Genomic DNA, 57,671 nt, shown 5'->3' with positions numbered 1-57,671 from the left:
GAGTCTATCAAGGACATGCAACGCAACTGGATTGGGAAATCAACTGGTGCTAATGTAACTTTTAAAGTTAAGGGAACAGATAAGGAATTCACAGTCTTTACAACTCGTCCTGATACTCTTTTCGGTGCAACTTTCACCGTTTTGGCTCCTGAGCATGACTTGGTTGACGCCATCACAAGTCCAGAGCAAGCAGAGGCAGTAGCTGACTATAAACACCAAGCTAGCCTCAAGTCTGACTTGGCTCGTACAGATCTTGCCAAGGAAAAAACTGGTGTTTGGACTGGTGCTTATGCTATCAACCCTGTCAATGGCAAGGAAATTCCAATCTGGATTGCAGACTATGTTCTTGCTAGTTATGGAACAGGTGCCGTTATGGCTGTACCTGCCCATGACCAACGTGACTGGGAATTTGCCAAACAATTTGACCTTCCAATCGTCGAAGTACTTGAAGGTGGAAAGGTTGAAGAAGCTGCCTACACAGAAGATGGTCTTCATGTCAATTCAGACTTCCTAGATGGACTCAACAAAGAAGACGCTATTGCCAAGATTGTGTCTTGGTTGGAAGAGAAAGGTTGTGGACAAGAGAAGGTTACCTACCGTCTCCGCGACTGGCTCTTTAGCCGTCAACGTTACTGGGGTGAGCCAATTCCTATCATTCATTGGGAAGATGGAACTTCAACAGCTGTTCCTGAAAGTGAATTGCCACTTGTCTTGCCTGTAACCAAGGACATCCGCCCTTCAGGTACAGGGGAAAGTCCACTAGCTAACTTGACAGATTGGCTTGAAGTGACTCGTGAAGATGGTGTCAAAGGTCGTCGTGAAACCAATACCATGCCACAATGGGCTGGTTCAAGCTGGTATTACCTCCGCTATATTGATCCACACAATACTGAGAAATTGGCTGATGAGGACCTTCTCAAACAATGGTTGCCAGTAGATATCTACGTTGGTGGTGCAGAGCATGCCGTTCTTCACTTGCTTTACGCTCGTTTCTGGCATAAATTCCTCTATGACCTCGGTGTTGTTCCAACTAAGGAACCATTCCAAAAACTCTTTAACCAAGGAATGATTTTGGGAACAAGCTACCGTGACCACCGTGGGGCTCTTGTGGCGACTGACAAGGTTGAAAAACGTGCCGGTTCTTTCTTCCATGTGGAAACAGGGGAAGAGTTGGAGCAAGCGCCAGCCAAGATGTCTAAATCCCTCAAGAACGTTGTTAACCCAGATGATGTTGTGGAACAATACGGTGCTGATACCCTTCGTGTCTATGAAATGTTCATGGGACCACTTGATGCTTCGATTGCTTGGTCAGAAGAAGGTCTGGAAGGAAGCCGTAAGTTCCTTGACCGTGTTTACCGTTTGATTACAAGCAAAGAAATCCTTGCGGAAAACAATGGTGCTCTCGACAAGGTCTACAACGAAACGGTTAAAGCTGTTACTGAGCAAATTGAGTCCCTCAAATTCAACACAGCCATTGCCCAACTTATGGTCTTTGTCAACGCGGCTAACAAGGAAGAAAAACTTTATGTAGACTACGCCAAAGGCTTTATCCAATTGATTGCACCGTTTGCTCCTCACTTGGCAGAAGAACTCTGGCAAACTGTTGCAGCAACAGGTGAGTCAATCTCTTACGTGGCTTGGCCAACATGGGACGAAAGCAAATTGGTTGAAGACGAAATCGAAATCGTCGTCCAAATCAAAGGAAAAGTCCGTGCCAAACTCATGGTCGCTAAAGACCTATCACGCGAAGAATTGCAAGAAATTGCTTTAGCTGATGAAAAGGTTAAAGCAGAAATTGACGGTAAGGAAATCGTGAAAGTAATTGCGGTACCGAATAAACTCGTTAATATTGTTGTGAAATAAGAAATGAATCCTTCAGAGTAGAATCTGGGGGATTTTTTGAATCTTCTTATGAAAGTATGATATACTATGGGCAACTATAAAGTTTGAAAAGTGAAACAAGGAGAAAGTTATGCCAGTAAACGAATATGGTCAGATGATTGGTGACTCAATGGAAGGTTATACATCCGGTGCACTGCCTTCTATTGATTTCTTAGAAGGGCGTTATGCTCGAATAGAGGCTCTCTCGGTAGAAAAGCACGCGGAGGATTTATTAGCTGTTTATGGTCCGGATACGCCTCGGGAGATGTGGACCTACCTCTTTCAGGAACCAGTGGCAGACAGAGAGGAACTGGTTACTCTTTTAAATCAGATGTTGGCTCGTAAGGACCGTTTTTACTATGCAATCATAGACAAGGCAACTGGTAAGGCTTTGGGAACTTTTTCTCTCATGCGCATTGACCAGAATAACCGAGTAATAGAAGTGGGGGCGGTCACTTTTTCTCCAGAGCTCAGGGGGACACGAATAGGAACAGAAGCCCAGTATCTCTTGGCTTGCTATGTCTTTGAGGAGCTTAACTATCGTCGCTATGAATGGAAATGCGATGTCTTAAATCTGCCATCCAGACGAGCAGCGGAACGTTTGGGCTTTATTTATGAAGGAACCTTCCGTCAGGCAGTGGTTTATAAGGGACGGACGAGGGATACGGATTGGTTGTCTATGATTGATAAGGACTGGCCTCAAGTCAAAGCTCGTTTGGAAACATGGTTGCGTCCTGAAAATTTTGATAAAAATGGACAGCAGTACAAGAGCTTGAGAGAGCTTTAAGAGGTGTTGAGATGATTACTATTAAAAAGCAAGAAATTGTCAAGCTAGAGGATGTTTTGCATCTTTATCAGGCTGTCGGTTGGACAAATTATACCCATCAACCAGAGATGCTGGAGCAGGCCTTATCTCATTCATTAGTGATTTATCTGGCGCTTGATGGCGATGCTGTGGTGGGCTTGATTCGTTTGGTTGGAGATGGATTCTCATCAGTATTGATTCAGGATTTAATCGTTTTACCAATCTATCAGCGTCAAGGGATTGGTAGTGCCCTAATGAAAGAGGCTTTAGAGTATTACAAAGATGCCTATCAAGTCCAGCTGGTGACAGAAGAGACAGAAAAAAACGTGGGATTTTACCGTTCTATAGGCTTTGAAATCTTATCCACCTATAATTGTATAGGAATGACTTGGGCGAATCGAGAAAAATAACAAAACTTGTTTTTTCTTAAGCAAAGTTTAAGGATGCTCTAGTATCATATAGTCATTAAATAAAGACCTCCTAACTTTATTTAATGAAATCCTAAAACTTTTTTCATCATAATCTCCTAATGAAGTCACCTAATCAGGTGACTTTTTGTGGGGTGAGGTGATGCTGATAGAAATTTTTAAAAAATGCTAGAATTTGAGAAAAGTTAAGCTAGTTTTAAGCTTTGTCTTGTATCATATAGTTATTAAATAAAGACCTCCTAACTTTATTTAATAAAATCCTAAACTTTTCTTTTTCATAATAATCTCCCTTAACTCCACCTAATCAGGTGGAGTTTTTTGGCTCTATTTCAGGCTTTTTGGGACTATTCTAAAAATAATTTTTCGATATTTTTCGGTATTTTTCTGATTTTGGTCGGGGAATTGGCGGGGACTTTTTGAGATTTTGGCGGGGATTTTTTTAGCGAATATGACTAAGAAATAGGTCTGTTGTCGCTTCAGCCACTTCAAACTCAATTTGATTGTAAGTGACTGTTAATTGAAGGACTAGAACTACTGTAATAATGATTTTGCTTGTCCAGTAGTGGCGTATTAAATGAGGAGTGACATATAAGATTGTCTCTTCGTTTACTAAATCAAAATTTCTATGAAATTGATAGAATCCCTAATTTTCTCTTAAACTTGAAAGTCTTGTTGTAAAGTGGTTAAAGCTTGAGAAGCTGAGGATGTAAAGTTTTGACAAATTTTGTGAACTATGGGATAATGGAGAGGAATTAAGGATTAGTTCTATATCATGGACTAGAAAAGACCCCAAGCTAACTTCCACATTAAGCTTGGGGTCTTTTTTGACAATATCTATCTTTGTTTAGCCATTTATCGACTAAGCGAAGGATGACACCGACCACAATCGGTCCGATGATAGTTTTAAGTATTGTATCCATCATGGGCTATCTCACCTCCTTTCGCAGGCGGTGTAGCAGTGCCGTAGAATATTATACCACATAAGTGTTAAACTAGGGAGGCACCAATCCAGTGGCTTTTCCAGTGGCTTTTTTGTTTGTGGCTTGGTTTTTTGATATAATAGAGCCATGAGTAGAATTTTAGATAATGAGATAATGGGGGACGAGGAGTTAGTAGAACGCACGCTCCGTCCTCAGTATTTACGTGAATATATTGGGCAGGACAAGGTCAAGGATCAGCTCCAAATCTTTATTGAAGCTGCCAAAATGCGGGATGAAGCGCTGGATCATGTCCTCTTATTTGGACCTCCAGGCTTGGGGAAGACGACCATGGCCTTTGTTATTGCTAACGAACTGGGTGTCAATCTCAAGCAGACGTCTGGGCCTGTCATTGAAAAGGCTGGTGATCTAGTAGCGATTTTGAATGACTTGGAGCCTGGGGATGTCCTCTTTATTGACGAGATTCATCGCTTGCCTATGTCGGTGGAAGAGGTGCTTTATAGTGCCATGGAGGACTTCTACATTGATATCATGATTGGTGCTGGTGAAGGCAGTCGCAGTGTTCATTTGGAGTTGCCACCTTTTACCTTGATTGGTGCGACGACTCGGGCTGGTATGCTCTCAAATCCACTACGGGCACGTTTTGGGATTACAGGTCACATGGAGTATTATGCCCATGCTGACTTGACGGAAATTGTTGAGCGGACGGCAGATATTTTTGAGATGGAAATCACTCATGAGGCAGCATCTGAGTTGGCCCTACGTAGTCGTGGGACCCCTCGTATTGCCAATCGTCTCCTCAAGCGCGTGCGCGATTTTGCCCAGATAATGGGAAATGGGGTTATCGATGATCTTATTACCGATAAGGCTTTGACCATGCTGGATGTTGACCATGAAGGTTTGGACTATGTGGACCAAAAAATCCTTCGGACCATGATTGAGATGTACGGTGGTGGTCCGGTTGGTCTAGGAACTCTTTCTGTGAATATCGCCGAAGAGCGTGAGACAGTTGAAGACATGTATGAGCCTTACTTGATTCAAAAAGGCTTTATCATGCGAACACGGTCTGGACGAGTGGCAACAGCCAAGGCATATGAGCACTTAGGTTATGAATACAGTGAAAAATAAGCAAGAAATATTAAACGCTTTTAGAGAAAATTCGGATATGATGACCATTTTGACTATCATCCGAGACCTCGGTTTAAAAGACTCCTGGTTGGCAGCAGGTTCTGTCAGAAATTTTATCTGGAATCTCTTGTCAGACAAATCCCCTTTTGACTGTGAAACAGATGTAGATGTAATTTTCTTTGATCCAGATATTTCTTATGAGGAAACCTTGTCCCTAGAGAAAAAGCTGAGAGAGGACTTTCCTCAGTACCAGTGGGAATTGAAAAATCAAGTCTATATGCACCAGCACAGCCCTCATACTGCTCCCTATACCAGTTCCCGTGATGCCATGAGTAAGTATCCAGAACAGTGTACGGCTGTTGGACTACGCTTGAATGAAGAATCCGCTTTGGAACTCTTTACTCCTTACGGACTCGAGGATATTTTGAATTTTCAAGTTCGTCCAACTCCTTATTTCTTAGAAAATGAAGACCGAATGGAACTCTATCAAACACGTTTATCCAAGAAAAATTGGCAGGAGAAATGGAAAAATTTGATTTTTAAAAATACTTAAGGAAACTTTAAGCTAGGAAGTGTATACTAAGTCCATAAGTTAAGAAGACCTTAACTTAAACTCCTAAAACTTTTTCATAATAATCTCCCTATAAAAAATAAAGTCGCCAAATCAGGCGGCTTATTTTTTTGGAAATGGGCTTTGTGCCTGAGAATAATACTCAATGAAAATCAAAGACCAAACTAGGAAGCTAGCCGCAGGTTGCTCAAAACACTGTTTTGAGGTTGCAGATAGAGCTGACGTGGTTTGAAGAGATTTTCGAAGAGTATAAATAGCTTAGTGATAGAAGAAAATAGGGAAATATGGTATAATGAAACGATAGATTTTTGAATAGGAATAAGATCATGTTTGGATTTTTTAAGAAAGATAAGGCTGTGGAAGTAGAGATTCCGACACAGGTTCCTGCTCATATAGGCATCATCATGGATGGGAATGGTCGTTGGGCTAAGAAACGTATGCAACCGCGAGTTTTTGGACACAAGGCGGGCATGGAAGCATTGCAAACTGTGACCAAGGCAGCCAACAAACTAGGCGTTAAGGTTATTACGGTCTATGCTTTTTCTACAGAAAACTGGACCCGCCCCGATCAGGAAGTCAAGTTTATCATGAACTTGCCAGTAGAGTTTTATGATAATTATGTCCCGGAACTGCATGCGAATAATGTTAAGATTCAAATGATTGGGGAAACGGACCGCCTGCCTAAGCAAACTTTTGAAGCTTTAACCAAGGCTGAGGAATTGACTAAGAACAACACCGGTTTGATTCTTAATTTTGCCCTCAACTATGGTGGACGTGCTGAGATTACACAGGCTCTTAAGTTGATTTCTCAGGATGTGTTAGATGCCAAAATCAACCCAGGTGACATCACAGAGGAATTGATTGGCAACTATCTCTTCACCCAGCATTTGCCTAAGGAGTTACGAGACCCAGACTTGATTATCCGTACTAGTGGAGAATTGCGTTTGAGCAATTTCCTTCCATGGCAGGGAGCCTACAGTGAGCTCTATTTTACGGATACCTTGTGGCCTGATTTTGACGAGATAGCCTTGCAGGAAGCCATTCTTGCCTACAATCGTCGTCATCGCCGATTTGGAGGAGTTTAGGAGGAAATATGACACAGGATTTACAGAAAAGAACCTTGTTTGCAGGGATTGCCCTGGCTATTTTCCTACCAATTTTAATGATTGGGGGACTCTTGCTTCAGATAGCAATTGGAATCATAGCCATGCTAGCCATGCATGAACTTTTGAAGATGAGAGGTCTAGAGACCATGACTATGGAGGGCCTCTTGACCCTCTTTGCAACCTTTGCCTTGACCATTCCCTTGGAGAATTATCTGACTTTTTTGCCAGTTGATGGGAATGTGGTTGCCTATAGTGTTTTGATTTCAATCATGTTAGGAACGACCGTTTTTAGCAAGTCGTATACGATTGAGGATGCTGTTTTCCCCCTTGCTATGAGTTTCTACGTGGGCTTTGGATTTAATGCTTTACTAGATGCTCGCGTTGCAGGTTTAGATAAGGCTCTATTGGCCTTGTGTATTGTTTGGGCAACAGACAGTGGTGCCTATCTTGTTGGGATGAACTATGGTAAACGAAAATTAGCTCCGACAGTTTCTCCAAATAAAACCTTTGAGGGGGCCTTGGGTGGTATTTTAGGCGCTATTTTAGTAACCATCATCTTTATGATAGTTGACAGTACAGTTGCTCTTCCATATGGAATTTACAAGATGTCGGTCTTTGCTATTTTCTTTAGTGTGGCTGGACAATTTGGTGATTTACTAGAAAGTTCGATCAAGCGTCATTTTGGTGTTAAGGATTCTGGGAAATTTATCCCTGGGCATGGTGGTGTTTTGGATCGTTTCGATAGTATGTTGCTTGTATTTCCAATCATGCACTTATTTGGACTCTTTTAATCAAAAGACGGAGGAAACACTATGCTCGGAATTTTAACCTTTATTCTGGTTTTTGGGATTATTGTAGTAGTGCACGAGTTCGGACACTTCTACTTTGCCAAGAAATCAGGAATTCTAGTGCGTGAATTTGCCATTGGAATGGGACCTAAGATCTTTGCTCACATTGGCAAGGATGGAACGGCCTATACCATCCGAATTTTGCCTCTGGGTGGCTACGTTCGTATGGCCGGTTGGGGTGATGATACAACTGAAATCAAGACAGGAACTCCTGTCAGTTTGACTCTTGCTGATGATGGTAAGGTTAAACGCATCAATCTCTCTGGTAAAAAATTAGATCAAACAGCTCTTCCTATGCAGGTGACCCAGTTTGACTTTGAAGACAAGCTCTTTATCAAGGGTTTGGTTCTGGAAGAAGAAAAAATATTTGCAGTGGATCACGATGCAACGGTTGTGGAAGCAGATGGTACTGAGGTTCGGATTGCACCTTTAGATGTTCAATATCAAAATGCGACTATCTGGGGGAAACTGATTACCAACTTTGCAGGTCCTATGAATAACTTTATCTTAGGTGTCGTTGTTTTCTGGATTTTAATCTTCATGCAGGGTGGTGTTAGAGATGTTGATACCAATCAGTTTCATGTCATGCCTCAGGGTGCTTTGGCCAAGGTAGGAGTGCCAGAAACAGCCCAGATTACCAAGATTGGCTCACATGAGATTAGCAACTGGGAAAGTTTGATCCAGGCTGTGGAATCAGAAACCAAAGATAAGACGACCCCGACCTTGGATGTGACTATTTTTGAAAATGGTAGTGACAAACAAGTCACTGTTACTCCGGAAGAAAGTCAAGGCCGTTACCTTCTAGGTGTTCAACCGGGGATTAAGTCAGATTTTGTATCTATGTTTGTAGGTGGTTTTACAACTGCTGCTGACTCGGCCCTACGAATTCTATCAGCTCTGAAAAATCTGATTTTCCAACCGGATTTGAACAAGCTGGGTGGACCTGTTGCTATCTTTAAGGCAAGTAGTGATGCCGCTAAAAATGGAATTGAGAATGTCTTGTACTTCTTGGCAATGATTTCCATCAATATTGGGATTTTTAATCTTATTCCGATTCCAGCCTTAGATGGTGGTAAGATTGTGCTCAATATACTAGAAGCCATCCGCCGCAAACCATTGAAACAAGAAATTGAAACCTATGTCACCTTGGCCGGAGTGGTCATCATGGTTGTCTTGATGATTGCTGTGACTTGGAATGACATTATGCGACTCTTTTTTAGATAATCGAGGAATATTATGAAACAAAGTAAAATGCCTATCCCAACGCTTCGCGAAATGCCAAGCGATGCTCAAGTTATCAGCCATGCTCTTATGTTGCGTGCTGGTTATGTTCGCCAAGTTTCAGCAGGTGTTTATTCTTATCTACCACTTGCTAATCGTGTGATTGAAAAAGCTAAAAATATCATGCGCCAAGAATTTGATAAGATTGGTGCAGTTGAGATGTTGGCTCCTGCCCTTCTTAGTGCAGAATTGTGGCGCGAATCAGGTCGTTATGAAACTTACGGTGAAGACCTTTACAAACTAAAAAACCGTGAAAAATCAGACTTTATCCTAGGTCCAACTCACGAAGAAACCTTTACAGCTATTGTCCGTGATTCTGTTAAGTCTTACAAGCAATTGCCACTTAACCTTTATCAAATCCAGCCTAAGTATCGTGATGAAAAACGCCCGCGTAATGGACTTCTTCGTACACGTGAGTTTATCATGAAGGATGCTTACAGTTTCCACGCTAACTATGATAGCTTGGACAGTGTTTACGATGAGTACAAGGCTGCTTATGAGCGTATTTTCACTCGTAGTGGTTTAGACTTCAAGGCTATCATTGGTGACGGTGGAGCCATGGGTGGTAAGGACAGCCAAGAATTTATGGCCATTACACCTGCTCGTACAGACCTTGACCGCTGGGTTGTCTTGGATAAGTCAGTTGCTTCATTTGACGAAATTCCTGATCAAGTGCAAGAAGAAATCAAGGCAGAATTGCTTAAATGGATGGTTTCTGGTGAAGATACGATTGCCTACTCAAGTGAGTCTAGTTATGCGGCTAACTTGGAAATGGCAACAAATGAGTACAAACCAAGCAACCGTGTTGTCGCTGAAGAAGAAGTGACTCGTGTTGCAACACCAGATGTTAAATCAATCGATGAAGTTGCAGCCTTCCTAAACGTCCCAGAAGAACAAACAATTAAAACTCTCTTCTACATGGCAGATGGTGAGCTTGTTGCAGCCCTTCTAGTTGGAAATGACCAGCTTAACGAAGTTAAGTTGAAAAACCACTTGGGAGCAGATTTCTTTGACGTTGCTAGCGAAGAAGAAGTGGCGAATCTTGTTCAAGCAGGTTTTGGTTCACTTGGCCCAGTTGGTTTGCCAGAGAATATCAAAATCATTGCAGACCGTAAGGTGCAAGATGTTCGCAATGCAGTTGTCGGTGCTAACGAAGATGGCTACCACTTGACTGGTGTGAACCCAGGCCGTGATTTTACTGCAGAATATGTGGATATCCGTGAAGTTCGTGAGGGTGAAATTTCACCAGACGGAAAAGGTGTTCTTAACTTTGCGCGTGGTATCGAAATTGGTCACATCTTTAAACTCGGCACTCGCTATTCAGCAAGCATGGGAGCAGACGTTTTGGATGAAAATGGTCGCGCTGTGCCAATCATCATGGGATGTTACGGTATCGGTGTCAGCCGTCTCCTTTCAGCAGTGATGGAGCAACACGCTCGCCTCTTTGTTAACAAAACACCAAAAGGTGAATATCGTTACGCTTGGGGAATCAATTTCCCTAAAGAATTGGCACCATTTGATGTGCACTTGATCACTGTCAATGTCAAGGACGAAGAAGCGCAAGCCTTGACAGAAAAACTTGAAGCAAGCTTGATGGGAGCTGGTTACGAAGTCTTGACAGACGACCGTAATGAACGTGTCGGAGTCAAATTCAGCGATAGTGACTTGATTGGATTGCCAATCCGTATCACTGTTGGGAAGAAAGCAGCCGATGGCATCGTAGAAGTGAAGATTAAAGCGACTGGTGACACCATCGAAGTTCATGCAGATAACTTACTTGAAACGCTTGAAATTCTCAGCAAGAAATAAAAACTATAATCAGAAGAAAAACAAGGAAAAAATGTAACTAGTTTTTACCTTGTTTTTTCTGTATAATGGGAAAAATGAGTAGATAAAGAGGTAAATGTATGCTAAGATTTCCAAAGGATTTTGTCTGGGGATCCTCTACTTCTGGACCACAAACGGAAGGACGTATAGCTGGTGACGGTAAGGGAGATAATCTCTGGGATTACTGGTTCCAAGTGGAGCCAAATCGTTACTATAATGGGATTGGTCCAGATAAAACATCAACCTTTTATGAAAACTGGGAAAAGGATATTGAGCTACTGTTAGAAACTGGTCACACGGCCTTTCGGACTTCTATTCAGTGGTCACGGATTTTTCCACAAGGGCGTGGAAAAGTCAATGCTCAAGGTGTGGATTTTTATCGTAAGGTCTTTGAGGCTATTAAGGCTAAGGGGATTCGTCTTTTAGTCAATCTCTATCATTTTGATCTGCCTTTTGCCCTTCAAGAGGATGATGATGGTTGGGAAAATAAGGCGACTGTTTCAGCCTATGAAGACTATGCTCGTTTTTGTTTTGAGACTTATGGAGATTTAGTGGATCAATGGCTTACCTTTAACGAGCCCATCGTTCCTGTGGAATTTGGCTATTTTTACGATGCCCATTACCCACATAAGGTGGATGCAGAGGCAGCCGTTAAAGTAGCTTATCATACACAATTGGCCAGCAGCCGGGCGGTTAAGGCCTGTCATGAACTCTTGCCTGATTCCAAGATTGGGATTGTCCTCAACTTGACACCGGCTTATCCACGTAGCCAGCATCCTGCTGATGTCAAGGCGGCTCGTATTGCGGACATTTTTCAGGCCCAATCTTTCTTAGATCCGTCCGTTTTGGGTACTTATCCACAGGAGTTAGTAGAAATCTTGCATGAACACGGTCTCTTGCCTGATGCTACAGAGGAGGAGTTGGATCTCATTCGTAACAATACGGTGGACTTCCTTGGTGTCAACTACTATCAACCTTTGCGTGTTATGGCTCCTCGATTTGCTAAGCATCCAGAGAGTCCACTCTTACCAGAACATTTTTACGAGCCTTATGTGATGCCTGGACGTAAAATCAATCCTCATCGTGGCTGGGAGATTTATGAGCAAGGGATTTATGACATCGCCCAAAATATTAAGGAAAATTATGGCAATATTGAGTGGATGTTGACAGAGAATGGTATGGGTGTTGAAGGGGAAGAAAAATTCTGTGAGAATGAAATGATTCAAGATGATTACCGTATTGACTTTGTAAAAGGTCATCTACGTGAACTTCACCGTGCCATTGAAGACGGAGCCAATTGTAAGGGCTACTTAATTTGGACCTTTATCGATTGCTGGTCATGGCTCAACAGCTATAAAAATCGCTATGGTTTGGTCGAATTAGACTTGGAAACGCAAGAACGTCGTCTGAAGAAATCAGGGCACTGGTTCAAGGAATTAAGCGATAATAATGGATTTTAAAAAGGACTCTGACTGATTATCCTAATTGGTCAGAGTTTTTTGCTTACAGGAGATGAATTTTAACTATACCAATTTTAACTCTTGACAAGTGAAAGAAACAAGTATATACTGTTTTTGCTGATTCTATAAAAGAGGAATTAGACTATACCAATTTAAGGAGAAAGCACAGCTGGTCTGTGTCGTATATACTATGTGTGGAATTGTTGGTGTTGTTGGAAACACAAATGCAACTGATATTTTGATTCAAGGGCTTGAAAAGCTCGAATACCGTGGTTATGATTCTGCGGGGATTTTTGTCCTAGGTGGTGCTGAAAATCACCTAGTCAAGGCTGTCGGTCGTATTGCAGAATTGTCTGCTAAAACAGCTGGTGTTGAGGGAACAACTGGTATTGGACATACTCGTTGGGCGACTCACGGGAAACCAACTGAAGACAATGCTCACCCACACCGCTCTGAGACAGAACGTTTTGTCTTGGTGCATAATGGGGTGATTGAGAACTATCTTGAAATCAAGGAGGAATACCTTGCAGGTCACCACTTTAAGGGGCAAACAGATACTGAAATCGCCGTTCATTTGATTGGAAAATTTGCGGAAGAAGATGGCTTGTCAGTTCTTGAAGCCTTCAAAAAAGCTCTTCATATCATCCGTGGTTCTTATGCCTTTGCCTTGGTTGACTCACAAAATCCTGAAGTCATCTATGTAGCTAAGAACAAATCTCCACTTTTGATTGGTCTTGGACAAGGATATAATATGGTCTGCTCAGATGCTATGGCTATGATTCGTGAAACCAACCAATATATGGAAATTCATGACCAAGAATTGGTAATCGTCAAGGCTGATAGTGTCGAAGTTCAAGACTATGATGGCAACAGTCGTGAGCGTGCTAGCTACACTGCTGAACTTGACTTGTCAGATATCGGTAAGGGAACTTATCCTTACTACATGCTTAAGGAAATTGATGAGCAACCAACGGTTATGCGTAAACTCATTCAAGCCTACACGGATGATGCTGGTCAAGTTGTAGTAGACCCAGCTATCATCAAGGCTGTTCAAGACGCAGACCGCATCTACATCCTTGCAGCTGGAACATCTTACCACGCAGGATTTGCTTCTAAGAAGATGTTGGAAGAATTGACAGATACACCAGTTGAACTTGGCATCTCATCTGAGTGGGGCTACGGTATGCCACTTCTCAGCAAGAAACCACTCTTCATCTTTATCAGTCAGTCTGGTGAAACAGCGGATAGCCGTCAGGTTTTGGTTAAGGCCAATGAAATGGGAATCCCAAGCTTAACAGTGACAAACGTACCTGGTTCAACTCTTTCACGTGAAGCCAACCATACCATGCTTCTTCACGCAGGACCTGAAATTGCCGTAGCATCAACCAAGGCCTATACAGCACAAATTGCAGCCCTTGCCTTTCTTGCAAAAGCAGTAGGAGAAGCAAATGGTAATGCTAAAGCGCAAGCATTTGACCTAGTTCATGAGTTGTCAATCGTAGCTCAGTCTATCGAATCAACTCTTTCAGAGAAAGAATCCATTGAAGCCAAGGTTCGTGAGCTTCTTGAAACAACTCGTAACGCCTTTTACATCGGACGTGGTCAAGATTACTACGTAGCTATGGAAGCAAGCCTTAAACTCAAAGAGATTTCTTACATCCAGTGTGAAGGCTTTGCAGCAGGAGAACTCAAGCACGGAACTATTGCCTTGATTGAAGAAGGAACACCTGTCTTGGCCCTCTTGTCAGATCCAGTCCTTGCCAACCACACTCGTGGAAATATCCAAGAGGTCGCAGCCCGTGGAGCCAAGGTCCTCACTATCGCAGAAGAAAATGTTGCTAAAGAGACAGACGACATCGTTCTTACGACCGTCCACTCTTACCTCTCACCAATTTCAATGGTTGTGCCAACGCAATTGATCGCTTACTTTGCAACCCTTCACCGTGGACTTGATGTGGACAAACCACGTAACCTTGCTAAGTCAGTAACGGTAGAATAAGCTAAAAAAGTCTAGTTATCTAGGCTTTTTCTTGTGAGCAAATCGGTTGCTTGTACTCAAGATTCGTGTTAGAATAATTTTTCAAATTGAAGGACAGAAATAGACAGGGAGAATCACAATGGTAGAATTGGGAATTTCAACATTGAGAATCACAATGGTAGAATTGGGAATTTCAACATTTGGGGAAACAACGGAGCTTGAAGGGACTGGGCAAACTTACAGTCATGCCGAACGTATTCGCCAGTTGGTAGCAGAGATTGAACTAGCTGACAAGGTTGGTTTGGATGTATATGGGATTGGTGAGCACCATCGGGAGGATTTTGCAGTATCAGCTCCAGAGATTGTACTAGCAGCTGGGGCAGTCAATACCAAGAAAATCCGTTTGACCAGTGCAGTCAGCATTCTCTCAAGTATGGATCCGATTCGTTTGTTCCAACAATATGCCACTATCGATGCTTTGTCAAATGGACGAGCGGAGATTATGGCTGGAAGGGGTTCTTTCACGGAATCTTTTCCCTTGTTTGGATATGATTTGAAAGACTACGAAGCCCTTTTTGATGAGAAATTAGACTTGCTTCAATTAGTCAATGAAAAGACCAAGTTAGACTGGCAAGGTCGATTGACCCAAACGATTGCTGGTAAAGAAGTTTATCCTCGTCCAGTTCAGGACAAATTACCCTTGTGGATAGCGACAGGTGGTCATGTCGAATCAACAGTGAAGATTGCTCAGGCAGGTCTACCGATTGTCTATGCCATTATCGGTGGCAATCCTCGTTATTTTAAAAAGTTTATTCAGGCTTATCGTGAGATTGGGAGCGAAGCGGGTCATGCCAGTCAGGAGCTAAAGGTCGGAGCCCATTCTTGGGGTTGGATTGCTGAGGATGGCGAGCAGGCGGTGAAAGATTATTTCCATCCGACCAAGCAAGTGGTGGATGCTATTTCTAAAGACCGTCCGCACTGGCAGGAATTGCGTTATGAGCAATATTTAGAGCAAGTAGGACCAAATGGCGCCATGTTTGTGGGCAATCCAGATCAGGTGGCAGAAAAATTGATTCGCATGATTAAGGATTTAGGTTTGGACCGCTTTATGTTGCACCTACCTCTTGGTTCTATGCCTCATGAACAAGTCCTGAGAGCTATTGAACTCTTCGGCACACAAGTGGCACCAAAAGTACGGGCTTACTTTGCCATGAAAGAGGCTTAATAAAAAATCCTCATCAGGCCTATTAGGACAATAAATATTGTACAAAAATCAATCCCCCGAGCGTTAAGACTTGGGGGATTGTTCTATAGGAGGGCTAGTTTATACTCTTCAAAAATCTCTTCAAACCACGTCGGTTTCCATCTGTAACCTCAAAGCAGTGCTTTGAGCAGACTGCGGCTAGTTTGCTCTTTGATTTTCATTGAGTTTTAGTTCTCTTTTTTGTTTTTTAGCAAGAATCCGAGACCTAGAAGGGCAAGGAGGTTGATTCCTGCCAACAGGAATTTGTTATCGTTGAGCTTCCTGTATTTGGATTAGTTATATCTAGCTATGCAAAGGTTATACAGTAGCAGTTTTAGCTAACCCATTCACCGTTTTCATTGACCAAATATCCTTCAACTCTTGTATTAACTGCAAGTTTACCTGATGAATCAACATAGTACCATTTGCCAGAAACTTCAAACCATTGATTTTCTTTCATAGCTCCTGATGGATCTAGATAGTACCAAGTATCTCCATCTTTTACCCAACCAGTTGACATAGAGCCGTTACTATTTAGGAAGTACCAAACATTGCCATCTTTCACCCAACCAGTTGACATAGAGCCATCATCTTTTAGATAATACCAAGTATCTCCATCTTTGATCCAACCAGTAGCTAGAGAACCGTCTGCTTTATGGAAATACCAGATGCCATTTTCTTGTTTCCAACTAGCTTTAGTTGCCTGATTTGGAGTTTCCGGTTTCTTATTTGTATAAGCTGGAGTGTAGGAAGTTACAATAGCTTGTGTAGAAGTAGCTGGAAGTGATTGAGTATTACTGTCCTTATGTGGTTGTGAAGCTTGTGAATCAGTTGTAGCTTGGCTAGGTTTATTTTCCGCATCAGCTACTTTTGCATTCGGTTTAGTAGAATCAGGTCTAGCTTGTGGAGCTGGATCTTGATGTGCAGGGTGAGAAGCTTCATTTTGATGTTCAGGCTTGGAAGGGGTTGAGTCTGGTTTCTCTTCTGCGGTTGACTCATGGCTAGTTCCATTTTGAGAGATTCGAAGAATAGTGGCTGTAAGGGCATTTAATTTCAAGCCTTTTTCAGTCCATTCAAGTCCTTTCGGGTTGGCAATTCCGACTGGCCCTGCTTGGTTTTCATCTGCTAAAACTTCAGCATTTCTGAGGTGGGCAAAGGCAGTTCCCAAATTAAATTCGCGAGCTTTTTCGTCCGCATTGACAAAGACTGCGTAGATATCACCGTTTGGAGCAGTGATTTGGTAGCCAATCACCACGTCCTCTTTTTCCACACCATTTTGGCCTGGGACAGTGATGAGGTGGACACGGTCTTTGATATCTTGAAGACTCTTAAGTCGGAAGGCATCTGTAGATTGACGAAGGGCAATCAAACCTTTCATATAGTCACGGCTCTTGACATTTTCAGGATAAGTTTTGCCATCTGTAGCCTTAGTCCAGTCAAACTTGTTGATGGCATCACTAGAGTCGTAAGAATCATGGATGAAGTAAGGATAGTCGAATGGATTGCCGTCCTTATCACGCAACAAGTGAGATTTGTTTGGTTGTTTGTCCTCTGCTACTGGAGTCTTGTAGGCTGGGTCACGGAATTGTTTGGTACGTCCGTATTCCTGACCAGAGTGGATAAATGGAGTTCCTTGAGCTGTCAAGACCATGAGGTTTCCAAGTCGCAAACGACGATGGATTTCAGCATAGTTCTCAGCCTTGCTTGGGTCTTTTTTGATAGACTGAGCGATGATGTCAAAGAGAGTCAAGTTATCATGGGCTGCGATATATTGAATTACATCTCCAGGGCTGTCTGCTTCAAAGTTGGTTGGTTGAGCAATGAGATTTTTGAAGACAGTATTGATATCACGCTTGCCGCCTGTAATGAAGGCAGGTTGACCTTCATTTGGATAACCTGACTTGAGGTTGTTACGGATGTCATCTGAAAAGACAGCGACAGTATCGGTATGTTTCATCCAATCTTGGTCAGCAGCTTTAGTAGGCATATTCTCATCACCAGCATAGGTTCTCCAACCTTCACCCAGCATGATGAGGTTTGGATTGAGGGCGCGTGCAGCCTTGTAAGCTTCTTCGATAGAAGCCGCATCATGGTCTCCCATCATATCGAAACGGAAGCCATCCACTTTGTAGGTATCAACCAGGTATTTGATAGAGTCAACTAGGAGCCGTTTGGTCATATGGTGGGTTGTTCCCAAGCGTCCACCACCAAAGCTAATTCGCGGTGTTCCATCAGCATCCATAAAGTGGTAGTAGTTTGGCTCTAAATTTTCAAAGATATCGACCTTGGCTGTGTGGTTATAAACGACATCTAGGATAGCTCCCATACCACGTTTGTGGATTTCGTTGATGAGGTTTTTAAATTCTGCGATTCGTTTTTCTGGATTTTTAGGATCGCTTGAGTACATACCAGTCAATGAGAAGTAGTTTTGAGGGTCATATCCCCAGTTGTAGTTGCTGTTGCTTGAAGCATAGTCAGACAAGCGTTCATGGTTTTTCAATTCATTGACAAAGTAGTAAGACAAGACTGGAAGGAGCTGGATGTGGGTTACACCCAAGTCTTTGAGATAGTCTAGTTTTTCAATGAAGGCTTCAAAAGTACCAAATGGTTTGGTCAAGTCTTTTGCAATGGCAGGATCTGAAGTGAAGTCACGCACATGTGCTTCGTAGATAACGGCATCTTCACGAGTCTTGAAGTTGTGAATCTTACCATAAGTCAAGTCTTGAGGTCCTAGTTTGGCTGGATCTACAAAGGCAGCTTTAGCCACTTTATGGGCATCGTCGATCTTGGCATCGTCACTATTCCAAGCAGCGAGAGATTTAGCGTAAGGATCGAGTGCAAGAACAGTTTTACCCTGACGCTCGATTTGGTATTGATAATAGTAGCCAGTGAAATCTGTGATTCCTAATTTGTTTGTGCTATCTAGAGTTTGTTTCCAAGTTCCTCTTTCGCCTTTTTCAAGAGCGACAGTTCCAACTACTTTGTCAGGATCATTCTTGTCGTAGACAACAACAGAAACCTTATCAGCACTTGGTGACCAAAGGGTCAAATCAACTTGTTTTCCTTCTTCTTTTAAGTCAGCTCCAAGTTTGCCATCATAGCTGTAAGTCTCATCTTTCAGGCGCCAGCTTGTTTTGGTAGTGAAGTGGTCGGAATTGTAGCTAACAGTATATGGATGTTTTGTGTCAGAGAAATCTCCGCTGTAGGTCACTTTCTTACCAGCTTCATCGATTGTAACATCGGTGATAGCTACCTTGTTTCCTAGGTGATTAGTGATGTTGGAGTGCTTGAGGATATCCTCTTTTTTAGCACCGACTAGTGTTGAAAAACTACTTTCAATGCTAGAAGTTCCTACGTGCTGAGCCCCTGTCATGCGGATATCATGGACATAGTATGGATTTGTGTAAATCGATTCATCATCGTCTTTTAGGAAAATTTGGCTATGATTTTTTAAATCTGTGAACTTATAATCTTCTTTACGGATTTTCACGTCGTCTCCTTGTTTGCTCTCATCTAGTAATAAAAAGCCAAATTCTTTGGCGGCATCCTTAAGAGGGATGTCGATATAGCGACCATATTTGCCTGTAGCCGTAAAGTCTGTTCCGTCAGGCCATTGAGCGCTACTTGGATTTTTCACATCTCCCCAGTACCAGAGAGATTTCTTGTCATAGTTGCCATCCGTGCGGTAGTAGTTGACGCGAACAGTTCCTGCAGGTTGTGGTTCGTAAGAGAAAACCTTATAATCTTGGTCCAACCAAGCCTCGTTCATTTTTGGAACTAGTTTTTCTACAGATTTATCGCCGGTTAGATTTTTTCCAGCTGTATTGTTGATGAGGAAGCTAATTTTCTTGGCTTGTTCTCCCTTTAATTTGACATCTAGGTAGTAGCCGTAGTCATCTTTCTTGGCATCCTTGAAGGACAAGGCTCCGTTAGGCCAATTTTCAGAAGGCTTTTCAACATCATCCCAAGTCCATAGTCCTTGAGCATCCTTGTTTTCTTCAGGAAGTTTTTTGACATGGATACGGAAGTAGTTATCTTCGATGGGCTCTTCTGCCTTAGTTTCAGTTGTTACTGGACTCGTAGAAGTAGTTGGTTCACTTGAACGATCTTGTCCAGTTTGTGGTGCTGAATCGGCTGGGCTTGCAACAGGAGTGGTTGGCTCTGTTGCAGGTTTTTCTTCTTTTTTCTCTAGGGAAGCGTTTGCATTTTCGGGTGAAGAAATATCACTTTCCTTCTTACCAGAGCCAGCTGCTGTATCAGTAAGAGGTTGGGCAAGGATGGTTGTATTTCCGTTGCTGGGTTCGTTAGTGGTTGTTGTACTTTCGTCGGCTGAGATAGTTGGTGTGGCCATGGCAAGTAGGACAAGGCTTGCGCCGATAAGGACAGAACCAGTTCCATTTTTGAGGGAACGGATGCTGTAAACTATTTTTTTCTCAGTTTGAGCTGGTGTTTTTCTCATAATGATTCTCCAATCAATAAATTTTTATACCAGTATAGCATGCAGTAGAAAATAGTGCAAGCGTTTTCTTTGATTTGTAAAAGAAATTCTTACTTTTGAGAAGTTTTCCGTACTATTTTATATATCAGTATAAATGACGGAGATAAAAATGTCACATAAGCCAAGCCGTATTATTAGGAAGATGATGTGTTTTCAGTTATTTTTATTCAGAAATTGCTCTCTAATATTTCTTTAAAAAGTTCATCTAGCGAAATTATAAATAGGAAGAGAAAAAGCTAGTGCTTCTCAAGTTTTATCTAGTTTCCAAACTATAGTATTTACTGGAAATCTAAAGAAAATATCAGAAAAATTCAGCAAACGTTTTCTTCTTATTTTCTTGACTTTTTTGCTGATTTGTGCTTGACTTTTACTTGAAATTTGATATACTATAGACAAATAGGAAAACGTATTCATTTAAAAACGGAGGAATAAGGAATGAATCAAGAAAAACGTTTGCATCGCTTTGTCAAAAAGTGTGGACTCGGTGTGTGTAGTGCTGTTGTTGCGGCCTTTTTATTGAACGCTCAAGGAGTAGCTTTGGCTACAGAGCAAGGGAATCGTCCAGTTGAGACAGAAAACATTGCTCGTGGAAAACAAGCTAGTCAAAGCTCTACTGCTTATGGAGGAGCTGCTACACGAGCAGTGGATGGTAATGTTGATAGTGACTATGGGCACCATTCTGTAACGCATACAAACTTTGAAGACAATGCTTGGTGGCAAGTTGATCTTGGAAAAACAGAGAATGTTGGAAAAGTTAAACTTTACAATCGTGGAGATGGGAATGTAGCTAATCGTCTTTCCAATTTTGATGTTGTTTTGTTAAATGAAGCAAAACAAGAAGTTGCTCGTCAACACTTTGATAGTTTGAATGGGAAGGCAGAACTTGAAGTTTTCTTCACCGCCAAAGACGCTCGTTATGTAAAAGTGGAGTTGAAAACTAAAAATACCCCATTGAGCTTGGCAGAAGTGGAAGTATTTCGTTCAGCAACAAATCAAGTTGGACAGGATAGAACTGCACCAGTAGTAGATCAAACATCAGCATTGAAAGACTACCTTTTTGGCTTAACTTATAATCCTTTGGATATTTTAACTCGCAAGGGAGAAACCTTAGAAAATCGCTACAACACAAGTGCTAAGGAACAAAATGGAGAGTTTGTCGTTGTAGAAAAAATCAAGAAAACCCTCTCTACAGGCACAGCAGATGTTTCCATCAATGGAAATCAAAATGTCTTCCTAGGTGGCTTGTATAAGGCAAACCAAAATCTGCTAGAAAATCAGCCAGAATTGATTAGTCTTGCCCGTGCAAAGGGGACAGTCAGCGTCGATTTACCTGGTATGATTCATTCTGAAAATCAAATCGAAGCAAATCCTACAACTAGTGGTATGCAAGAAGCAATGAATACCTTGGTTGAAAAATGGACAAAGAACTATTCATCTAGCCATTCTGTTCCTGCCCGTGTTCAGTATGAATCAACTACAGCCTATAGCATGAACCAATTGAAAGCAAAATTTGGTGCAGACTTTGAAAAAGCAGGTGCACCGCTCAAGATTGACTTTGAGGCTGTGCAAAAGGGTGAAAAGCAAATTGAAGTTGTAAACTTCAAACAAATCTACTATACAGCGACATTTGATGCACCGACCAATCCAGCGGCTGTATTTGACAAGAGTGTGACACCTGAAGATTTAAAACAAAGAGGCGTTGATTCACAAACTCCACCTGTATATGTATCAAACGTTTCTTACGGACGTCAAATCTATGTTAAGTTTGAGTCAACAAGTAAGTCTACTGAATTAAAAGCAGCTATCAATGCGGTTATCAAAGGCGCAACAATTGCTCCAAATTCTGAATGGAGCCGTCTATTGAAGAATACTTCTGTAACAGCGGTAATTGTAGGAGGTAATGCTAGCGGTGCCGCCAAAGTTGTCACAGGAACAGTCGAAAACTTGAAGGAACTCATCAGAGAAGGAGCTAACTTTAGCGCTCAAAGTCCAGCTGTGCCAATCTCATATAAGACTGCCTTCCTAAAAGATAATGCCCAAGCAACTTTACAAAATAGTACAGACTATATCGAAACGAAGGTTACTTCTTACAAAAATGGCTTCTTGAAACTTCATCATAAGGGTGCTTATGTTGCGCGTTACTACATCTATTGGGATGAAATTACATATGATGAACAAGGAAATCCAGAAATCCGTTCACGTCAATGGGAAGATAACGGAAAAAACAGAACTTCAGGCTTCCAAACAGAGATTCAATTTAAAGGAAATGTCCGTAATCTTCGTATCAAGGTTCAAGAAAAGACGGGTCTTGTATGGGAACCATGGCGTACAGTTTACAACCGCACAGACTTACCACTAGTACAACAGCGTACAATTACACATTGGGGAACAACTCTAAATCCTAAAGTTGATGAAAAAATTGTGAATGAGTAACGATTTGATTTACTTGATTCGATAGTAAACAGTGAAGAGGAGGAACTTCGATTTCTCCTCTTTTATGATTGACTTTTGAGAGAATGAAAAGATGAAAAGGGGAACTTCTATAGCAGCTTGAAACTAGAATAGTACGTTATTGCTATTAAAACATTTCTAGAAATTAAGTTGACTTTTCCAATAGATTTGTTCATATCTTATTTCAATTCAATATAAAACTAACTTCCAGTTTTCCACAACCTAGCTTTTAGTATGAGAAAAACGCGTTGTTACAGACATAAGGAGCTTTTTGAGAAGTGGGCAATCCGTGCAATCAGATTTGACGGATGTTGGGTGCATGATGCGATTGCGCTTGATTTCTTTTGAAATCGTTGACGGGTCTTTTCCGTCTTCTCAATGATGGAACGGAAAGTCTCACACTTAATTCCACCATAAAAATCCGTTTTAGACTAATTTCCACTTCGGCAAGTCAAGTGGAAGTTACGCAGAGCTAAAATTAACAATAAAAAAGAAAAATATCTTGACAAGCAAGGGAAAATTTTGTTACAATAATAGACGGTACTTTTTACTTTTGGTCTCTCAAGAGTGTACAGGGACGTGCTGACAAATGTTGCAAAAGTACACACAGATGATAGCTGTCACCAAGTGTATCATCACCAAAAATAAAAAAACACAGGAGAATGTAGATGCCTACAATTAACCAATTGGTTCGCAAACCGCGTAAATCAAAAGTAGAAAAATCTAAATCACCAGCTTTGAACGTTGGTTACAACAGTCATAAAAAAGTTCAAACAAACGTTTCTTCACCACAAAAACGTGGTGTTGCAACTCGTGTTGGAACAATGACACCTAAAAAACCTAACTCAGCCCTTCGTAAATTCGCTCGTGTACGTTTGAGCAACCTTATCGAAGTTACTGCCTACATCCCAGGTATCGGACACAACTTGCAAGAGCACAGCGTGGTTCTTCTTCGTGGTGGACGTGTAAAAGACCTTCCAGGGGTACGTTACCATATCGTCCGTGGTGCACTTGATACTGCAGGTGTTAACGATCGTAAACAAGGCCGTTCTAAATACGGTACTAAACGTCCAAAAGCATAAGGAAAGGGGATAAAGAGAAATGAGTCGTAAAAATAGAGCTCCAAAACGTGACGTATTGCCAGATCCGCTTTACAATTCACAACTAGTTACTCGTCTTATCAACCGCGTTATGCTTGATGGTAAACGTGGTACAGCTGCTTCAATCGTTTACGGTGCTTTTGAACAAATCAAAGAAGCTACTGGCAACGATGCACTTGAAGTATTTGAAACAGCTATGGAAAACATCATGCCTGTACTTGAAGTACGTGCACGTCGTGTTGGTGGTTCTAACTACCAAGTCCCAGTTGAAGTTCGTCCAGAACGTCGTACAACACTTGGACTTCGTTGGTTGGTAACAATCGCTCGTCTTCGTGGTGAACACACAATGCAAGACCGTCTTGCAAAAGAAATCTTGGATGCTGCTAACAACACTGGTGCAGCAGTTAAGAAACGTGAAGATACTCACCGTATGGCTGAAGCTAACCGTGCATTTGCACACTTCCGTTGGTAAGATTAAGATACTAAGGGCGTTAAAAAAGCGACTGAAAATTAGGAAACTTGACGAAGAATCGAAGATTCTAGGAGAGTTTATCTATTTTCCGAGCTTTTAGCCTGGGTTCAAATTAGCTAAATCGATTAGTATTAGCTATAACTCAACTTACCATCTCGTAAGTTGAAACCAACAATAGCATGAAAAGATTGAGAACGGGTAGGTCCTGCCTATCCGTTTTTATTAAAATCATGTTATAATAGAATAGAAATCAAAAATAAATAGGAGAAACAAACCTCATGGCACGCGAATTTTCACTTGAAAAAACTCGTAATATCGGTATCATGGCTCACGTCGATGCTGGTAAAACAACTACAACTGAGCGTATCCTTTACTACACTGGTAAAATCCACAAAATCGGTGAAACTCACGAAGGTGCGTCACAAATGGACTGGATGGAGCAAGAGCAAGAGCGTGGTATCACTATCACATCTGCTGCGACAACAGCTCAATGGAACAACCACCGCGTAAACATCATCGACACACCAGGACACGTGGACTTCACAATCGAAGTACAACGTTCTCTTCGTGTATTGGATGGTGCGGTTACCGTTCTTGACTCACAATCAGGTGTTGAGCCTCAAACTGAAACAGTTTGGCGTCAAGCAACTGAGTATGGAGTTCCACGTATCGTATTTGCCAACAAAATGGACAAAATCGGTGCTGACTTCCTTTACTCTGTAAGCACACTTCACGATCGTCTTCAAGCAAATGCACACCCAATCCAATTGCCAATCGGTTCTGAAGATGACTTCCGTGGTATCATCGACTTGATTAAGATGAAAGCTGAAATCTATACGAACGACCTTGGTACAGATATCCTTGAAGAAGACATCCCAGCTGAATACCTTGACCAAGCTCAAGAATACCGTGAAAAATTGATTGAAGCAGTTGCTGAAACTGACGAAGAATTGATGATGAAATACCTCGAAGGTGAAGAAATCACTAACGAAGAATTGAAAGCTGGTATCCGTAAAGCGACTATCAACGTTGAATTCTTCCCAGTATTGTGTGGTTCTGCCTTCAAGAACAAAGGTGTTCAATTGATGCTTGATGCGGTTATCGACTATCTTCCAAGCCCGCTTGACATCCCAGCAATCAAAGGTATTAACCCAGATACAGACGCTGAAGAAACTCGTCCAGCATCTGACGAAGAGCCATTTGCAGCTCTTGCCTTCAAGATCATGACAGACCCATTCGTAGGTCGTTTGACATTCTTCCGTGTGTACTCAGGTGTGCTTCAATCAGGTTCTTACGTATTGAACACTTCTAAAGGTAAACGTGAACGTATCGGACGTATCCTTCAAATGCACGCCAACAGCCGTCAAGAAATCGACACTGTTTACTCAGGTGATATTGCTGCTGCCGTTGGTTTGAAAGATACTACAACTGGTGACTCATTGACAGATGAAAAAGCTAAAATCATCCTTGAGTCAATCAACGTTCCAGAACCAGTTATCCAATTGATGGTTGAGCCAAAATCTAAAGCAGACCAAGACAAGATGGGTATCGCCCTTCAAAAATTGGCTGAAGAAGATCCAACATTCCGCGTTGAAACAAACGTTGAAACTGGTGAAACAGTTATCTCTGGTATGGGTGAGCTTCACCTTGACGTCCTTGTTGACCGTATGCGTCGTGAGTTCAAAGTTGAAGCGAACGTAGGTGCTCCTCAAGTATCTTACCGTGAAACATTCCGTGCTTCTACTCAAGCACGTGGATTCTTCAAACGTCAGTCTGGTGGTAAAGGTCAATTCGGTGATGTATGGATTGAATTTACTCCAAACGAAGAAGGTAAAGGATTCGAATTCGAAAACGCAATCGTCGGTGGTGTGGTTCCTCGTGAATTTATCCCAGCGGTTGAAAAAGGTTTGGTAGAATCTATGGCTAACGGTGTTCTTGCAGGTTACCCAATGGTTGACGTTAAAGCTAAGCTTTACGATGGTTCATACCACGATGTCGACTCATCTGAAACTGCCTTCAAGATCGCGGCTTCACTTGCTCTTAAAGAAGCTGCTAAATCAGCACAACCAGCTATCCTTGAGCCAATGATGCTTGTAACAATCACTGTTCCAGAAGAAAACCTTGGTGATGTTATGGGGCACGTAACTGCTCGTCGTGGACGTGTAGATGGTATGGAAGCACACGGTAACAGCCAAATCGTTCGTGCTTACGTTCCACTTGCTGAAATGTTCGGTTACGCAACAGTTCTTCGTTCTGCATCTCAAGGACGTGGTACATTCATGATGGTATTTGACCACTACGAAGATGTACCTAAGTCAGTACAAGAAGAAATCATTAAGAAAAACAAAGGTGAAGACTAATCAGTCCTCGCTCTAGAAGGAAGTCACTTAGTGGCTTCCTTTTGTCTTTAGAAAATACTTCTAAATATGGTAAAATAGTAGGAGAATAATGTGAGGAAAATGAATGTCAAACAGTTTTGAAATTTTGATGAATCAACTGGGGATGTCTGCTGAAATGAGACAGGATCCTGCTTTATTACAGGCTGATATTGAGCGAGTTGTGGTTCATAAAATTAGTAAGGTATGGGAGTTTCATTTCGTATTTTCTAATATTTTACCTATTGAAATCTTTTTAGAATTAAAGAAAGGTTTGAGGGAAGAATTTTCTAAGACAGGCAATAAAGCTGTTTTCGAAATCAAGGCTCGGTCTCAAGAATTTTCAAATCAACTTTTGCAGGCCTATTATAGAGAGGCTTTTTCTGACGGGCCATGTGCTAGTCAAGGTTTTAAGTCCCTTTATCAAAATTTGCAAGTTCGTGCTGAGGGCGATCAACTCTTTATTGAAGGCTCAGAGGCGATTGATAAGGAACATTTTAAGAAAAATCACCTTCCTAATTTAGCAAAACAACTTGAAAAGTTTGGTTTTCCAACTTTTAACTGTCAGGTCGAGAAGAATGATGTGCTGACCCAAGAGCAGGAAGATGCCTTTCATGCGGAAAATGAGCAGATTGTTCAAGCTGCCAATGAGGAAGCGCTCCGTGCTATGGAACAACTAGAACAGATGGCACCTCCTCCAGCGGAAGAGAAACCAGCCTTTGATTTTCAAGCCAAAAAAGCTGCGGCTAAGCCAAAGCTAGATAAGGCGGAGATTACTCCTATGATCGAAGTGACGACGGAGGAAAATCGTCTGGTCTTTGAAGGGGTTGTTTTTGATGTGGAGCAAAAAGTGACCAGAACAGGGCGTGTTTTGATCAACTTTAAAATGACTGACTACACTTCAAGTTTTTCTATGCAAAAGTGGGTCAAGAATGAGGAAGAGGCCCAGAAGTTTGATCTAATTAAGAAAAATTCTTGGCTCCGAGTGCGTGGGAATGTGGAGATGAATAACTTCACACGCGATTTGACGATGAACGTGCAGGATGTGCAGGAAGTTGTTCACTATGAGCGGAAGGATTTAATGCCAGAAGGTGAGCGCCGGGTTGAGTTTCATGCTCATACTAACATGTCGACCATGGATGCTCTACCAGAGGTTGAAGAAATCGTTGCGACAGCTGCTAAGTGGGGACACAAGGCTGTTGCCATCACGGACCACGGGAATGTCCAGTCCTTCCCACACGGCTATAAGGCGGCTAAGAAAGCGGGGATCCAGCTGATCTATGGTATGGAAGCCAATATCGTGGAGGACCGCGTTCCTATCGTTTATAACGAAGTGGAGATGGACTTGTCAGAAGCAACCTATGTGGTCTTTGACGTGGAAACGACGGGTCTATCAGCTATCTACAATGATTTGATTCAGGTTGCGGCCTCTAAGATGTATAAGGGGAATGTCATTGCTGAATTTGATGAATTTATCAATCCTGGGCATCCTTTGTCGGCCTTTACTACTGAGTTGACTGGAATTACAGATGACCATGTCAAAAATGCCAAACCACTAGAACAAGTTTTGCAAGAATTCCAAGAATTCTGCAAGGATACTGTCCTAGTCGCTCACAATGCGACCTTTGACGTTGGCTTTATGAATGCTAATTATGAGCGTCATGGTCTGCCAAAGATTAGTCAGCCAGTTATTGATACGCTGGAGTTTGCTAGAAACCTCTATCCTGAGTATAAACGTCATGGTTTAGGTCCTTTGACCAAGCGTTTTGGTGTGGCCTTGGAACATCACCACATGGCTAATTACGATGCGGAAGCTACTGGTCGTCTGCTCTTCATCTTTATCAAAGAGGTAGCAGAAAAACATGGTGTGACCGACTTGGCTAGACTAAACATTGATTTGATTAGTCCAGATTCTTATAAAAAAGCTCGAATTAAACATGCGACCATTTATGTCAAGAATCAGGTAGGGCTAAAAAATATCTTTAAGCTGGTTTCCTTGTCTAATACCAAGTACTTTGAAGGGGCACCACGGATTCCGAGAACGGTTCTAGATGCCCATCGGGAGGGCTTGATTTTAGGATCAGCCTGTGCAGAAGGCGAAGTTTTTGATGCGGTCGTTTCTCAAGGTGTGGATGCGGCGGTTGAGGTGGCCAAGTATTATGACTTTATTGAGGTTATGCCACCAGCTATCTATGCTCCCTTGATTGCCAAGGAGCAGGTCAAGGATATGGAGGAACTCCAGACCATTATCAAGAGTTTGATAGAGGTGGGAGACCGTCTTGGTAAGCCTGTTCTGGCTACGGGGAATGTCCACTATATCGAACCAGAAGAAGAAATTTACCGTGAAATTATTGTCCGTAGTTTGGGACAAGGAGCTATGATTAACCGAACTATCGGTCATGGGGAACATGCCCAACCAGCTCCTCTTCCGAAGGCTCATTTTCGAACAACCAATGAGATGTTGGATGAATTTGCCTTCTTGGGAGAGGAACTAGCTCGCAAATTGGTTATTGAAAACACCAATGCCTTGGTAGAAATCTTTGAGCCTGTTGAGGTAGTTAAGGGGGACTTGTATACGCCTTTTATCGACAAGGCTGAAGAAACAGTTGCCGAGTTGACCTATAAGAAAGCTTTTGAGATTTATGGAAATCCGCTGCCAGATATCGTTGATTTGCGGATTGAAAAAGAATTAACCTCTATTCTGGGGAATGGATTTGCCGTGATTTATCTGGCATCGCAGATGCTGGTGCAACGTTCCAATGAACGGGGTTACTTGGTTGGTTCTCGTGGGTCTGTCGGATCTAGTTTCGTTGCGACCATGATTGGGATTACAGAGGTCAATCCTCTCTCTCCTCACTATGTCTGTGGTCAGTGTCAGTACAGCGAATTTATCACCGATGGTTCGTATGGTTCAGGATTTGATATGCCCAATAAGGACTGTCCAAACTGTGGTTATAAACTCAGTAAAAACGGACAGGATATTCCTTTCGAGACCTTCCTTGGTTTTGATGGAGACAAGGTTCCCGATATTGACTTGAACTTCTCGGGGGAAGATCAGCCTAGCGCCCACTTGGATGTGCGTGATATCTTTGGTGAAGAATATGCCTTCCGTGCAGGAACGGTTGGTACGGTGGCTGCCAAGACCGCTTATGGATTTGTCAAGGGCTACGAGCGAGATTATGGCAAGTTTTATCGTGATGCAGAGGTGGAACGTCTAGCCCAGGGAGCTGCTGGTGTCAAACGAACGACAGGCCAACACCCGGGGGGAATCGTTGTTATTCCGAACTACATGGATGTCTATGATTTCACGCCTGTTCAGTATCCAGCGGATGACGTGACGGCTGAATGGCAGACCACTCACTTTAACTTCCATGATATAGACGAGAACGTCCTCAAACTCGATGTACTGGGACATGATGATCCGACCATGATTCGGAAACTCCAAGACTTGTCTGGGATTGACCCTAATGAAATTCCTATGGATGACGAAGGCGTAATGGCCCTCTTTTCTGGGACTGATGTGCTAGGAGTGACACCTGAGCAAATCGGAACGCCTACGGGCATGCTGGGAATTCCAGAGTTTGGGACCAACTTTGTACGTGGAATGGTGGACGAGACGCACCCAACGACTTTTGCGGAGTTACTACAGCTCTCAGGTCTGTCCCACGGTACTGACGTTTGGCTGGGCAATGCCCAAGATTTGATTAAACAAGGGATTGCTGACCTATCAACCGTTATCGGTTGTCGGGACGACATCATGGTCTACCTCATGCATGCTGGTCTGGAACCTAAGATGGCCTTTACCATTATGGAACGGGTACGTAAGGGCTTGTGGCTCAAGATTTCCGAAGAGGAACGCAATGGCTATATCGAAGCTATGAAGGCCAATAAGGTGCCAGAGTGGTATATCGAGTCCTGTGGGAAAATTAAGTATATGTTCCCTAAAGCCCATGCGGCAGCCTACGTTATGATGGCCTTGCGTGTAGCTTACTTCAAGGTTCACCATCCTATTTATTACTACTGTGCTTACTTCTCAATCCGTGCTAAAGCCTTTGATATCAAGACTATGGGTGCAGGCTTGGATGCTATCAAGCGCAGAATGGAAGAAATCTCTGAAAAACGGAAGAACAATGAAGCCTCTAATGTGGAAATTGATCTCTATACAACTCTTGAGATTGTCAATGAGATGTGGGAACGTGGTTTCAAGTTTGGCAAACTCGATCTCTACCGCAGTCAGGCGACAGAGTTCCTCATCGATGGGGATACCCTCATCCCGCCATTTGTAGCAATGGATGGTCTGGGAGAGAACGTTGCCAAGCAATTGGTGCGAGCGCGTGAAGAGGGAGAATTTCTCTCTAAAACAGAATTGCGTAAGCGTGGAGGGCTCTCATCAACCTTGGTTGAAAAAATGGATGAAATGGGGATTCTCGGCAATATGCCAGAGGATAACCAGTTGAGTTTGTTTGATGAGTTGTTTTAATAGTTTGAAATGTCTTGTGTAGGTTTGAGGTTGTATCATGATGGAAAAGAAAAAAAGAGCAACACCCTGGAAACCAGGGAAAGTTATTTCCATAAGTTTGCGAAATGGCGTTTACGTATTAGCACAAATGGTGCGTGATCCCTATCTGGTATTTTTCAACTATTTTAACGAGGAAAATAATTGGAAGGGAGTGACCTTGAAAGAGGAGGATATCCTCTTTTGTAAGGCTGTTACTCGCCAGTTTCTACGCTACAGTCCTGTAGCGATTGTCAAAGAAGTTACCCCCCTGTTAGATTATGAACTGCCTAAAGAATGGATTTATAGCCATATTGGAGGGCATCCTATTACTGTTTCGGTAAAGGGACGGGAGCGTCAAGTAGCTGGTTTTGGCCGATGCTGTTCTTTGGTTCTGGCGGATAAGGACAGTGGGCAACCGGAGGATAATCCACTTATGGGACTCTTCCAATCTTATATCATATCAGATATCAAAGAACAGGATTGGGATCGGGTAGGTCAGGCTGAACTTATGTCTATTGAAGTATTTCCAACACTCAACGAACGTCTCTATCTTTGCTTTCTTTATGGGAAAAATATAAATCCAGAACAAGATATCTCTTTAGGAAAGCCTCTACCTGATGACTATGAAACCTATATAGATATCCTCACAAATAGTCCAGAGGCACGACGCCTCTACCTAGGGGAGCATGAAGAATAAGAAAGGACATTTCATGAAACTAAGAATTTTTGCAGAAGATAAGCCGGCTGAGAAGGTATTTGAATATCAATTAGAACTTGCTGATCAAACAATTCTTCTATCAACAGCACTCTTGTCTGGTGCCATTGCTTTAGCAGGATTATTCGCTGCTTTGAAAGAAAAATAAAAATAGAAAAGAGAAAACAGAATGGTTTTACCAAATTTTAAAGAAAATCTAGAAAAATATGCGAAATTATTGGTTGCGAACGGAATTAATGTGCAACCTGGTCACACTTTGGCTCTCTCTATCGATGTGGAGCAACGTGAGTTAGCTTACTTAATCGTCAAAGAAGCTTATGCCTTGGGTGCGCATGAGGTGATCGTTCAGTGGACAGATGATGTCATCAACCGTGAGAAATTCCTCCACGCACCGATGGAGCGTCTGGACAATGTGCCAGAATACAAGATTGCTGAGATGAACTATCTCTTGGAGAACAAGGCTAGCCGTCTCGGAGTTCGTTCATCTGATCCAGGTGCTTTGAACGGTGTGGACGCTGACAAGCTTTCAGCTTCTGCTAAAGCTATGGGACTTGCTATGAAGCCAATGCGCATCGCAACGCAATCCAATAAAGTCAGCTGGACTGTGGCAGCCGCTGCTGGACTTGAGTGGGCTAAGAAAGTTTTTCCAAATGCTGCGAGCGACGAAGAAGCAGTCGATCTCCTTTGGGACCAAATTTTTAAAACTTGCCGTGTCTATGAAGAAGATCCTGTTAAGGCTTGGGAAGAGCATGCAGCTATCCTCAAGAGCAAGGCCGATATGCTTAATAAAGAGCAATTTTCAGCTCTTCACTACACAGCGCCAGGGACAGATTTGACACTTGGTTTGCCAAAGAACCACGTTTGGGAATCAGCTGGTGCTATCAATGCACAGGGCGAAGGATTCTTGCCAAATATGCCGACAGAGGAAGTCTTCACAGCGCCTGATTTTCGTCGCGCAGATGGTTATGTCACTTCTACAAAACCGCTTAGCTATAACGGAAATATCATCGAAGGCATTAAAGTAACCTTCAAGGATGGACAAATTGTGGATATCACTGCAGAAAAAGGTGATCAAGTCATGAAAGACCTTGTCTTTGAAAATGCGGGTGCGCGTGCCTTAGGTGAATGTGCCTTGGTACCAGATCCAAGCCCAATTTCTCAGTCAGGCATTACCTTCTTTAACACCCTTTTCGATGAAAATGCGTCAAATCACTTGGCTATCGGTGCAGCCTATGCAACTAGCGTTGTTGGTGGAGCGGAGATGAGCGAAGAGGAGCTTGAAGCTGCGGGGCTTAACCGTTCAGATGTTCACGTAGACTTTATGATTGGTTCTAACCAAATGGATATCGATGGTATCCGTGAGGATGGGACAAGTGTACCACTCTTCCGTAACGGAGATTGGGCAAATTAAGGAGATAATATGTTAGGAAGTATGTTCGTTGGTCTCCTAGTGGGATTTTTAGCAGGTACTCTGACCAATCGTGGAGAGCGAATGGGATGTTTTGGAAAAATGTTTCTAGGCTGGATTGGTGCCTTTATAGGCCACTTGCTTTTTGGGACTTGGGGACCGATAATAGCAGGAACTGCCATTATTCCGGCAGTACTAGGTTCCATGATTGTCTTAGCCATTTTCTGGAGACGAGGAAGTTAATTTCCTAAATCTGAAACGAAAAGGAGGTTAGTCATTGAGACAGCCTCCTTTTGATATGATATGATATAATAGTTCTATGAGATTAGATAAATTTTTAGTAGCCTGCGCTGTAGGGAGTCGGACTGAGGTCAAAAACTTGCTCAAGGCTGGGCGCGTGACGGTAAATGGTAAAAAAGAGAAATCAGCTAAATTGCAGATTGATGAAAAAATAGATGAGATTCGCTTTGATGGGCAAGTGTTGGAGTATGAAGAGTTTGTCTACTACATGATGAACAAGCCCAAAGGAGTTATCTCAGCGACTGAGGATCCCAAGCACAGAACCGTTCTGGACTTGTTGGATGACTTGGCGCGGAGTAAGGAAGTTTTCCCAGTAGGACGCTTGGATATTGACACGCATGGTCTTTTGCTCTTGACCAATGATGGTCAGCTGGCTCATGTTCTTCTTTCGCCCAAGCGTCATGTGGACAAGACTTATCTGGCACAAGTCAAGGGAATCATGACCCAAGAAGATGTGGAGACATTTGCTGAGGGTATTCCTCTCAAAGACTTTACCTGTCAACCCGCTATACTGGAGCTTGTATCCATAGATACAGAAAAGAATCAAAGCCAAATCCGTGTGACCATTGCAGAAGGGAAGTTTCATCAGATCAAGCGTATGGTGGGCTACTGTGGCAAGGAAGTGGTGGACTTGCAACGATTGACTATGGGAACTCTAGTATTGGATGAGAACTTGCAGCGAGGAGAATGGCGTCGTTTGACCAAGGAAGAATTAGAAGATCTCCTTGCGAATATTGCTTAATTTGATTTATATTCGAAAAGGTGAGGAAGAATATCCTTGCCTTTTATGTTTTTCAGTTGCTTCCTTTGTGAAAAGAGTTATAATAGACTGTAGAATAAAAGGAGGAATCTATGAACGCGATTCAAAAATCATTTACTGATAAATTATTTGCCAATTATGAAGCAAATGTCAAATACCAAGCGATTGAAAATGCTGTCAGCCACAACGGAATTTTTGCAGCTCTAGAACGTCGCCAAAGCCATGTAGACAACACATCTGTTTTCTCATTGGATTTGACCAAGGACAAGGTTACTAACCAGAAAGCGTCTGGTCGTTGCTGGATGTTTGCAGCTCTTAACACCTTCCGCCACAAACTCATTTCACAATACAAATTGGAAAATTTCGAGTTGTCACAGGCCCACACCTTCTTCTGGGATAAGTATGAGAAATCAAACTGGTTCTTGGAGCAAGTCATTGCGACTGCAGACCAAGAATTGACGAGCCGTAAGGTTAGCTTCTTACTCCAAACACCTCAACAAGACGGTGGTCAGTGGGATATGGTCGTTTCCCTCTTTGAGAAATACGGTGTCGTGCCTAAGTCAGTTTATCCTGAATCTGTTTCATCTAGTAGCAGTCGTGAGCTAAATGCCATTCTCAACAAATTGCTTCGTCAAGATGCTCAAATCTTGCGTGACTTGCTCGCTTCTGGCGCAGACCAAGCGACTGTTCAAGCTAAGAAAGAAGACCTCTTGCAAGAAATCTTTAATTTCCTTGCTATGTCACTAGGTCTTCCACCACGTAAATTTGACTTTGCTTATCGTGATAAGGATAACAACTACCAAAGTGAAAAGAGCATTACTCCACAAGAATTTTACAAGAAATATGTCAATCTTCCACTAGAAGATTACGTTTCTGTTATCAATGCTCCAACTGCTGACAAGCCTTACGGCAAATCTTACACAGTTGATATGTTGGGAAATGTGGTTGGTAGCCGTGCAGTTCGCTATATCAACGTTCCAATGGAGCGCTTGAAAGAATTGGCGATTGCCCAAATGCAAGCAGGTGAGACTGTTTGGTTTGGTTCTGATGTTGGCCAGCTCAGCAACCGCAAAGCTGGAATCCTTGCGACAGATGTTTATGACTTTGAATCAAGCATGGACATTAAACTTACTCAAGATAAGGCTGGACGTTTGGACTACAGCGAAAGCTTGATGACCCATGCTATGGTCTTGACAGGTGTTGACTTGGATGAAAATGGTAAGTCAACCAAGTGGAAGGTTGAAAACTCATGGGGAGACAAGGTTGGTGCAGATGGTTACTTTGTTGCCTCAGACGCTTGGATGGACGAATACACATACCAAATCGTTGTCCGTAAAGAATTGCTGACAGCAGAAGAACAAGCTGCTTACGAAGCAGAACCAATTGTGCTTGCACCATGGGATCCAATGGGAGCTTTGGCTGAATAAAAGCATAGAAAAAAGGAATCAGATTTTAGAACCTGGTTCCTTTTAAGTTGCTTGATTACATGATGTGAAGAACATGTGCCACAATACCCACTGCGAAGAGTGCAAGGATAATAGTGATTGGAGATACTTTTTTCTTAAGCAAGTACATGCAAAGTAAAGTAAGGAGTAGTCCTGATAGTCCAGGAATCAACATATCCAAGTTTTGTTGGAAAGTAGTAACTTTTTCAGGAGTTTGAGACAATCCTTGTCCTACTTGTGCGAATGCTTCTTGGATACCTTTAGATCCTTCTGGCAATTTATCCCAATGGATATAAGCCTTTTCATCTAGTTGAACTTTGGAAACATCGAAAGCAAATTTAATATTTACCCAGCGTTGAACAAGGACAGCAAGAATGAACATCCCAAGGATAGAAGCTCCTTTAGTGATGTCTTGAAGGATACCGCCAGACATATCTTTCGTGATTTCTGATCCAGCCTTGTATCCAACCTCTTGAACATACCACAAGAATGACATACGAATCAAGTTCCATGCAACAAAGAAGAGGAGTGGGCCCAAGATATTGCCAGTAAGGGCAAGTGAAGCACCGAGAGATCCAAGGATTGGGCGTACTGTAAACCAGAATACTGGGTCACCGATACCAGCAAGAGGCCCCATCATACCGATTTTAACCCCTTGGATAGCAGCGTCATCGATTTCCACACCATTAGCACGTTCTTCTTCAAGCGCAAGAGTAACCCCCATGATTGGAGCGGCTACGTATGGATGAGTGTTGAAGAACTCAAGGTGACGCTCAAGAGCAGCGATTTGATCTTCTTTTTTAGTGTAGAGTTTTTTGATAGCTGGAATGAGTGTATAAGCCCAGCCCAAGTTTTGCATCCGTTCAAAGTTCCAAGACCCTTGTAAGAAGGTTGAACGCCACCAAACTTTTTTACGATCTGATTTAGTTAATTGAAGTTTTTCAGTCATGATGTTTTCAGTCCTTTCTTATCTTAGTAGTCTTCTAGGATATCGCCGATTGGGTCGTTAGAAGTTGCGGCTCCTCCGCCACCATTTCCACCAGTTTTAGAAAGGTGAAGGTAGATAAGCGCGATAGCAACACCGATAGCACCAAATCCGATTAGAGTAATGTCTGATACGGCAGCGAGAACGAAACCAAGAGCGAAGAATGGCCATACTTCACGAGTTGCCATCATGTTGATAACCATAGCGTAACCAACGGCAACAACCATACCACCACCGATAGCCATACCATCTTTGAGCCAATCAGGCATAGCATTTAGAATGCTTTGTACAGTTTCAGTTGGTACCATAAGGAGAAGAGCTGCAGGAAGCGCGATACGAAGTCCTTGGAAAAGTAGCGCAATAAAATGCGCACGCTCCACAGCGCCGAAGTCACCTTTTTTAGCGGCAGCATCTGCAGTATGAACCAAACCAACTGAGATTGTACGAACAATCATAGTTAAGAATAGACCAGCAACGGCAAGAGGGATAGCAACCGCTTGGGCAACACCGATACCTGTCTTGGTAAAGTCACCACCAAGAACCATGATAATGGCAGCAGCGACAGAAGCAAGTGCAGCATCAGGAGCGATAGCAGCACCGATATTTGACCAACCAAGGGCAATCATTTGAAGCGATCCACCGAGGATAATCCCTGCTTCCAAGTGACCTGTTACAAGCCCAATAAGGGTACAGGCTACAAGTGGTTGGTGAAATTGGAATTGGTCGAGGACGCCTTCAAGACCTGCAAGGAAGGCTACAACGACTACTAAAACCATAGAAATAATAGACATCTTTAAAATCCTTTCATAAATAATGGCTTATTTGACATTGGCTTTGTTAATCAAGTCAAACAAATCTTTTTTAGAATCATTTGGTACTTTACGTACGTCAAATTCAACACCGAGGTCACGCATTTTTTCAAATGTAGCAACGTCTTCTTTGTCCATAGACAAAACAGTATTGACCAATGTTTTACCTGTTGAGTGAGCCATAGAACCAACGTTAAGAGTTTTGATTGGCACGCCGCCTTCGATGGCACGAAGAGCATCTTGAGGTGTTTCAAACAAGATAAGGGCATGTGTTTCTCCAAAACGTGGGTCTTTTGAAACCTCAATCAGTTTTTGAATTGGAACCACGTTAGCCTTGACATTACCTGGAGCTGCTTGTTTAATCAATTCTTTACGAAGGTCGTCTTTAGCCACGTTATCTGAAGCCACGATGATACGGTCTGCTTTTGAATCTGGAGTCCAAGCAGTTGCAACCTGACCGTGAAGTAGACGTGTGTCAAGACGGGCAAGATTGATTTTCAATTTACCGTCTCCAATGACCGTTCCTTCTGGGATAGCAGCTTGGGCAACTGGAGCAGCTGCAGCGCTTGCTACTTCCTCAACTGGGTTTAGCTCTTCTGGAAGAGCCTTGATGCCATCTTTGGCTTCTTTAATAATATTCGCAGCGACTTTTTCTACACCTGCAGCAGCGTCCATCAGGCGCTCTGTATAGGCTTGAATCAACATCGGTAAGTTCAGTCCTGTGATGATGGCAAACTTACGCTCAGGATTTTCTCCCATCACGCGGCTAGCTTGGTTAAATGGAGATCCACTCCAAAGGTCAGCCAAAACTAGAACCTCATCTTCTGCGTCAAATGCAGCAACAGCGTTATTAAACTTAGCGTATAGATCATCAGGGCCTTCATTTGGCATAAAGGTTACAACTTGAACCTTTTCTTGTTCACCAAAGATCATAGATCCTGACTGATGAATACCCGCAGCAAATTCGCCGTGGCTCGCAATAATGATTCCGATACTCATTATTGTCATTCCTCCTTTTTTGTTTTAGTTTTCGTTTAAGAAAACTTTAAGACTTTTTAAGTATAAACCGTTTTCATCTAAAAATCAACTATTTATCATAAAATAATTAAAAAGATTACATCTGAAAATGTTGATATATTGAGTTTTAGAGAAGTTTTTTTGAATCCATATTTAAAAATTTAATATAAAAAAGTTGGAAGAAGCTTCCAACTTTTAAAATAAGTTTCTATGAAATTAGTGGGTGAAGTCGAGTACCATACGTCCTTGGATTTGACCTTTTTCCATTTCGTCGAAAATGGCAACAGCATCTTCTATTGGACGTTTTTGAACAACTGGGACTACCAGACCTTCTGCACCGAATTGGAAAGCTTCTTCCAAGTCTTTACGAGTTCCAACAAGAGAACCGATAACTTGGATTCCATCGAGGACTGTTTTCACGATGCTGAGTTCCATCATTTCAGAAGGAAGACCGACAGCGACGACGCGACCACCAGCACGAACGGAGTCAACAGCCTGGTTGAAGGCAACTTTAGATACAGCAGTTACGACAGCTGAATGAGCTCCTCCATCAGTTTTTTCTCTGATGAGTCCTGGTACATCATCAACTTCTAGGCCGTTAATAACGACATCAGCACCGACTTCTTTTGCAAGGGCAAGTTTGTCATTGTTGATATCAACTGCGATGACATGAGCATTGAATACTTTTTTAGCATATTGAACAGCTAGGTTACCAAGCCCACCAGCACCATAAAGGACAACCCATTGGCCTGGTTCAACTTTTGCTTCTTTAATAGCTTTATAGGTTGTTACGCCAGCACATGTGATAGAAGAAGCTTGGGCTGGATCAAGTCCGTCAGGAACTTTGACAGCATAGTCAGCAGTTACGATACATTGTTCAGCCATACCACCGTCTACTGAGTAGCCGGCATTTTTCACTGTACGGCAAAGAGTTTCGCGACCAGTTGTACAGTATTCGCAAGTGCCACATCCTTCAAAGAACCAAGCAACGCTGACGCGGTCGCCGACTTTAAGGCTTTTTACATCTGGGGCAATTTCTTTAACAATACCAACACCTTCGTGACCTAGAACACGTCCTGGTACTTGACCAAAGTCACCATGGGCAACGTGGAGGTCAGTGTGGCAAACACCACAGTATTCAATTTCTACAAGTGCTTCCCCAGTTTCAAGTGGACGGAGTACTTTTTCTTCAACAGCAACACCAGTGCTTTCTGGATTTACAACAACAGCTTTCATAGCTATCCTCCTTTATATTGACCGAGAACAGGGACAACGGGACTGGATTGATTTTTTGTCAACAGAGTCGAGTGTTACGAGCTCTCTTGTATTTATATGTGAATTATATCACAAAAGAAAGCCTTTTCCAAGGTTTTGGAGGCAAAAAGTAGAACAATCGATTAACTGGTTGATGAGACTGTGAAAAGAGCACAAAGACCAGCTCGCAAGCTAGTCAGTATGGACTATAAGAATAAGTCTTGCAGGGTTTTGGCAACCCCATCTTGGTCGTTGGTCAGAGAAATTTGCTCATCTGCATAGGGGAGTAGCTCTGGATTGGCATTTTTCATGGCATAGCCCTTCCCTGCAAAAGCGAGCATTTCGGTATCATTGTGTTCATCTCCAAAAGCAATCAAATCTTTTTTGTCACGGTTCATTACCTCGAGCAAGTAGTCTAAGGCGAAGGCCTTGTTGACACCTTTTGGGGTACACTCAAGGATATTGAGCGGACCTCCCCAGGTATTGATAGACAGTTGATGCTGGTAGAAGGCGTTCATTTCTTTTGCCAAGGCATATTTGTCACTGGCTCTGGTCTGTAACAGGATACAGTTAGGATCTTTGGTTACTAACTCAGGCTGAAATTGATCTTCAGGCTGGAAAGCTTCTACACCAAATAGTTTGGGATTGGCAATTTCTTCATTAGGATTTGTAATGTAGAATTTTTTACGATATTCTCCAGCTATAAAATCGGCTTGAATGTCCTCTGAACGTCGAACCATGTCTAAAAGATATTTTTTGTCTACAGTCAAACACTTTTCAAAATCCCAAACTTGGTCTGGTAAATGAGTAAGGGAGCCGTTGAAATTAATCATAGGAGTGTTTAAGTCTAGTTCATGGTAAAAATCTTTTGACATGCGGTAAGGGCGCCCTGTCGTAATAATAACTTGATGGCCTTTTTCAGCAACTTTTTTAATAGTTTCTTTGGTAAAATCAGAAATTTGACTGTCTGAGTTGAGCAGGGTTCCATCCAGGTCTAGTGCAATAATTTTTTTCGTCATATAAACCTTTCTAGTGTCTTTCCAGATAAGATGTCTTCTATTATAACAAAAAGCAGACAGAAAAGCAGATTTCAAACAAAAAATGAAATTTCATCAAATTCTTAAATAAATCAAACAAAGATATTGAAAAAGTGAATGATAAATGATATAATTCTATTATTGTTCGTAAAAATTAAAAGGAGATTGATAATGGACAAATTATTTAAACTAAAAGAGAACGGTACAGACGTTCGTACAGAGGTTCTCGCTGGTTTAACAACTTTCTTTGCAATGAGCTATATTCTCTTTGTAAACCCACAAATTCTTTCGCAAACAGGAATGCCTGCTCAGGGTGTATTCCTCGCAACGATTATCGGTGCAGTTGCTGGTACCCTGATGATGGCCTTCTACGCCAACTTGCCATATGCTCAAGCGCCAGGTATGGGACTCAATGCCTTCTTTACCTTTACAGTTGTATTCGGGCTTGGTTATTCATGGCAAGAAGCCCTAGCTATGGTCTTCATCTGTGGAATTATCTCATTGATTATCACCTTGACAAATGTTCGTAAAATGATCATTGAATCGATTCCAAATGCTCTTCGCTCAGCTATTTCAGCTGGTATCGGTGTCTTCCTTGCTTACGTGGGAATTAAGAATGCTGGACTTTTGAAATTTACGATTGATCCAGGTAACTATACTGTTGTAGGAGAAGGAGCTGACAAAGCGCAAGCAACCATTGCGGCAAATGCTTCAGCAGTTCCAGGCTTGGTCAGCTTTAATAATCCAGCTGTTTTGGTTGCTCTTGCAGGACTTGCCATTACTATCTTCTTTGTCATTAAAGGGATTAAAGGGGGAATTATCCTCTCTATCTTGACAACAACTGTTCTTGCTATTGCAGTTGGTTTGGTAGATTTGTCTAGTATCGATTTTGCTAATAACCATGTTGGTGCAGCTTTTGAAGACTTGAAGACAGTCTTTGGTGCAGCTCTTGGTTCAGAAGGTTTGGGAGCTTTGGTTTCAGATACAGCTCGCTTGCCTGAAACTCTCATGGCCATTCTTGCCTTTTCGTTGACAGATATTTTTGATACAATTGGTACTTTGATCGGTACAGGTGAAAAAGTTGGTATCGTAGCGACAAATGGTGAAAATCACCAATCAGCCAAATTGGACAAGGCTCTTTACTCTGATTTGATTGGAACGACAGTCGGTGCCATTGCAGGTACTTCAAATGTAACGACTTATGTCGAGTCTGCTGCTGGTATTGGTGCAGGTGGACGTACTGGTTTGACAGCCTTGGTTGTAGCTATCTGTTTTGCGATTTCAAGTTTCTTTAGCCCACTTCTAGCGATTGTACCAACAGCCGCTACAGCTCCAATCTTGATTATCGTTGGGATTATGATGTTGGCTAGCTTGAAAAATATTCATTGGGACGATATGTCTGAAGCGGTTCCTGCCTTCTTCACATCTATCTTTATGGGATTCAGCTACTCTATCACTCAAGGGATTGCAGTTGGTTTCTTGACTTACACTTTGACTAAGCTTGTCAAAGGTCAAGCTAAAGATGTTCATGTCATGATTTGGATTTTGGATGCCTTGTTTATCCTTAACTACATCAGTATGGCACTATAAATGCTATAATATAAAAAGGGGTTCTCCCCTTTTTATATTATAGTTACTTGAAAATTGCTTCAAACTAGGTAGGTGATTTTGATTGAATGGTAGGAGTATGATTGATGATAAAAAAGAATATTTGGGATGAAGTATTAAACAGGGGGAAGTGGTTAATAATCTTTCTAGTAGGGCTTTTGTTTTCTCAGTTTCCTTTAGTCCTAGCAACTTTTTTAACTAGCAGAAAATTTCCACTGCTTCAAGCTGGACTATTAGTAGGGGCCTTATCTCTTGTGGTTTTAACTGTATTTATAGTAGGTGCTAGGAAAACACAGTTGGCTAGTTTTGGTTTATCGTTTTTCAAGGCTAAGGATTTGGCTAGATTGGCCTTAAGCTATCTAGTGATTCTTGCCTTTAATATTCTTGGTGTGGTCTTACTGCGTTTGATGAATGAAACAACAACCAGCAATCAATCAAATATTAATGATTTGGTCCAGAATAGTTCCTTAATTTCCAGTTTTTTCTTACTGGTTCTAATAGCTCCTATTTGTGAGGAGATTTTATGTCGAGGAGTGATTCCTAAAAAACTCTTTCGTGGTAAAGAAAATGTGGGTTATATAGTCGGTGCTATTATCTTTGCCTTGCTTCATTTACCGACAAATCTACCTTCTCTTCTTATCTATGGAGGAATGTCAACTGTGCTAACTTGGACAGTTTATAAAACCCAACGTTTGGAAATGTCTATCTTACTTCACATGATTGTTAATGGGGTTGTTTTCTGTTTGTTGGCTCTTGTGGTGATTATGAGTCGGACATTAGGGATTTCTGTTTAAGATTTTTGACAATTGCTTACTTGTTTCTACTGGGAAAAAGATGAATGCAATCGTGTCCATCTTTCTCTTTTTATGGTAAAATAGAGAAATAATATGATGAAAAGCCTTGAGGGAGTGACCGATATGTCAAGTAAAGCCAATCATGCAAAGACAGCTATTTGCGGAATTATCAATGTAACCCCAGACTCCTTTTCGGATGGTGGTCAATTTTTTGCTCTTGAGCAGGCACTCCAGCAGGCTCGTAAATTGATAGCAGAAGGGGCTAGCATGCTAGATATCGGTGGAGAATCGACTCGGCCTCGGCCGGGAAGTAGCTATGTTGAGATAGAAGAGGAAATCCAGCGTGTTGTTCCAGTGATTAAAGCGATTCGCAAGGAAAGTGATGTCCTTATTTCTATCGATACTTGGAAGAGTCAGGTGGCAGAGGCTGCTTTGGCTGCTGGTGCCAATCTAGTCAATGATATCACTGGTCTTATGGGTGATGAAAAAATGGCCCATGTGGTAGCTAAGGCTGGAGCGAAAGTAGTCATCATGTTTAATCCAGTTATGGCTCGACCTCAGCATCCTAGCTCGCTCATCTTCCCTCATTTTGGATTTAATCAAGCTTTTACAGTGGAAGAGTTAGCTGACTTTGAAACATTGCCAATCGAAGAATTGATGGAGGCTTTCTTTGAACGAGCACTAGCGAGAGCTGAGGAAGCTGGGATTGCACAAGGAAATATCCTGTTGGATCCAGGAATCGGCTTTGGGCTGACCAAGAAAGAAAATCTCCTCCTTCTACGGGACTTGAATAAACTCCATCAGAAGGGCTATCCAATCTTTCTTGGAGTGTCGCGCAAGCGGTTTGTCATCAATATCCTTGAAGAAAATGGTTTTGAAGTCAATCCTGAGACAGAACTTGGTTTCCGCAATCGAGATACGGCTTCGGCTCATGTAACTAGTATTGCTGCAAGACAGGGTGTAGAAGTGGTGCGCGTGCATGACGTAGCTAGTCACAGGATGGCAGTTGAAATTGCCTCCGCTATTCGTCTGGCTGATGAAGCGGAAAATTTAGATTTAAAACAATATAAATAAGATGAAAGAAATTCAAAACAATCAGTGGATTGCTAACTACCGGACGGATCAACCGCATTTTGGCTTGGAACGAATGGTGGAGCTGTTAGCTTTGCGTGGTAATCCCCATCTCAAACTCAAGGTTATCCATATCGGAGGGACCAATGGCAAGGGTTCGACCATTGCTTTTTTGAAAAATATGCTAGAAAAGCTAGGGCTGAGAGTTGGGGTGTTCAGCTCGCCCTATCTCATTCATTATACAGATCAGATTAGCATCAATGGGGAATCAATCTCAGAAGAGAGGCTAGAAGCTCTCATGGCAGACTATCAGTCTTTGCTGGAGGGAGAAGCGGTCGCCAATTTGCAAGGGACAACCGAGTTTGAGATTATCACAGCCATAGCCTATGACTACTTTGCCTCAGAGCAAGTAGATGTGGCTATCATGGAAGTGGGCATGGGTGGACTTTTGGATAGTACCAATGTTTGCCAGCCAATTTTAATAGGAATTACGACTATTGGACTGGACCATGTAGCCCTACTTGGTGACACCTTGGAAGCCATAGCAGAGCAGAAAGCTGGTATTATCAAACAAGGAATTCCCTTAGTGACAGGTCGTATCGCTCCAGAAGCTTTGGCTGTGATTGACCGCATTGCGGAAGGGAAAGATGCGCCGAGCTTTGCCTATGGGACAGATTATCAAGTTCGTCATCAAGAGAGTGTAATAACGGGTGAAGTCTTTGACTATACTAGTGCTCTCAGACAAGGTCGCTTCCAGACTGGCCTGCTTGGCTTGCACCAGATAGAGAATGCTGGGATGGCCATAGCTTTACTTGATACTTTTTGTCAAGAAGATGGTCGAGAGCTAGCAAGCAATCACTTGCTTGCTCAAGCCTTGGAAGAAACAAGTTGGCCGGGGCGTCTGGAGGTCGTGTCAAGGAACCCCTTGATGATCTTGGATGGGGCCCACAATCCCCATGCTATCAAGGCTTTATTGGCAACCTTGCAAGAACGCTTTGCGGATTATCGTAAGGAAATCCTCTTTACTTGTATCAAAACCAAGGCCTTGGAGGATATGTTGGACTTGCTGGGGGCCATGCCAGATACCGAGCTTACTCTGACACATTTTGACGATAGTCGGGCGACTGATGAAAAAGTGCTTGAAGAGGCAGCTAAGTCTAGAAATCTCAGCTACAGAGATTGGCAGGATGTTCTAGAGCAGAAATTGACAGATAAAAAAGAAGAGAAACAAACAGTTAGGATTGTCACGGGTTCCTTGTATTTCTTGAGCCAAGTGAGAGCCTATCTGATGGAGAGGAAGAACGAAAATGGATACACAAAAGATTGAAACAGCTGTAAAAATGATTATCGAGGCTGTAGGAGAGGACGCTAACCGAGAGGGCTTGCAGGAAACACCTGCTCGTGTAGCCCGTATGTACCAAGAGATTTTTTCAGGTCTTGGTCAAACAGCGGAGGAGCATTTGTCAAAATCCTTTGAGATTATTGATGACAACATGGTAGTAGAAAAGGATATTTTTTTCCATACCATGTGTGAACACCACTTCTTGCCATTTTATGGGAAAGCGCATATTGCCTACATTCCAGATGGTCGTGTGGCAGGCTTGTCTAAGCTAGCCCGTACGGTTGAAGTTTATTCTAAAAAACCACAAATTCAAGAACGTTTGAATATCGAAGTGGCCGATGCCTTGATGGACTATCTAGGAGCTAAGGGAGCCTTTGTTGTCATTGAGGCAGAACATATGTGTATGAGTATGCGTGGTGTCAGAAAACCAGGCACTGCAACCTTGACGACAGTAGCTCGTGGTCTATTTGAAACAGATAAGGATCTCCGAGATCAGGCTTATCGTTTAATGGGACTATAAAAAGAATCCGCTTTGGGCGGATTTTTCTAGAAAGGAATCATTATGGATCAACTGCAGATTAAGGATTTGGAAATTTTTGCCTATCATGGTCTTTTTCCGAGTGAGAAAGAATTGGGCCAGAAGTTTGTCGTTTCAGCCATCCTATCCTATGATATGACCAAGGCAGCGACAGACTTGGATTTAACAGCTTCTGTCCATTATGGAGAACTGTGTCAGCAGTGGACGACTTGGTTTCAGGAAACGAGTGAAGATTTGATTGAAACGGTAGCCTACAAACTGGTAGAACATACCTTTGAGACCTATCCTCTTGTCCAAGAAATGAAGCTGGAACTGAAAAAACCTTGGGCGCCAGTGCATTTGCCGTTAGATACTTGCTCCGTAACCATCCATCGCCGTAAGCAACGAGCCTTTATCGCCCTAGGAAGCAATATGGGGGATAAGCGAGAAAACTTGAAGCAAGCCATTGAGAAGATGCGAAATCGAGGTATCCATATTCTCAAAGAGTCCAGTGTCTTGACGACGGAGCCTTGGGGTGGTGTGGAGCAGGATAGCTTTGCTAATCAGGTGATTGAGGTAGAAACATGGTTGCCCGCACCAGTCTTGTTAGAGACCTTGTTAGCCATTGAGTCAGAGATGGGACGGGTGAGAGAAGTGCATTGGGGACCTCGTTTGATTGATTTGGACTTGCTCTTTGTAGAGGATCAGATCCTTTATACAGATGACCTTATCTTGCCTCATCCTTACATAGCGGAACGCCTTTTTGTCCTTGAGTCCTTACAGGAAATTGCGCCTCATTTTATCCATCCGACATTAAAGCAACCTATTCGCAACTTGTATGATGCTTTGAAAAAATAGAAAAAACTCTAGTTTTCAGTCACTTGCAACTGAAGGCTAGAGTTTTTATACTCTTCGAAAATCAAATTCAAACCACGTCAGCTTCCATCTGCAGCCTCAAAACAGTGTTTTGAGCTGACTTCGTCAGTTCTATCCACAACCTCAAAACAGTGTTTTGAGCAACCTGCGGCTAGCTTCCTAGTTTACTCTTTGATTTTCATTGAGTATTAAAATAGGTCATTTTCTTCTGGGAGGAGGATAGTTTCTCTACCATCCATGTCTAAAACCAAGACTCTCGGGGGATAAAGAGGGTCAAAGGGATGGTTAAAATCAAAATCAATGGCTGTAGGGAGGTGTTGACTTGAAAAGTGGAAGGTAATTTTTCCTTGGTTATTGAGCAATTGAAACTCGAGTTCCTCCTCCAATTCAAAGACATTTTTTAAGAAGTGGTCGATGATATACCAAAAAGAGTCAATAACGTCATCAGGCAAGCTGGTAACAATGCCAAAACTAGCTGACCGCATGTGGGTATTGGTAAAAGCCATATTTCTACCCCCTTTCTTTCCCTTATCATACAGCAAATAGGATTAAAAATCAAGAAAAGGTGATTTTTTGAAAAGGATTTTAGCTACAGGGAAAAATTCCCAAAAATCTACCGAAGTTACCTTTAGAAAAATATTTTTCATATCTATTGACTTTTAGGGGTGAAATTTGGTATTATAGTAGGCGGTATTGTTTACCCCATTTGAAAGGCCCCGGAACCTTCCAAATACTTTTCGATGGGAAGGAACACCCATCACCGTAAACAAAAATCGAACTATATATAGGAGAAATCATGAACAAAACAACATTTATGGCTAAACCAGGCCAAGTTGAACGTAAATGGTACGTAGTTGACGCAACTGATGTACCACTTGGACGTCTTTCTGCAGTAGTTGCTAGCGTACTTCGCGGAAAAAACAAACCAACATTTACACCACACACTGATACAGGTGACTTTGTGATTGTTATCAATGCTGAAAAAGTTAAATTGACTGGTAAAAAAGCAACTGATAAAATCTACTACACTCACTCAAACCACCCAGGTGGATTGAAACAAATCTCTGCAGGTGAACTTCGTTCTAAAAATGCAGTACGTTTGATCGAGAAATCAGTTAAAGGTATGCTTCCACACAATACTCTTGGACGCTCTCAAGGTATGAAGTTGAAAGTATTTGTTGGAGCTGAGCACACTCACGCTGCACAACAACCAGAAGTTCTTGATATTTCAGGACTTATCTAAGGAAAGGAACAATAAAGTATGTCACAAGCACAATATGCAGGTACTGGACGTCGTAAAAACGCTGTTGCACGCGTTCGCCTTGTTCCAGGAACTGGTAAAATCACTGTTAACAAAAAAGATGTTGAAGAGTACATCCCACACGCTGACCTTCGTCTTGTCATCAACCAACCATTCGCAGTTACTTCAACTGCAGGTTCATACGACGTTTTCGTTAACGTTGTAGGTGGTGGATACGCTGGTCAATCAGGAGCTATCCGTCACGGTATCGCTCGTGCCCTTCTTCAAGTAGACCCAGACTTCCGCGATTCATTGAAACGCGCAGGACTTCTTACACGTGACTCACGTAAAGTTGAACGTAAGAAACCAGGTCTTAAGAAAGCTCGTAAAGCATCACAATTTAGTAAACGTTAATTCGAGAGAATTACTATACTTACAAAGAGCACCTTTCGGGGTGTTCTTTTTTATACTTTCTTACTAAATTGGTGCAATTGATACAGTTGTTATGACTTTAGTCGCTTACAAATATGGCTGCAATCTGACAAGGTCTGTTGCTCAAAACGTTAATCAATACGATTATATCAAGGTTTTAAAGTACTAAAAAGTTTACCTTATTGTTGGTTTTTATACTCTTAAGAAATCAAAAGCAACATAAGTCGTCATTCTAAAATCAGTATTTGGAGTTGTGCGAAATCAGTTTTTGAATTTTGTCTAGTCTTACTTCAGTTTCCTCTGAAGTTAAGTTTTTACTCAGCATCATTAGTTAAAAAGGAAAAAGAATACGTTTTATATTTGGGTTTGAGGTTTATAAAATAGGATAAGCGCACTGAATATTAAGGTGTTATAGACAAAATAAAATTTTTAAAAGCTACATAGAAATATGGTATAATGTAACTAAAGGAGGTAGTATATGTCCTTAGATATAGATAAAGAAAAGATGACAATCATGGGAGTCGCTTTTGAAAATCGGTCCGTTTTTAAGAGTGTTTGGTATGCTTTAAGTACTAATATGATTGAAGGATGGCGACCTACGGTTAGAGATGTTGAAAAATTACGAGATGAAGCTCTTGCTCTGGGGACGGCTTAATGAAGCGTAAATATTATGATTCTTATGACTATATTGATCCAGATAATTTATATACCTATCCAGATTCTTCAGTTCTAAGAAATAAGCAGGAAGAACGAGATGAGCAAAAAGCATGCGAGCTTGAATATCGTATGGTTGCTAGTAAGAGTTTGAAATTATTTATCAATCCTATCTTAGAAAGGTTGAAAAGGGATAACTCTTTCATAACATCTTGATTTGTTAAAAGATATTTTGTCCACTACATTTTTTCAATTGACTATTATTTGTCATAGATAGAACATTGCATTCAGAATAATGAAAAACGCATCAAAATGGTGCGTTCTGTTTTTATGCTACAATAAAAGGAGGAAAACAAATTGAAAATTTTTAAGGGAGAGTTTTATCGAATCTCTGTATTAACAGACAAGTTAGTAAGGTTAGAATACTCTCAAACTGGAAGTTTTGAGGATAGAACGACACAACTTATCTATAATAGAGATTTTGGTCAAGTTTCGTTAGATTATATCGAGACATCAAACGTACTAGATATTATGACGGACTATTTTCATCTGCACTTTAATAAAGGAGAATTTAACGCCGAAAATTTATTTATAGAGTTAAAAGGAAATTTTGCCGTATATGGTAGTCGCTGGTATTTTGGTGAATCTATTGAAACGTTAAAAGGAACAGCTCGGACTCTGGATGAGGCAGATGGAGCAATCTCGTTAGAAGATGGAATTATTAGCCGAAATGGTATAGCCTTATTGGATGATTCTCAAGGATTTATTTGGGATGAACAGTCTGGTTATATTGAGAGAGAAAATCAAATTGACCTGTATTTCTTTGCCTATGGGCATGATTATAGAGGAGCAATCAGAGACTTTTACCATTTGACTGGTTCAACACCCTTGTTGCCAAGATATGCTTTAGGAAATTGGTGGAGTAGGTATTGGCCTTATACGTCGGATGAATATTTGGATTTAATAGACAGATTTGAAACAGAGAAAATTCCATTATCTATCGGTGTTTTAGATATGGATTGGCATATAACTGACATTCCAGCTCGTTTTGGAAGTGGCTGGACAGGATATAGTTGGAATAAAAACTTAATACCAAATCCAGAACAGTTATTGCAACAACTTCATGATAGGAAGTTAAAACTCTCTTTAAATGTCCATCCTGCTGATGGTATACGGGCTTATGAAGAAGCTTATCCTCAAGTCGCCAAACGATTAGGGTTAAATGTAGAACTAGAAGAACCTGCCATTTTTGATTTTTTTAATCCCTCTTTTAGAGAAGCTTACTTTAAAGATGTTCATTATGAGCTAGAAAAGCAGGGAGTAGATTTTTGGTGGATTGACTGGCAACAAGGGACACAAGGCATGTTGGATCCACTGTGGCTTTTAAACCATTATCACTATCAGGATAGTTGTAAAAATGCAGAAGGTGGCTTGATTTTATCAAGATATGCAGGTCCTGGTAGCCACCGCTACCCTGTTGGTTTTTCAGGAGATACCATTATTAGTTGGAATTCCTTAAGATTTCAACCTTATTTTACAGCGACAGCATCAAATATCGGTTATAGTTGGTGGAGCCATGATATCGGTGGGCACATGCTGGGGGATTATGACGAAGAGCTACAAACTAGATGGCTACAGTTTGGGGTTTTTAGTCCGATTACTCGCTTACATAGTTCTAGAAGTCCCTTTAATAGTAAAGAACCTTGGTTTTTTTCAGAAACAACATCTAAGATTATGAAGAAATACCTTCGTTTGAGACATCAGATGATTCCCTATCTATACACTATGAATGTACAGACACACGAGGAAGGTGCCCCATTAATCAGCCCGATGTATTATTTCTACCCAGAGAATGATGAGAGTTATAATGTTCCAAATCAATACTTTTTTGGAACAGAACTGATGGTGGCTCCCATTGTAGAAAAGATGGACTTGGCATTCAAATCTGCAAAAGTGGATGTATGGTTCCCTGAAGGTGAATGGTATGACTTCTTTTCAGAGAAAAAATATACAGGTGGTGTGAAGTTGAGTGTTTATAGAGACATTTCGACTATACCTGTGTTTGCAAAAAATGGTGCAATCATTCCCTTGGTTGGTTCTGAGATAGATATGGGTGTTGATTTACCTGAAGTTGTAGATTGGTATGTATTCCCAGGCAAACAACATTCTTTTGAAATGATTGAAGATCAAAATGGTCAAAGATATAAAACAAGATTATCAATCGACTGGGAAATGGGGATGGTAGAGCTAACATTACAAGGAGATTCTAGTATCGTTCCAAGCAATAGAAAACATAGAATTCATTTTAAAGGAACGAATGTGTCTATAATTGAATTGCCAAATAAGAATGATACAGCTAGATTTGAATGGAAAGATAATAAAACGACATCTCTAAATGATGAAGTTTTTAGACTACTAAAGCCGGCTTCTCTTCCATATGAATTAAAAGATAGATTGTTAAATCAATTTATCAATGTCAAAAATTCTCATGAGTTAATGAATATCTTGCATCATCAGGATAAGGAATTGAGAGGGCGTTTGTTGGAAATGATATTTACTAATGAAAACTAATTGAGATAATTAGAAAGTCATTTGTTTAGTGTATATGAATATTCTGTATGGTATTCGTTATCACTGGTCACATTGAAAATGTGAAATAAGTAGCTACAACATAGACTTTACAACACTTCATGTTTCATATCATGGGGTGTTTTTCTATTTAAGTCAAAGCCCATCAAAAAATCCCACTATTCATTAGGCTAAAGGAAACCTAATCATAGTGAGATTGTGAATTATAGTAGTTTTTGTATGGCCTCTTCAATTTGTTTTGGGTCTGTTTTTGAAGAGAAGCGTTCAAAGACCTGCCCATCACGACCGATGAGAAACTTAGCGAAATTCCATTCGATTCGTTTTCCTAGTGGGCCGGATTTCTGGTCTTTTAACCAGACATAGAGAGGGTCTGCTTCCTTACCGTTGACCTTAATCTTGGCAAAACGTGGGAAGGTGGTTTGAAAATGTAGGCTACAGAAGGCGTTGATTTCCTCTGCGCTGCCGGGTGCTTGTCCCATAAACTGATTGCAAGGGAAATCCAATATTTCGAAGCCCTGATCTTGATAGCGTTCATAGAGTTCTTGAAGTCCTTGGTACTGGGGCGTTAAACCACATCCAGTAGCAGTGTTGACAACCAAGAGAACCTTACCACGATAGCTTTCCAAGGGAGTTGATTGGTTGTTTTGGCCTAAAACGGAAAAATCATAAAGTGAAGTCATGAGGGCCTCTTTTCTTTTTCTACATTGTAACAGTTTTTACTTTTTTCGTCGAGTCGGATGGAAGATGTTGTTGAAAAATAGGTCCTTGATACAATAGAAACCGTTTACAAACAGCTTAAAAAAATGGTGTGGTTTAATTAAACCGGGTTACTTAGTTGCTATAAATCTCTAATTTGAGATTTAGTTCCTATTGATTTATTGGAGTGTATACATGCAAACAAAAACAAAGAAACTCATTGTGAGTTTTTCTTCACTTGTTTTATCAGGATTTTTATTATACCATTATCTGACAGTTGGAGCGGAAGAAACGACTACGAATACCATTCAGAAAAGCCAGAAGTTCAGTATCAGCAAAGGGATGCAAAAAATTTAGTTGAAAATGGTGATCTTGGTCAGACGGAGGACGGAAGCAGTCCGTGGACAGGAAGCAAAGCTCAGGGGTGGTCAGCTTGGGTAGACCAGAAGAATAGTTCTGCAGATGCCTCAACTCGAGTTATTGAGGCTAAGGATGGGGCTATCACTATCTCAAGCCATGAGAAATTAAGGGCAGTGGTTCACCGTATAGTCCCTGTTGAAGCTAAGAAAAAGTATAAACTGCGTTTCAAGACTAAAACAGATAATAAAGTCGGGATTGCTAAGATTCGTATCATTGAGGAAAGTGGTAAGGACAAGCAATTGTGGAATTTTGCAACGACGTCAGGAACAAAGGACTGGCAGACCATTGAAGCAGACTATAGTCCGCGACTTTAGATGTTGATAAAATCAAGCTGGAGTTATTCTATGAAACGGGAACTGGGACTATTTCTTTTAAGGATATTGAGCTGGTAGAGGTAGCAGACCAGCCTTCTGAGGATTCTCAAACAGATAAACAGCTCGAGGAAAAGATTGATTTACCAATTGGGAAAAAACATGTCTTTGCTCTTGCAGACTATACTTATAAGGTAGAAAATCCTGATTTTGCTTCAGTCAAAAATGGAATTTTAGAACTTCTTAAGGAAGGGACAACCAATGTCATTGTCAGTAAAGATGGCAAGGAGGTGAAAAAGATTCCTTTGAAGATTTTAGCCTCTGTTAAGGATGCATACACAGCCCGTTTGGATGACTGGAATGGTATCATCGCTGGGAATCAATACTATGATTCTAAAAATGAACGGATGGCCAAATTAAACTAGGAACTGGAAGGAAAGGTGGCTGATAGCCTATCCAGTATTTCAAGTCAGGCGAGCCGCACCTATTTGTGGGAAAAATTTTCAAATTATAAAACGTCTGCGAATCTAACTGCTACTTATCGGAAATTGGAGGAGATGGCCAAGCAAGTGACCAATCCTTCTTCTCGTTATTATCAGGATGAAACCGTTATTCGAACAGTTAGGGATTCCATGGAATGGATGCATAAACATGTCTACAGTAGTGAAAAAAAGCATTGTTGGGAATTGGCGGGATTATGAAATCGGTACACCTCGTGCCATCAACAATACCTTGCCTCTGATGAAAGAATACTTCTCTGATGAGGAAATTAAAAAATATACAGATGTGATTGAAAAATTTGCGCCAGATCCCGAACATTTCCGAAAGACGACTGATAACCCATTTAAGGCCCTAGGTGGATATGGGAAGGGTAAAAGTAATAGCTGGTTTACTGCGTAAGGATGACCAAGAAATTTCTTCTACCATTCGTTCGATTGAGCAAGTGTTCAAGTTGGTAGACCAAGGTGAAGGTTTTTATCAAGATGGATTCTATATCGACCACACCAATGTTGCCTATACGGGTGCTTATGGGGATGTCTTGATTGATGGCCTGTCTCAACTGTTGCCAGTCATTCAAAAGACCAAGAGCCCAATCAATAAAGATAAAATGCAAATGATGTACCACTGGATTGATAAATCGTTTGCCCCTTTGCTGGTGAATGGAGAGTTGATGGATATGAGTCGTGGACGCTCGATCAGTCGTGCAAATTGCGAGGGGCACGTGGCCGTAGTAGAAGTGCTAAGAGGGATTCACCGGATAGCGGATATGTCTGAAGGAGAAACCAAACAACGTTTGCAGAGTCTTGTGAAGACCATTGTTCAATCGGATAGTTATTATGATGTCTTTAAGAATTTGAAGACTTATAAGGATATCAGTTTGATGCAATCTTTGTTAAGCGATGCTGGAGTCGCAAGTGTTCCAAGAACCAGTTACCTATCTGCCTTTAATAAGATGGATAAAACAGCCATGTACAATGCAGAGAAAGGGTTTGGATTTGGCTTGTCACTCTTTTCCAGTCGTATCTTGAATTACGAACACATGAACAAGGAAAACAAATGTGGTTGGTATACGAGTGATGGGATGTTCTATCTTTACAATGGCGATTTGAGTCACTATAGCGATGGCTACTGGCCAACAGTTAATCCATATAAGATGCCTGGTACGACAGAGCCAGATGCTAAGAGATCGGATAGTGATACAGGTAAAGTTCTACCGTCTGCTTTCGTTGGAACGAGCAAACTAGATGAGGCCAATGTGACAGCAACCATGGATTTCACTAACTGGAATCAAACACTGACTGCTCATAAGAGCTGGTTTATGCTGAAGGATAAGATCGCCTTTTTAGGAAGCAATATCCAAAACACTTCAACAGATACTGCTGCAACTACAATTGACCAGAGAAAACTGGAATCAAGTGTTCCATATAAAGTCTATGTCAATGATAAAGAAGCCTCCCTCACGGAACAAGAAAAGGATTATCCTGAAACCCAAAGTGTCTTCTTAGAATCGTCCGATTCGAAAAAGAATATTGGTTACTTTTTCTTTAAGAAGAGTTCAATCAGTATGAGTAAGACTGTCCAAAAGGGATCTTGGAAGGATATCAATGAAGGACAGTCAGACAAGGAAGTTGAAAATGAATTTCTTACGATTAGTCAGGCTCATAAGTAAAATGGGGATTCTTATGGCTATATGCTCATCCCTAACGTGGATCGTGCCACCTTCAATCAAATGGTAAAAGAGTTAGAAAGTAGTCTCATCGATAACAATGAGACCCTTCAGTCTGTTTATGATGCCAAACAAGGAGTTTGGGGCATTGTGAAATATGATGATTCTGTTTCTACTATTTCCAACCAATTCCAAGTCTTGAAACGTGGGGTCTATACCATTCGAAAAGAAGGGGATGACTATAAGGTTGCCTACTACAATCCTGAAACCCAGGAATCAGCTCCAGATCAGGAAGTCTTTAAAAAGTTAGAACAAGCAGCTCAACCACAAACTCAGGATTCAAAAGAAAAGGAAAAATCTGAAGAAGAAAAGAACCATTCGGATCAAAAGAATCTCCCTCAGACAGGAGAAGGTCAGTCAATCTTGGCAAGTCTAGGGCTCTTGCTACTTGGGGCGGCTTATCTATTCCGTAGAGGAAAGAATAACTGATTTGTTCATCATCTAAGATGAATCACATGAAACTGTGGAAAATAGAAAAAATTCGAAGAAGGTCAAACATCTTCGGATTTTTCTTTTAAAAAGAGTCTGGAACAAAAAGATTTTGATTTTAGGAATTCTTTATTATAAATTTTAAAAATCGATAGATTAGACAAAAAAGCGAACAATACAGAATTCTGAGTGTCAGATAACTCGTTTTGTTCGCTTTTTATATTTGAGGTCAGACTATTGTCCCAGACTCTTTTCACTTCATTTTATCTGAGTGTAACATACTGTTGGGCAATCTCGCTAATGCGGTCAAAGTCGCCTTGGGAAGCGAGTTTATTGAGTTCGCCACCAATTCCAACGGCGTCTGCACCAGCAGCGAACCATTGAGGAATGTTGTTTAGGCCGACTCCTCCGGTTACCATTACGGAAACTTGTGGGATCGGTGCCTTGACTGCAGAGATATATGCTGGACTGAGAGCACTACCTGGGAAGAGTTTAATGATTTCACTACCGGCTTCAAGTGCAGTCGTTATCTCTGTGAGAGTAATACAGCCTGGAATGTACGGAGTGCTATAGAGATTGCACATTTTTGCAGTTTCAGCATGGAAAGATGGAGAAACAACGTAATTTGCTCCGGCTAGAATAGCATCTCTAGCAGTTACGGCATCAATCACAGTACCTGCACCGATACAAACACTTTGATCGTCCTGATACAAGTCTACAAGTTCCTTGATGATTTGCCCTGCATACTGATTGGTATAGGCGATTTCAATAGCTTTGATACCTCCCTTGATACAAGCAATCGAGGCTTGCAGTCCTTCTTCCTTTGTATTTCCTCGAATAACAGCGACAATTTTTTGTTTTTTTAGTTCAATAATCGTATCTGATTTGGTCATGTAATTCTCCTAACGAATGATATCTTGTGCATTTGCCAGTAATTTTTCAATACTAGTTTCGGAAGTGGAGAGATGGTCTCCTGGAAGAGTACATTTGAGAGTTGCGCTCGCAACTGCAAAGTCAATGGTAGTTTTTAAGGAGGAATGATGGAGTAGTTGATAAAGGGCACCAGATATAAAGGCATCCCCGCTACCAACTCGTTGATAGACTGCAGTTTTTAGTTGGACAGACTCTTCAAATCGTTCTCCCAGAGCATAGGCCTGATAGACATTTTTGTCTTGTTCATCACTAGAGCGGAGGGTATGGAAAATGGCCTTGAAACCATAGGCTTCTTTTAATTGTCGCATGCGATTTTCCACCTCTTTTAGGCTGGCTCTGTCTCTTGGGAACATCTCTAGATTTTGGTCATCAATCATGAGAGGATCAATACCAAAGCAATAGTCAGCGAAACGTGCAAACTTAGAAAATTCATACTTGGCTTCTAGGACTGAAATCATCTTTGTTCTCAGATTGAGATCCATTGAAACGATAATCCCTCGGCGCTTGGCTTCTTCCAAGAGTAGGAGAAGGAGCGTACGAACCTCTTGACCGATAGCTACAGTGATTCCACTAAAATGAAAATGGCCAATCCCCTGAAAGAGAGAATCCATATCTAGCATGTTTGGCCGAATCTGGCTGATACTCGTATGCTTACGATCGTAGAAAACTTCACTTTGACGACAACCAAAGCCGTTCTCCAAAAAGTAGAGGCCGATTCGATCGCCAAGCCGACAGATTGAACTGGTATCGATTTGGTGCTGTTTCAAGAATGTGAGAAAACGATCTCCAATCTCGTTGGCAGGGAGTGCGGTAAAGACTTTCGTTGAGATACCCAGGGCTTGCAAATTACAAGCGATGTTAATTTCTGATCCGCCAAAATAAGTCGAACTAGCAACATGATCGCCGATACTGGT

General features: G+C 41.7%; 45 protein-coding genes and 1 pseudogene (2 of these 46 running past the window's edge). 35 read left to right on the top strand and 11 right to left on the bottom strand.

Going from position 1 to position 57,671, the window contains the following annotated elements:
* The 3 genes from leuS to HW098_RS04840 all read left to right on the top strand — a co-directional run.
* Window positions 1–1,863, top strand: partial view of a leucine--tRNA ligase gene (leuS, locus tag HW098_RS04850; RefSeq protein WP_176139450.1) — the 3' portion only. Its footprint begins 639 nt before the window's first position; the window shows 1,863 of its 2,502 coding nt (coding positions 640–2,502); its start codon lies off the left edge, out of view; it ends in the stop codon at window positions 1,861–1,863.
* Between the two features lie 109 nt (window positions 1,864–1,972).
* Window positions 1,973–2,668, top strand: a complete 696-nt coding sequence (locus HW098_RS04845; protein ID WP_176139449.1) for a GNAT family protein — start codon at window positions 1,973–1,975, stop codon at window positions 2,666–2,668.
* A gap of 11 nt (window positions 2,669–2,679) precedes the next feature.
* Complete coding sequence (locus HW098_RS04840; RefSeq protein ID WP_176139448.1) at window positions 2,680–3,096, top strand: GNAT family N-acetyltransferase; 417 nt, start codon at window positions 2,680–2,682, stop codon at window positions 3,094–3,096.
* A gap of 824 nt (window positions 3,097–3,920) precedes the next feature.
* On the opposite strand, the gene HW098_RS04835 is transcribed toward HW098_RS04840, so the two are convergent.
* Window positions 3,921–4,037, bottom strand: a complete 117-nt coding sequence (locus HW098_RS04835; protein ID WP_176139447.1) for a type I toxin-antitoxin system Fst family toxin — start codon at window positions 4,035–4,037, stop codon at window positions 3,921–3,923.
* Window positions 4,038–4,181: 144 nt separating this feature from the next.
* Here HW098_RS04835 and ruvB point away from each other — a divergent pair, with 144 nt between their 5' ends.
* The 9 genes from ruvB to HW098_RS04790 all read left to right on the top strand — a co-directional run bounded on the left by ruvB (window position 4,182) and on the right by HW098_RS04790 (window position 15,476).
* Complete coding sequence (gene ruvB, locus HW098_RS04830) at window positions 4,182–5,180, top strand: Holliday junction branch migration DNA helicase RuvB (RefSeq protein WP_004239104.1); 999 nt, start codon at window positions 4,182–4,184, stop codon at window positions 5,178–5,180.
* Window positions 5,161–5,733 (top strand): nucleotidyltransferase family protein, encoded by a 573-nt coding sequence (locus HW098_RS04825; protein WP_176139446.1) that lies wholly within the window; start codon window positions 5,161–5,163, stop codon window positions 5,731–5,733. Before ruvB ends, HW098_RS04825 begins: the two co-directional genes overlap by 20 nt.
* A 344-nt stretch (window positions 5,734–6,077) precedes the next feature.
* On the top strand, window positions 6,078–6,836 hold the full coding sequence (locus HW098_RS04820; protein ID WP_176139445.1) for an isoprenyl transferase: 759 nt from the start codon (window positions 6,078–6,080) through the stop codon (window positions 6,834–6,836).
* Between the two features lie 8 nt (window positions 6,837–6,844).
* On the top strand, window positions 6,845–7,648 hold the full coding sequence (locus tag HW098_RS04815; RefSeq protein ID WP_176139444.1) for a phosphatidate cytidylyltransferase: 804 nt from the start codon (window positions 6,845–6,847) through the stop codon (window positions 7,646–7,648).
* Window positions 7,649–7,669: 21 nt separating this feature from the next.
* The gene (rseP, locus tag HW098_RS04810; RefSeq protein WP_176139443.1) at window positions 7,670–8,929 is read left to right on the top strand and encodes an RIP metalloprotease RseP; all 1,260 of its coding nucleotides are present in this window, start codon (window positions 7,670–7,672) and stop codon (window positions 8,927–8,929) included.
* Window positions 8,930–8,941: 12 nt separating this feature from the next.
* Window positions 8,942–10,795 carry a proline--tRNA ligase gene (locus tag HW098_RS04805; protein WP_176139442.1) on the top strand — a complete coding sequence of 618 codons (1,854 nt, stop codon included), beginning with the start codon at window positions 8,942–8,944 and terminating at the stop codon, window positions 10,793–10,795.
* A 98-nt stretch (window positions 10,796–10,893) separates the two neighbouring features.
* Window positions 10,894–12,273: a 6-phospho-beta-glucosidase gene (gene bglA, locus HW098_RS04800; protein ID WP_176139441.1), complete on the top strand. Its 1,380-nt coding sequence runs from the start codon at window positions 10,894–10,896 to the stop codon at window positions 12,271–12,273.
* 190 nt (window positions 12,274–12,463) lie between these two features.
* Complete coding sequence (glmS, locus tag HW098_RS04795) at window positions 12,464–14,272, top strand: glutamine--fructose-6-phosphate transaminase (isomerizing) (protein WP_176139440.1); 1,809 nt, start codon at window positions 12,464–12,466, stop codon at window positions 14,270–14,272.
* Window positions 14,273–14,426: 154 nt separating this feature from the next.
* Window positions 14,427–15,476, top strand: coding sequence for an LLM class flavin-dependent oxidoreductase (locus tag HW098_RS04790; protein WP_176139509.1), 1,050 nt, complete (start codon window positions 14,427–14,429; stop codon window positions 15,474–15,476).
* 352 nt (window positions 15,477–15,828) lie between these two features.
* Here HW098_RS04790 and HW098_RS04775 read toward each other — a convergent pair whose 3' ends face one another.
* Entirely contained in the window at window positions 15,829–19,953 is a 4,125-nt protein-coding gene (locus tag HW098_RS04775) for a pullulanase (protein ID WP_240149458.1), read from the bottom strand.
* A gap of 474 nt (window positions 19,954–20,427) precedes the next feature.
* Here HW098_RS04775 and HW098_RS04770 point away from each other — a divergent pair, with 474 nt between their 5' ends.
* The 11 genes from HW098_RS04770 (at window position 20,428) to pepC (ending at window position 35,498) form a co-directional block, all read left to right on the top strand.
* Entirely contained in the window at window positions 20,428–22,425 is a 1,998-nt protein-coding gene (locus tag HW098_RS04770) for a thiol-activated cytolysin family protein (protein ID WP_176139439.1), read from the top strand.
* A gap of 686 nt (window positions 22,426–23,111) precedes the next feature.
* Window positions 23,112–23,525, top strand: coding sequence for a 30S ribosomal protein S12 (rpsL, locus tag HW098_RS04765; protein WP_001142332.1), 414 nt, complete (start codon window positions 23,112–23,114; stop codon window positions 23,523–23,525).
* Between the two features lie 19 nt (window positions 23,526–23,544).
* Window positions 23,545–24,015: a 30S ribosomal protein S7 gene (gene rpsG / locus HW098_RS04760; RefSeq protein ID WP_000087873.1), complete on the top strand. Its 471-nt coding sequence runs from the start codon at window positions 23,545–23,547 to the stop codon at window positions 24,013–24,015.
* Window positions 24,016–24,293: 278 nt separating this feature from the next.
* Window positions 24,294–26,375, top strand: a complete 2,082-nt coding sequence (gene fusA, locus HW098_RS04755) for an elongation factor G (RefSeq protein ID WP_000090345.1) — start codon at window positions 24,294–24,296, stop codon at window positions 26,373–26,375.
* A gap of 103 nt (window positions 26,376–26,478) precedes the next feature.
* Complete coding sequence (locus HW098_RS04750; protein WP_176139438.1) at window positions 26,479–30,870, top strand: PolC-type DNA polymerase III; 4,392 nt, start codon at window positions 26,479–26,481, stop codon at window positions 30,868–30,870.
* A 37-nt stretch (window positions 30,871–30,907) separates the two neighbouring features.
* The gene (locus tag HW098_RS04745; protein WP_176139437.1) at window positions 30,908–31,585 is read left to right on the top strand and encodes a hypothetical protein; all 678 of its coding nucleotides are present in this window, start codon (window positions 30,908–30,910) and stop codon (window positions 31,583–31,585) included.
* 13 nt (window positions 31,586–31,598) lie between these two features.
* On the top strand, window positions 31,599–31,751 hold the full coding sequence (locus tag HW098_RS04740) for a hypothetical protein (RefSeq protein WP_176139436.1): 153 nt from the start codon (window positions 31,599–31,601) through the stop codon (window positions 31,749–31,751).
* A 21-nt stretch (window positions 31,752–31,772) separates the two neighbouring features.
* Complete coding sequence (locus tag HW098_RS04735) at window positions 31,773–33,014, top strand: aminopeptidase (RefSeq protein WP_176139435.1); 1,242 nt, start codon at window positions 31,773–31,775, stop codon at window positions 33,012–33,014.
* Window positions 33,015–33,023: 9 nt separating this feature from the next.
* A complete protein-coding gene (locus HW098_RS04730) occupies window positions 33,024–33,254 on the top strand; it encodes a GlsB/YeaQ/YmgE family stress response membrane protein (protein ID WP_000901572.1) in 231 nt (76 codons plus the stop codon).
* A 76-nt stretch (window positions 33,255–33,330) separates the two neighbouring features.
* Complete coding sequence (locus HW098_RS04725; RefSeq protein WP_176139434.1) at window positions 33,331–34,053, top strand: pseudouridine synthase; 723 nt, start codon at window positions 33,331–33,333, stop codon at window positions 34,051–34,053.
* Window positions 34,054–34,163: 110 nt separating this feature from the next.
* On the top strand, window positions 34,164–35,498 hold the full coding sequence (gene pepC, locus HW098_RS04720; protein WP_176139433.1) for an aminopeptidase C: 1,335 nt from the start codon (window positions 34,164–34,166) through the stop codon (window positions 35,496–35,498).
* 55 nt (window positions 35,499–35,553) lie between these two features.
* Here pepC and HW098_RS04715 read toward each other — a convergent pair whose 3' ends face one another.
* The 5 genes from HW098_RS04715 to HW098_RS04695 all read right to left on the bottom strand — a co-directional run bounded on the left by HW098_RS04715 (window position 35,554) and on the right by HW098_RS04695 (window position 40,600).
* Entirely contained in the window at window positions 35,554–36,465 is a 912-nt protein-coding gene (locus tag HW098_RS04715; RefSeq protein ID WP_050222832.1) for a PTS system mannose/fructose/sorbose family transporter subunit IID, read from the bottom strand.
* Window positions 36,466–36,488: 23 nt separating this feature from the next.
* Window positions 36,489–37,292 carry a PTS mannose/fructose/sorbose transporter subunit IIC gene (locus tag HW098_RS04710; protein WP_050271504.1) on the bottom strand — a complete coding sequence of 268 codons (804 nt, stop codon included), beginning with the start codon at window positions 37,290–37,292 and terminating at the stop codon, window positions 36,489–36,491.
* 27 nt (window positions 37,293–37,319) lie between these two features.
* Window positions 37,320–38,309 carry a PTS sugar transporter subunit IIB gene (locus tag HW098_RS04705; RefSeq protein WP_172930959.1) on the bottom strand — a complete coding sequence of 330 codons (990 nt, stop codon included), beginning with the start codon at window positions 38,307–38,309 and terminating at the stop codon, window positions 37,320–37,322.
* A 234-nt stretch (window positions 38,310–38,543) separates the two neighbouring features.
* Window positions 38,544–39,563: an alcohol dehydrogenase AdhP gene (gene adhP / locus HW098_RS04700; protein WP_173225990.1), complete on the bottom strand. Its 1,020-nt coding sequence runs from the start codon at window positions 39,561–39,563 to the stop codon at window positions 38,544–38,546.
* A gap of 224 nt (window positions 39,564–39,787) precedes the next feature.
* A complete protein-coding gene (locus tag HW098_RS04695) occupies window positions 39,788–40,600 on the bottom strand; it encodes a Cof-type HAD-IIB family hydrolase (protein WP_176139432.1) in 813 nt (270 codons plus the stop codon).
* A 189-nt stretch (window positions 40,601–40,789) separates the two neighbouring features.
* Between HW098_RS04695 and HW098_RS04690 the strand changes: the two genes are divergently transcribed.
* The 6 genes from HW098_RS04690 to folB all read left to right on the top strand — a co-directional run bounded on the left by HW098_RS04690 (window position 40,790) and on the right by folB (window position 46,808).
* Entirely contained in the window at window positions 40,790–42,208 is a 1,419-nt protein-coding gene (locus HW098_RS04690) for an NCS2 family permease (protein ID WP_176139431.1), read from the top strand.
* A gap of 104 nt (window positions 42,209–42,312) precedes the next feature.
* Window positions 42,313–43,020, top strand: a complete 708-nt coding sequence (locus HW098_RS04685; RefSeq protein ID WP_176139430.1) for a type II CAAX endopeptidase family protein — start codon at window positions 42,313–42,315, stop codon at window positions 43,018–43,020.
* 93 nt (window positions 43,021–43,113) lie between these two features.
* Window positions 43,114–44,094: a dihydropteroate synthase gene (gene folP / locus HW098_RS04680; RefSeq protein ID WP_176139429.1), complete on the top strand. Its 981-nt coding sequence runs from the start codon at window positions 43,114–43,116 to the stop codon at window positions 44,092–44,094.
* Between the two features lies 1 nt (window position 44,095).
* A complete protein-coding gene (locus HW098_RS04675) occupies window positions 44,096–45,418 on the top strand; it encodes a folylpolyglutamate synthase/dihydrofolate synthase family protein (protein WP_176139428.1) in 1,323 nt (440 codons plus the stop codon).
* Window positions 45,399–45,953: a GTP cyclohydrolase I FolE gene (gene folE / locus HW098_RS04670; protein WP_000380929.1), complete on the top strand. Its 555-nt coding sequence runs from the start codon at window positions 45,399–45,401 to the stop codon at window positions 45,951–45,953. Before HW098_RS04675 ends, folE begins: the two co-directional genes overlap by 20 nt.
* A 42-nt stretch (window positions 45,954–45,995) precedes the next feature.
* The gene (folB, locus tag HW098_RS04665; RefSeq protein WP_176139427.1) at window positions 45,996–46,808 is read left to right on the top strand and encodes a dihydroneopterin aldolase; all 813 of its coding nucleotides are present in this window, start codon (window positions 45,996–45,998) and stop codon (window positions 46,806–46,808) included.
* A gap of 206 nt (window positions 46,809–47,014) precedes the next feature.
* On the opposite strand, the gene HW098_RS04660 is transcribed toward folB, so the two are convergent.
* Window positions 47,015–47,332, bottom strand: a complete 318-nt coding sequence (locus tag HW098_RS04660) for a DUF960 domain-containing protein (RefSeq protein WP_000886035.1) — start codon at window positions 47,330–47,332, stop codon at window positions 47,015–47,017.
* A gap of 290 nt (window positions 47,333–47,622) precedes the next feature.
* Here HW098_RS04660 and rplM point away from each other — a divergent pair, with 290 nt between their 5' ends.
* The 5 genes from rplM (at window position 47,623) to HW098_RS04635 (ending at window position 51,723) form a co-directional block, all read left to right on the top strand.
* The gene (rplM, locus tag HW098_RS04655; RefSeq protein WP_138003293.1) at window positions 47,623–48,069 is read left to right on the top strand and encodes a 50S ribosomal protein L13; all 447 of its coding nucleotides are present in this window, start codon (window positions 47,623–47,625) and stop codon (window positions 48,067–48,069) included.
* Between the two features lie 18 nt (window positions 48,070–48,087).
* The gene (rpsI, locus tag HW098_RS04650; protein WP_000075964.1) at window positions 48,088–48,480 is read left to right on the top strand and encodes a 30S ribosomal protein S9; all 393 of its coding nucleotides are present in this window, start codon (window positions 48,088–48,090) and stop codon (window positions 48,478–48,480) included.
* Window positions 48,481–48,976: 496 nt separating this feature from the next.
* Window positions 48,977–49,153 (top strand): hypothetical protein, encoded by a 177-nt coding sequence (locus HW098_RS04645; RefSeq protein WP_176139426.1) that lies wholly within the window; start codon window positions 48,977–48,979, stop codon window positions 49,151–49,153.
* Window positions 49,153–49,368, top strand: coding sequence for a hypothetical protein (locus HW098_RS04640; protein WP_240149457.1), 216 nt, complete (start codon window positions 49,153–49,155; stop codon window positions 49,366–49,368). Before HW098_RS04645 ends, HW098_RS04640 begins: the two co-directional genes overlap by 1 nt.
* Before the next feature lie 141 nt (window positions 49,369–49,509).
* A complete protein-coding gene (locus HW098_RS04635; protein ID WP_176139425.1) occupies window positions 49,510–51,723 on the top strand; it encodes a TIM-barrel domain-containing protein in 2,214 nt (737 codons plus the stop codon).
* 221 nt (window positions 51,724–51,944) lie between these two features.
* Here HW098_RS04635 and HW098_RS04630 read toward each other — a convergent pair whose 3' ends face one another.
* Window positions 51,945–52,421 carry a glutathione peroxidase gene (locus tag HW098_RS04630; RefSeq protein WP_138037752.1) on the bottom strand — a complete coding sequence of 159 codons (477 nt, stop codon included), beginning with the start codon at window positions 52,419–52,421 and terminating at the stop codon, window positions 51,945–51,947.
* 211 nt (window positions 52,422–52,632) lie between these two features.
* On the opposite strand from HW098_RS04630, the pseudogene HW098_RS04625 reads away from it, so the two are divergent.
* A pseudogene (locus tag HW098_RS04625) lies at window positions 52,633–55,824 on the top strand (LPXTG-anchored hyaluronate lyase).
* 263 nt (window positions 55,825–56,087) lie between these two features.
* On the opposite strand, the gene HW098_RS04620 reads toward HW098_RS04625, so the two are convergent.
* Window positions 56,088–56,717 carry a bifunctional 4-hydroxy-2-oxoglutarate aldolase/2-dehydro-3-deoxy-phosphogluconate aldolase gene (locus HW098_RS04620; protein ID WP_049513598.1) on the bottom strand — a complete coding sequence of 210 codons (630 nt, stop codon included), beginning with the start codon at window positions 56,715–56,717 and terminating at the stop codon, window positions 56,088–56,090.
* A 9-nt stretch (window positions 56,718–56,726) separates the two neighbouring features.
* Window positions 56,727–57,671, bottom strand: partial view of a sugar kinase gene (locus HW098_RS04615; RefSeq protein ID WP_000161469.1) — the 3' portion only. 57 nt of this gene lie beyond the right edge of the window; 945 of the gene's 1,002 nt are visible here — the last part of the coding sequence; its start codon lies beyond the right edge, outside the window; the stop codon is at window positions 56,727–56,729.

The sequence above is a fragment of the Streptococcus sp. 1453 genome, assembly GCF_013276955.1.
GTDB lineage: Bacteria > Bacillota > Bacilli > Lactobacillales > Streptococcaceae > Streptococcus.
The sequence above is the reverse complement of the archived record's forward strand: the minus strand, read 5'-3'. Positions and strand labels throughout refer to the sequence as shown.

Coding starts and splice junctions, on each gene's coding strand:
- HW098_RS04845 (WP_176139449.1), top strand. CDS start 1,973: ATGCCAGTAAACGAATATGGTCAGATGATTGGTGACTCAATGGAAGGT.
- HW098_RS04840 (WP_176139448.1), top strand. CDS start 2,680: ATGATTACTATTAAAAAGCAAGAAATTGTCAAGCTAGAGGATGTTTTG.
- HW098_RS04835 (WP_176139447.1), bottom strand. CDS start 4,037: ATGATGGATACAATACTTAAAACTATCATCGGACCGATTGTGGTCGGT.
- ruvB (WP_004239104.1), top strand. CDS start 4,182: ATGAGTAGAATTTTAGATAATGAGATAATGGGGGACGAGGAGTTAGTA.
- HW098_RS04825 (WP_176139446.1), top strand. CDS start 5,161: ATGAATACAGTGAAAAATAAGCAAGAAATATTAAACGCTTTTAGAGAA.
- HW098_RS04820 (WP_176139445.1), top strand. CDS start 6,078: ATGTTTGGATTTTTTAAGAAAGATAAGGCTGTGGAAGTAGAGATTCCG.
- HW098_RS04815 (WP_176139444.1), top strand. CDS start 6,845: ATGACACAGGATTTACAGAAAAGAACCTTGTTTGCAGGGATTGCCCTG.
- rseP (WP_176139443.1), top strand. CDS start 7,670: ATGCTCGGAATTTTAACCTTTATTCTGGTTTTTGGGATTATTGTAGTA.
- HW098_RS04805 (WP_176139442.1), top strand. CDS start 8,942: ATGAAACAAAGTAAAATGCCTATCCCAACGCTTCGCGAAATGCCAAGC.
- bglA (WP_176139441.1), top strand. CDS start 10,894: ATGCTAAGATTTCCAAAGGATTTTGTCTGGGGATCCTCTACTTCTGGA.
- glmS (WP_176139440.1), top strand. CDS start 12,464: ATGTGTGGAATTGTTGGTGTTGTTGGAAACACAAATGCAACTGATATT.
- HW098_RS04790 (WP_176139509.1), top strand. CDS start 14,427: ATGGTAGAATTGGGAATTTCAACATTTGGGGAAACAACGGAGCTTGAA.
- HW098_RS04775 (WP_240149458.1), bottom strand. CDS start 19,953: ATGAGAAAAACACCAGCTCAAACTGAGAAAAAAATAGTTTACAGCATC.
- HW098_RS04770 (WP_176139439.1), top strand. CDS start 20,428: ATGAATCAAGAAAAACGTTTGCATCGCTTTGTCAAAAAGTGTGGACTC.
- rpsL (WP_001142332.1), top strand. CDS start 23,112: ATGCCTACAATTAACCAATTGGTTCGCAAACCGCGTAAATCAAAAGTA.
- rpsG (WP_000087873.1), top strand. CDS start 23,545: ATGAGTCGTAAAAATAGAGCTCCAAAACGTGACGTATTGCCAGATCCG.
- fusA (WP_000090345.1), top strand. CDS start 24,294: ATGGCACGCGAATTTTCACTTGAAAAAACTCGTAATATCGGTATCATG.
- HW098_RS04750 (WP_176139438.1), top strand. CDS start 26,479: ATGTCAAACAGTTTTGAAATTTTGATGAATCAACTGGGGATGTCTGCT.
- HW098_RS04745 (WP_176139437.1), top strand. CDS start 30,908: ATGATGGAAAAGAAAAAAAGAGCAACACCCTGGAAACCAGGGAAAGTT.
- HW098_RS04740 (WP_176139436.1), top strand. CDS start 31,599: ATGAAACTAAGAATTTTTGCAGAAGATAAGCCGGCTGAGAAGGTATTT.
- HW098_RS04735 (WP_176139435.1), top strand. CDS start 31,773: ATGGTTTTACCAAATTTTAAAGAAAATCTAGAAAAATATGCGAAATTA.
- HW098_RS04730 (WP_000901572.1), top strand. CDS start 33,024: ATGTTAGGAAGTATGTTCGTTGGTCTCCTAGTGGGATTTTTAGCAGGT.
- HW098_RS04725 (WP_176139434.1), top strand. CDS start 33,331: ATGAGATTAGATAAATTTTTAGTAGCCTGCGCTGTAGGGAGTCGGACT.
- pepC (WP_176139433.1), top strand. CDS start 34,164: ATGAACGCGATTCAAAAATCATTTACTGATAAATTATTTGCCAATTAT.
- HW098_RS04715 (WP_050222832.1), bottom strand. CDS start 36,465: ATGACTGAAAAACTTCAATTAACTAAATCAGATCGTAAAAAAGTTTGG.
- HW098_RS04710 (WP_050271504.1), bottom strand. CDS start 37,292: ATGTCTATTATTTCTATGGTTTTAGTAGTCGTTGTAGCCTTCCTTGCA.
- HW098_RS04705 (WP_172930959.1), bottom strand. CDS start 38,309: ATGAGTATCGGAATCATTATTGCGAGCCACGGCGAATTTGCTGCGGGT.
- adhP (WP_173225990.1), bottom strand. CDS start 39,563: ATGAAAGCTGTTGTTGTAAATCCAGAAAGCACTGGTGTTGCTGTTGAA.
- HW098_RS04695 (WP_176139432.1), bottom strand. CDS start 40,600: ATGACGAAAAAAATTATTGCACTAGACCTGGATGGAACCCTGCTCAAC.
- HW098_RS04690 (WP_176139431.1), top strand. CDS start 40,790: ATGGACAAATTATTTAAACTAAAAGAGAACGGTACAGACGTTCGTACA.
- HW098_RS04685 (WP_176139430.1), top strand. CDS start 42,313: ATGATAAAAAAGAATATTTGGGATGAAGTATTAAACAGGGGGAAGTGG.
- folP (WP_176139429.1), top strand. CDS start 43,114: ATGATGAAAAGCCTTGAGGGAGTGACCGATATGTCAAGTAAAGCCAAT.
- HW098_RS04675 (WP_176139428.1), top strand. CDS start 44,096: ATGAAAGAAATTCAAAACAATCAGTGGATTGCTAACTACCGGACGGAT.
- folE (WP_000380929.1), top strand. CDS start 45,399: ATGGATACACAAAAGATTGAAACAGCTGTAAAAATGATTATCGAGGCT.
- folB (WP_176139427.1), top strand. CDS start 45,996: ATGGATCAACTGCAGATTAAGGATTTGGAAATTTTTGCCTATCATGGT.
- HW098_RS04660 (WP_000886035.1), bottom strand. CDS start 47,332: ATGGCTTTTACCAATACCCACATGCGGTCAGCTAGTTTTGGCATTGTT.
- rplM (WP_138003293.1), top strand. CDS start 47,623: ATGAACAAAACAACATTTATGGCTAAACCAGGCCAAGTTGAACGTAAA.
- rpsI (WP_000075964.1), top strand. CDS start 48,088: ATGTCACAAGCACAATATGCAGGTACTGGACGTCGTAAAAACGCTGTT.
- HW098_RS04645 (WP_176139426.1), top strand. CDS start 48,977: ATGTCCTTAGATATAGATAAAGAAAAGATGACAATCATGGGAGTCGCT.
- HW098_RS04640 (WP_240149457.1), top strand. CDS start 49,153: ATGAAGCGTAAATATTATGATTCTTATGACTATATTGATCCAGATAAT.
- HW098_RS04630 (WP_138037752.1), bottom strand. CDS start 52,421: ATGACTTCACTTTATGATTTTTCCGTTTTAGGCCAAAACAACCAATCA.
- HW098_RS04620 (WP_049513598.1), bottom strand. CDS start 56,717: ATGACCAAATCAGATACGATTATTGAACTAAAAAAACAAAAAATTGTC.